The organism is Bacillus inaquosorum (genome assembly GCF_023238325.1).
Classification (GTDB): domain Bacteria; phylum Bacillota; class Bacilli; order Bacillales; family Bacillaceae; genus Bacillus; species Bacillus inaquosorum.
Map to the genome: position 1 here is coordinate 3906821 of NZ_CP096592.1, position 57216 is coordinate 3964036.

Sequence of the window (57216 nt, forward strand, 5' to 3'; positions counted from 1 at the left end):
TCAATCATTCGGTCCGTCAGACGCTCCCAGCCTTTTCCCTTATGGGAATTCGCCTGTCCGCGCCTTACTGTCAGCACAGTATTCAGCAAAAGAACTCCTTGCTCCGCCCAGCTGACAAGCGACCCGTGATTCGGGATGCTGCACCCGATGTCCTGCTGCAGCTCAAGAAAGATATTTTTTAATGAAGGCGGCTGCTTCACACCCGGCTTTACGGAGAAGCTCAAACCTTGAGCCTGTCCAGGCCCGTGATACGGATCTTGGCCGAGTATCACCACCTTGACATCATCGTATGAGGTATAATGCAGCGCATTAAAAATATCCCGGCTGTCCGGATATATCGTTTGCTCCGCATATTCTCGCTTCAGCATTTCTCTGAGCTCTTGATAATACGGTTTCTCAAACTCTTCCTTCAGCTGATTCCACCAGCTGTCCTGTAAAAGCTGTTTCAAGATTCAGGCCTCCCTTACGAACGATGAAGCCTGGAATAGACAGGCTTGCCATCCCAAACGATTTCACTTTGTGCTTCCCGTCTTTTCATATCAGGCTCCTCAAGCAGGACGGCAAAGTTTTTCGTCGGCAGTTCCCCGAGTCCGTGCTTTTCACTTAAACGGTCCAAATATTGTTTCCGCTTGGCGCCAAGGTCCGCGGACTGATTGTCTCCCGCGTCACTGAAGGCATAAATCACACTGGCGCAAGGGACACGCTTCACCCGGTACTCCTTCGCCGCGCGCAAATAAAAATCCCAGTCCCAATAATTGTGCACATCAGCATCGAAATACCCGATTTCATCATGCAGAAAACGTCTGTACATGCTGCCCGACGGCACGTATGTAGAAAACACTCTCATATCCTCATAGTCAGCGGTATAAGCAAACAGCTTTCGCGAAACTGGATATCTTGTTCCGTTTTTCTCTTCAAACGAAACAATTTCCGCATCAGAATGAACGAAATCTGCCGTCTCGATTTCCTTCGCCATTCTCTCCACATGTCCCGGCGTAAAGAAATCATCGTCATCACAAAGCATAATGCAATCGCCAGACGCCTCTTTTACACCGGCATTTCTCGCAGCCACATGCCCCGAGTTCTTTTCTAAATTGATGACAGCAATCGGCAGCTCCGGATACAGTGCTTTGACCGGCACGACCGATTCCCCGGCATCATTCACAATAATGATTTCATACGGCTTCATGGTCTGCTTCGAAATCGACTCCAGAAGCTCACACAAAGCCGGAATCCGATTATAGGTCACAATTACGATAGAAATCTTCATGATGCTCTCCTTCTCATTTTCATAGTCATGTACTATTAAAACATATATTGGACGGGAGATCAGTGGGAATATCCTACTGAAACAGGAAAGGTGACGATGAGAATACTAGATGAATTGCTAAACCTTCTATATTGTGATACAGAGAAAATCTAACTATAATGAAAGACAAAACACGATGGAGGTTCAAGACATGTCTATGCATAAAGCACTCACCATTGCCGGCTCAGATTCCAGCGGCGGTGCTGGGATTCAAGCTGATTTAAAAACATTTCAAGAAAAAAACGTATACGGGATGACCGCCTTAACGGTGATCGTTGCGATGGACCCGAACAACAGCTGGGACCATCAAGTCTTCCCGATCGATACTGATACAATCCGCGCCCAGCTTGCAACGATTACGGACGGCATCGGTGTGGACGCCATGAAAACAGGAATGCTGCCAACCGTTGACATTATCGAGCTTGCAGCAAAAACGATCAAAGAAAAACAATTGAAAAATGTGGTAATTGACCCGGTCATGGTTTGCAAAGGAGCAAATGAAGTCCTGTATCCGGAGCACGCCCAAGCCCTGCGTGAACAATTAGCGCCGCTAGCCACTGTCATTACGCCGAATCTGTTTGAAGCCAGCCAGCTCAGCGGCATGGATGAATTAAAGACAGTTGACGATATGATCGAAGCTGCGAAAAAAATTCATGCGCTCGGCGCTCAATATGTCGTCATTACAGGCGGAGGCAAACTCAAACACGAAAAAGCGGTTGATGTTCTCTATGACGGAGAAACAGCGGAAGTCCTTGAAAGCGAAATGATCGATACGCCTTATACACATGGCGCAGGCTGTACGTTCTCAGCAGCCGTGACAGCGGAGCTCGCCAAAGGTGCGGAAGTCAAAGAAGCCATTTACGCAGCGAAAGAATTTATTACCGCTGCCATTAAAGAATCCTTCCCGCTCAACCAATATGTCGGGCCAACGAAGCATTCTGCGCTGCGCCTGAATAAATAATCATAAACAAAAAAGGCTGCCTTACAGAGAGGCAGCTTTTTTTATATGACCGAAGACTTTTCACAGAAAAAACTGCCGATCCCATCGGCAGCCTGTTTATTTGATTTTTAAATGGTTCGCAGATTTCCTTAAAAATGTTTCTATCGACTGAACAAAAAGTGCATATTCCTTCATTTGCTCATATGCTCGCGAAAGAATTTCCGCCGTTTCACTGTGCGGCGTTGTCCCGCCAAGCATTTTTTTCAGCTGAAGCAGCACATCCTTATATTCTTCCCGCTTATCTTCAACTTGGTCCGCAGCCTTTTCCAAACATTCCGGTGTTATCTTCTGTTCATGTATATTCAAGAAAACAACTCCTTTTACAGAAAAAAATAGTAGGTTATCGTTGAAGAATAGCACAGATGGCACAGATTTCACATAAGAAAATAGAAGGATTTTCTACATAAGGGTCCAAATTCCGACGTTCATTTCAGATTTTCCTGTCGAACTGGCTGTCACTTCATGATTTCCCGGGAAAGGAAAATATCTCGCACTGAAGACCTCTTCTCCATTATTGACAAAGATTTCCACAGACGAAGCGTCGATAAACATGTGCACGGTATGCAAATCCTTGATGCAGCAATGTCTCGCTTCTGTTCTTTTTCCGTCGAAGCTCGTCCGCTCCAACGTAACAATCCCCTCGTCCTTTTGAAAGGAAAACACAGCCGTACCGCGGATACTGATTGAAAAGCCAGACTCCGTATCAATGTCTTCAATCAAGATCTCAGCTCTTTCAGGGTTTTCAACTGGAAGCGTACCAGATGATCCATGCATGTTGATTTGCACTTTTTTCTCATTCCTGCGCATGGCTTTCAGCTCAGGCAGCGGCTGCTGAATCAGCTTCTGCCCAGATAGCGTCAGCTGTCTCGGCAGCGTCATACAGTGAATCCAGTGATAGTCAATCGTCGGATGAGTCCCTTCATCCTGATCAGGCACAGCCATCCATGCAAACAAAATTCGCCTTCCCTGATCGTCTTCAAGTGTTTGCGGAGCGTAAAAATCAAAACCTTGATCAAGCTCCGTAAAATCGCCATGCTTCAATTCAGGCTTGTTATAATCGAGACGCCCGACAAAATAACCCGATTGATACACGTTCTGATAACGAAAACCGTCAGTCTCAAGCCCTTGTGGCGAGACAATCAGCACGTCAGACCCCTGAAGGGAAAACAAGTCAGGGCACTCCCACATGTACCCAAAAGCGTCAAGCCCGCTGAGGCCCGCGCCAGTTATCGGGCCGAGAAATCTCCACTCTGTCAGGTTATCAGAAGCAAACAAAACAGCGTGTCCTTGCATATTCTCCGTTTGCGCACCGACCACCATATACCATGTTCCTTCATGCTCCCATACCTTCGGATCGCGAAAATGCGGCGTGTATCCTTCAGGGAGGCGGGCGACGACACCCTTTTTCTCAAAGGACAGCCCGTCGTCAGATACAGCAAGGCATTGATACGTTTCCCGATTCCCATCCTGATCCCTGACATTTCCTGTGTAAAACAGATAGAGCCGATCGTCTTTCGTGACAGCGCTGCCCGAGTAGCAGCCGTTTTTATCAAACCAATCACTCGGGGCCAGCGCAATCTCTTCCCGCTTCCAATTCACAATATCCTGTGTCGTATAATGCCCCCAAAATTTCGCCCCGTGCCCCGTCTGAAACGGCTGCCACTGAAAAAACACATGATAGCTGCCCTTCCAATAAATCACGCCATTCGGGTCATTCAGCAGCCCAACCGGCGGCATAATGTGAAAATGCTGGCGGTGCGGATCGCTGTTCGCGATAGGCTCTTTTTTCTCCACTTCTTCATAAGCCCGGCGACGAAGCTCCTGATCAAGTGCTGTCATTTTTTCCTCTCCTCATCCTCATTAATCTTCATGATAAACGCTGCAATGAACGCTGATACTCCCGCAATGGCCATCCCAATCAGATAGTTGATCAAGTTGCCCATGCCAAACGGCGCAGCAATGGCGATCATCGGAATACCCGTTAACCCGTAAGCGTTTGCAGCAACATGTGTAAAGACGACATATGCACCGCCCAATGCGCCTCCAATCATCGCGGCGATAAACGGTTTTCGGTAGCGCAGATTGACTCCGAAGATGACGGGCTCAGTAATGCCAAGAAAAGCGGAAAATGCAGCCGGAAGCGCGATTTCTTTTGTCTTTGCTTTTTTCGCCATAAAGAAGACGGCAAGCCCGGCGCCGCCCTGTGCGACATTCGCCATTGACCAGATCGGCAGCAAGTAGTTTTTGCCGATATCTGCAATAAGCCCTGCCTCAATCGCATGGAAGCTGTGATGAACGCCTGTCAGCACGATAAGTGAATACGTGCCACCGAAAATCAGACCCGCGACAAAACCTGCATGGTCATATACATAAGTTAAAGCAACCGTAATGCCGGAGCCAAGCGCTCTGCCCAGAGGACCAATCGCGATAAAAGCGACAAACCCGGTGACAATCACTGTGACAAAAGGTGTAACAAGCAAATCTACCGCATGAGGGACCACTTTTCTCGTCCATTTCTCTACCTTGCTCATCACATAAACCGCCAGCAGGACAGGGATAACAGTTCCCTGGTAGCCGAGAAGCGCGATATCGAATCCGAAAAGATTCATATAATCAGGTGTCGCTTCCGCCAATCCCCATGGATTCAAAAGCGTCGGATGAATCATGATTCCACCGATAACCGCTCCCAAGTACGGATTGCTGCCAAATTCTTTTGAAGCGCTTACCCCGATTAGAATCGGCAAGAAAATAAATGCTGCACTTGAAAACATATCAAGCAGCTGCAGCAGCGCAGAATCCTTGCTCATCCAATGAAACGCATTGACCATACCCAGTAATCCCATTAATAGGCCGCTGGCCACAATAGCCGGGATGATTGGAACAAAAATATTAGAAAGCGTTTTCGCAAATCTCGCAGCGGGATTCATTTTTTCTTTTGCCGCCTCCTGGTGATTTACGTGTTCTTCACGCTCAAAGTCTGCTTCCTTTGAAAAAGCATCGTACACCTTATTGACAAGGCCTGTTCCGAAAATGATCTGGTACTGGCCAGAGCTGCTGAAAGCGCCTTTGACGCCATCAAGCTCTTCTACTTGTGCTTGATCTATCTTTGATTCATCTTTAATCACTAAACGCAGTCTTGTTGCACAATGAGCCGCGCTGATCATGTTTTCTTTCCCCCCGAGAAGCTCAATGAGGCGTTTTGCAGTCTCTTTGTAATCCATCTTTTTCTCCCCCTTTTATTTAAACAAAAAAGACCTAAAATTCGCCAACGAAGAAAGGACAGCGATCCTTTTTCATTTACGCAAATTTTAGGTCTTGCCTGCTTTACCAGTCACAATCCCGCTTATTCAGATTGAGAATACGCTTTCATCATAATTGATGACAGCGTTTTCGTCAACTGTTTTTTTAGTTAAAAAGTTTCATAAAACATTTAGACAAAAATTCGTAAAAATTAATTGTGAAACATTTCACAATATCATGCTATACTATGCTCAAATCAAAGAAAGCAGGAAAAGACAATGGAAACTCAAGCATTGCAAAAGGTTGAACAGTACGCTTTGAGAAAACAAAATATATTTGTTTCAAGCAAAATCCGATATTTGCTCCGATCCATTTTGGCCAGCATGTTTATCGGTTTCGGTATTACAGCCGCAAGCAAAACAGGCAGCTATTTCTATATGGCTGACTCTCCATTTGCATTTCCGGCAGCCGCTGTCACTTTCGGGGCCGCTATTCTGCTGATTGCTTACGGCGGCGGGGATTTATTTACCGGCAACACCTTTTATTTCACCTATACCGCACTCCGAAAAAAAATCCGTTGGCGCGACACTCTGTACCTGTGGATGTCAAGCTATGCTGGCAATTTGATTGGCGCTATTTTATTTGCCATCCTGATCAGCGCGACAGGACTTTTTGAGGAGGCTTCTGTTCATTCCTTTTTGATTCATCTGGCAGAGCACAAAATGGAGCCGCCCGCTTCCGAACTGTTTTTCAGAGGAATGCTGTGCAATTGGCTTGTGTGCCTCGCCTTTTTCATTCCGATGTCTCTCAAAGGAGAAGGAGCCAAGCTGTTTGCCATGATGCTTTTCGTTTTCTGCTTCTTTATTTCCGGTTTTGAGCACAGCATTGCCAATATGTGCACATTCGCCATCTCACTTTTGATCGAGCACCCTGATACGGTGACACTGATGGGAGCAGTCAGAAACTTAATTCCTGTTACGCTCGGCAATCTGGCCGCAGGAATTGTAATGATGGGCTGGATGTACTATACGCTCAATCCCGATAAATAAAAAAAACTTCCAGAGATCACTCCCTGCAAGTCAAAGCGGTTATTCCGAGAGATCTTGAAGACGCTGGACATGCAGCGTGATATAGCCGGCCTCGGACTCCGGCAAATGTAATTGATATTCATTTTTCAAAAACTCCGCCAGCTCCAGCGCACATTGATAGGCAAATGAATACTTTTTTTGGATGAAATAAAGCATCTCCTCGTCCATACGATGGAGCGCTTCATTTGATTCCAACCGGCTGACCGCGTATCGCAAATGCGTGACAAGGCGTTGATAGGAAATGCTGTTTTCATCCACCTTTCGATTAAAATAGTTTTCTATTTTCTCTATCATTTCTTTGATCATGGTTGTATGCTTCAGCGCTGAATACATGCTCTCCGCATCCATCTTCGCCGTATGAATGTGAAGGGCAATATACCCCGCTTCATCTTCAGGCAGAGACACGCCCAATGTCTCTTTTACGTGTCCGATCGCCCACAGGCCGATCTCATATTCTTTTTTATAGAGCGCTTTTATCTCATGCAGCAATTTATTCTGCACAAGCAGCCCATTTTGAATCCTTTCGATCGCAAAGGACAAATGGTCAGAAAGCGCGATATGAATGTGGTCGCTCAGCGGCGACGCGAGCTCTCCTTCCGCATAACTGATGATATCCTCAGCTATTTCTATATGCTCCTCCGGCAGCGTTTGCAGGATTTGTTTAAATTTTTCATTCTCGTCGTGCACGACAAAGATTTTTTCCACTTTATTCATAGGGATGAGATCGTTTTTCTTTTTTTGAAAAGCGATTCCCGGCCCCATCACAATTTTTTCCTGATCGTCCTCTTTTATTAAAGCCGCATTGTTGTTTAATACTTTATAGATTTTCAAGAGGCTATCTCTCCCGCCAATTTGCTTTTGACTGGGATTTTACCTCCTTTTGACCGCCATGTAAAGATGCGGGCCAGCTCTCTCCTGCTTTGGCGATTCCTTGAAGGCTTGCAGACATCTTCTTTTATAAAGCGCAGCGGCTTTCGCTTTCTGCTTTTCTTCCTCATTCACAGCCATCCGCCATTCATAAAACGAAACAAGTCCTGCGGCCTGCACCGCCGCTTTTCTTTGGTATGTACGCTGAGCCGAATAGACCGCGGCAGCCGCAGTTTTTCTGTCCGGCGTCACCCAGTTCATCAAAAAGACCATCCACACCCGTAAAGATACAAGCAAACGTTTCATAGAAAAACATCCCTCCGCTTCTTTTTGGCAGGCAGCCTTTTTTAGCAGCCCGTTTTCTCAGCCGCAGCCCGCGTGAAAAGACGGCCGATTTCTTTTCTCGCAAACTAGCGGCTCTAGCAAAACTCATGACTCTATAATAGACCGTGGAAAAAGAATTCTTTGTCACAATATGAGTGAAAAAACCAACTAGTTTTTAGAAGTTTTGTTGAAAGCTGAAAGAAATGAAATGAAAATTGGAGAACCGCATTAAAAACTTTATACACAAGTTATCCCAAAGATAAGAACAACTTAATCACAAGAGATATCCACATGTCCACAAACTCTATCAATATTTTGTATAAGAACATATATTCCCAACTATATATATACACAGGTTTATTCACTTATACACAGGGTTCTGTGTATAACTCCTTCCTTATACACAAACGAAATCCAATAAATGGTCCAAATGACACAAGGATTTTTTTGAATTTTCAAGAAATATATACTAGATCTTTAACATTTTTTCTAAACACAAAGGGGGAAATACATTGAAAAATGGAATCATTCGCTTTCTGCTCCTAAGTTTTGTTTTATTTTTTACGTTATCCACAGGTATGACAGGAGTACAGGCGGCGCCGGTTTCTTCAAAAACGTCGGCTGACCTGGAAAAAGCCGAGGTATTCGGTGATATCGACATGACAACAAGCAAAAAAACAACCGTTATCGTGGAATTAAAAGAAAAATCCTTGGCAGAGGCGAAGGAAGCGGGAGAAAGCCAAACGAAAAGCAAGCTGAAAACCGCTCGAACAAAAGCCAAAAACAGTGCTGTCAAAGCGGTGAAAAACGGAAAAGTAAACCGGGAATATGAGCAGGTGTTTTCAGGCTTTTCTATGAAGCTCCCAGCTAATGAGATTCCAAAACTTCTTGCAGTAAAAGACGTAAAGGCAGTATACCCGAACGTGACCTATAAAACAGACAATATGAAGGATAAAGACGTCACGGTCTCCGAGGACGCCGTATCTCCGCAAATGGATGACAGCGCGCCGTATATCGGAGCAAACGACGCATGGGATTTAGGCTACACAGGAAAAGGCGTGAAGGTAGCGGTTATTGATACTGGTGTTGAATACAATCACCCTGATTTGAAGAAAAACTTCGGACAATATAAAGGATATGATTTTGTAGACAATGATTACGACCCGAAAGAAACACCAACCGGCGATCCGAGAGGTGAAGCCACTGACCACGGAACGCACGTGGCCGGAACTGTCGCCGCAAACGGAACGATTAAAGGCGTGGCGCCTGATGCCACACTTCTTGCTTACCGCGTGCTGGGCCCTGGCGGAAGCGGCACAACAGAAAATGTCATTGCCGGCGTGGAACGTGCTGTACAGGACGGAGCAGATGTGATGAACCTGTCTCTCGGAAATTCATTAAACAACCCGGACTGGGCGACGAGCACAGCGCTTGACTGGGCCATGTCAGAGGGCGTCGTTGCGGTTACGTCAAACGGCAACAGCGGACCGAACGGCTGGACAGTCGGATCGCCAGGCACATCAAGAGAAGCGATTTCTGTCGGCGCGACTCAGCTGCCGCTCAATGAATACGCCGTCACTTTCGGCTCTTACTCTTCGGCAAAAGTAATGGGGTATAACAAAGAGGACGATGTCAAAGCGCTCAATAACAAAGAAGTTGAGCTAGTTGAAGCCGGACTTGGCGAAGCAAAGGACTTTGAAGGAAAAGATCTGACAGGCAAAGTCGCCGTTGTCAAACGGGGCAGCATTGCGTTTGTGGATAAAGCCGACAATGCTAAAAAAGCCGGCGCCATCGGCATGGTTGTGTATAACAACCTCTCCGGAGAAATTGAAGCCAATGTACCAGGCATGTCTGTGCCGACGATTAAGCTTTCATTAGAAGACGGCGAAAAACTCGTCAGTGCCTTGAAAGCAGGCGAGACAAAAACAGCATTCAAGTTGACGGTCTCAAAAGCGCTTGGTGAGCAAGTAGCTGATTTCTCTTCCCGCGGCCCTGTAATGGATACGTGGATGATTAAGCCTGATATTTCCGCACCAGGCGTCAATATCATCAGCACCATTCCGACACACGATCCTCAAAACCCATATGGCTACGGATCAAAACAAGGAACAAGCATGGCATCTCCTCATATTGCCGGAGCGGTTGCCGTTATCAAACAAGCAAAACCAAAGTGGAGCGTTGAACAGATCAAAGCCGCCATCATGAACACCGCTGTCACCTTAAAGGATGGCGACGGAGAAGTGTATCCGCATAACGCCCAAGGCGCAGGCAGCGCGAGAATCATGAACGCGATCAAAGCCGACTCACTCGTCTCACCTGGAAGCTATTCATATGGAACATTCTTGAAGGAAAACGGAAACGAAACGAAAAAAGAAACCTTTACGATTGAAAACCAATCTTCCATTAGAAAGTCATACACACTTGAATACTCATTTAACGGCAGCGGCATCTCCACATCCGGCACAAGCCGAGTTGTGATTCCGGCACATAAAACCGGAAAAGCCACTGCAAAAGTAAAGGTTAATACAAACAAAGCAAAAGCTGGCACCTATGAAGGAACGGTCATCGTCAGAGAAGGCGGAAAAACCGTCGCCAAGGTACCTACATTGCTGATCGTCAAAGAGCCGGATTATCCGAGAGTAACATCTGTCTCCGTCAGCGAAGGGTCTGTACAAGGCACCTATCAAATTGAAACCTACCTTCCTGCGGGAGCAGAAGAGCTGGCGTTCCTCGTCTATGACAGCAACCTTGATTTTGCAGGCCAAGCCGGCATTTATAAAAATCAAGATAAAGGCTATCAGTACTTTGACTGGGACGGCACAATCAATGGTGGAACCAAGCTTCCGGCCGGAGAATATTACTTGCTCGCCTATGCCGCGAATAAAGGCAAATCAAGCCAGGTTCTGACTGAAGAGCCTTTTACCATTGAATAATAAAAAGCCCTGCCGATTTGGCAGGGCTTTTTAGATTAATTCGCAAATGCCTCCTGCAATAAACGATAAGAATGGAGCTTATCTTCAAAATGATGCGTAATGGTCACCGCCATGATTTCCTCTGTTCCATACGCCTTACTCAAAGCTAACAACTGCTCCTTCACCTGTTCTTTCGTGCCGACAATCATTCGATTTCGATTATCAGCAATTCGTCTCTGTTCATAGGGGGAGTACGTATTTTCTCGAACAGCTTCAAACGAAGGAACTCCTTCTAAAGGAATGCCCTGCTCCCCTGCCAAAAGCGTAAAATCAAGCACTGCCGCAAGCTCCTCCGCCTTCTCCTCCGTGTCAGCACAAAGAACAAAAACAGCGACTGCCGCTCGGGGCGTGTCTCCTAAGACAGACGGCTTAAATCGTCTCTTATACTGTCTGACAGTATCCTCTCCGCCCTCTCCATTGATAAAGTGGGCAAACATATAGCCAGCGCCTGACTCAGCGGCGAGCAGCGCGCTTTCTCCAGATGAGCCAAGCAGCCACACATCCGGCGCGGTGGAAATATGCGGCGCAGCCGTCAAATTCGGAAAACGGTGTTTGTCATCCGCCAAATCATGCAGATACATGGTCAGCTCCTTGATTTGCTGCGGATACTGATCAGCATTGCGCTTCCCGCCGTCATTCAGCGCCCAGGATGCAATCGGCATTCCCCCCGGTGCTCTGCCAAGCCCAAGATCAATTCTTCCCGGTGTCAGCCCCTCCAGCACACGGAAATTCTCAGCTACTTTATAAGCGCTGTAATGCGGCAGCATGACTCCCCCTGATCCAACACGGATTCGCTTTGTTTTTGCCGCTATATGACTGATCAGCACCTCTGGGCTTGACCCTGCCAGCCGCTTTGAAAAGTGATGCTCAGAAACCCAAAATCTCTTATATCCAAAATCCTCAGCAGCCTGTGCAAGCGCAACCGTTTGCTGTAATGCTGTTTCTGCACTGCTGCCCTCTGATACTGGAGATTGATCTAATATACTTAATGAAATCATCCCTACCACCTCATCCTCATCGTATCACTGATCCCTTATTTTTTCGCCAAAGCCGCTCATACTGCTTATCAGTGTCTCCCGATCATTCGTCATTTATTTGTGACAGCATGTCTCTATTTGTCGGAATATGTTACACGTGAAACATAAAAACCCCTCCGAACGGAGAGGTTTGCTTTAGTTTTTATTAAATCCTTTTTCTTTGACATAGTCATTTAAATACGTACGAGGCTTCTGCTTCATAAAGTTCAGAATTTGATCAGACCACGTTTCTTCCCTCTGTCCGTTTGTTCTTTCTCTATAATAATCAGAAATGGTTTGATCATACGCATTCATGGTTTCCCGGAAATCGTCTGCATTCACATTATACGTATTCTCATGATAGACAGCCTGCTTTGGCAATCTCGGTTTTTTGCCGGATAGGTTGGCAGGATGGCCTACTGCCAGACCGAAAAGCGGAAGCACATGGTCAGGCGTTTGCAGCACCTCTGTCACCTTGTCCAGTTCATTCCGAATGCCGCCGATATAGCAAATGCCAAGCCCCATTGATTCAGCAGCAATGCTCATATTTTGCGCTGCCAGCGCCGCATCAATCAAGCTCACCATAAACATTTCCGTATTTTCAAGCAGCTCAGAGATATTTTCGCCTTTTTCCTCAGCTAGTTTTTGGTGGCGGTACAAGTCCGCGCAAAATACAAAAAAGTGTCCGTTGTTCTCAACGTAAGGCTGATTTCCGGCAAGCACAGACAGCTCACGTTTTTTCTCAGGATCGGAAACACCGATTATCGAATATGCCTGCACATAGCTGGACGTTGATGCAGCCTGCGCACTTTTCACTAATGTATCAATTTCTTCAGCTGTCAAAAGCTGATCAGTAAAAGACCGGATTGACCGATGATTCAAAATGGTTTCGATTGTGTTATTCATCACAAGAACCTCCTTATCTGTTTTTATCATATCCGAAAAAATGTGAACTCAAAAGCGAAATGCTCTGCAACAACAAAAAAGACAGCCTTTTTCAAGGCTGTCTGCATATTAAGAATTAAAGAGATAGCTTCTGTATTTCGTCAGCTGCACACTCGCATTATATACAATCCCGAAGCCGATCAGCGTGGAAAGTGTAGAGCTTCCCCCGTAGCTGACAAACAGCAACGGAATCCCGGTAACAGGCATAATACCGATGTTCATTCCGATATTCTGGAATGTGTGAATTACTATTAACGCCGTATAGCCAACGCAAAAGAAAGAAGCGAAACGGTTAAACGGATGTATTTTGTCAATCAGAACGACAAGCCTGTAGATTAAGAAGAAGAACATGATGACGACAAAGGCACAGCCTAAAAATCCAAAGGATTCACCTATTATAGAAAAGATGAAGTCAGTTGTACTTTCTGGAACATAAACCTTTAATTCAGAAATACCATTTCCCAAAATACCACCAGATCCTATAGCCATGATAGCTTGATCAACTTGCCACCCGCTATCATCATTCTGTGTCTCATTTGAATCAGAAACCCAAGAAGTAACCCTCTTAATTTGATATTCCTGTATTCCGACTGATTTTGCAGCGTCGGGAAAGTTTATCATTACTAATAAAATTAATGAAATGAGTAAGATACCTGAACCAGCAATGATTGTTATCAGTTTCCAATTGATCCCTGACATAAAAACCATTACAAGAACGATAAACATACATATTCCCGCAGTCCCAGCATCTTGCATTAGGATAAGACCAACAGGGATAACTGCGACACCCGCAATCTTTAATAACAGGTGAATATCATCTCTAAGTGTCCGTACTCCTTTAGGATTGGCTTTTCCGATGACTGAAGCTAGCATCATAATCAAACCAACCTTCATAAACTCTGATGGCTGTATGGTTATTCTCCCAAACCTAAACCAACTTTTTGCTCCTTTAATGACAGGTGCAATGGACTCAGGACTGATCTTTAGAATAATCAAAGATAAAATACCAATGATAAAAATATATAAACTTAATTTTTCAAGCTGTTCTAAATCAAAGTACAAAAGCACTGTGATGGCAATAGCTCCCAAAAGATAAAACACAATTTGCTGTATCCAATCCGTGTTCCCATACTGCCCAAATTGTCCAGCAGCATAAATTGATACTACACTTATAATAAAAAACACACCAAATATAAAAATCAAATCCCCCTGGTAAAAGGGGCTTTGCTGTTTCTTATATCGACCCATTCTATCCCGCCTTACATTTTCATCGGAAAATCACTAATGTTTATTATACATGAACCTCGATCAAGATGACACGTGAAGCTCGTTTCCTTTTATGTTTTTTGCGCATTTGCAACGCTTTTTCAGCTACACGAAATATGACGTATCATAAACCAAAACGTTTCGATTGGCACAAAACTTTTCAAATGAAAAAAACCCCATTATAAAGGGTTTGGTTAAAAACTAATATACAATATGTGTTTCGTACCCAAATCGCTTATTCAGCATAGTGTTTCATTATATAGAATCCGCAATAACATCTGCCCTTGTCTATACATTCTCCTAGAAAATACGTTTTAAAAAATAAGACAATAGGTCCAGACCATTTCTGCAAAAACGTGTATCAATTTCTGGAAAACATGGTATAATAATTGTAACAGAATGTTCACAAAACAACCACAAAACAGACACAACTCAGTTCCTCTATTTCATTTTTGTAAACGCTATCACAAAATGAAAGGAGACGGGTATGATGGACATGTTTTTTGCTTATTTATTGGTTGCCAGCGCAACTCCTCTCTTTATTTGGCTTGATAACAAAAAAGTCGCACTCTCAGCTATTCCGCCAATCATCTTAATGTGGGTATTCTTCTTCTTTTACGCAACAGAAAGCCTTTCTCCACTAGGACACACTCTCATGATTATCTTGTTTGCCGTCAACGTCATTGTCGCTCATATCGCCGCATTTATCATTTACGGTCTTCCGTATCTTCGCAGAAAGCGAAGCAGCTGAGGACAGCAAAAAACCCTCTTCTAACGAAGAGGGTTTTTGTATTATTCGTTGTGGCCTGAATGCTCTGAGTGCTTAGCGCCTCCAGGAGGATTTCCGTCCATATGGTCACCATGGTGATAGTGAGCCGCAAAAATCCAGATGGATCCAAGCACGATAACGATCGCGCCGAAGAATCCGAACAGCGTGTTACCGACTTGGATACTGCCGTTTTCGCTCTCTGTCATGTGCATGAACATGAGAAGCTGCAGTGCCGCCTGAATGAAGGCGAATCCGAAAATGATCCAAAGTTTTGCTGATGAGCTTAGGTCAGTATACACTGCAACCCATAAAGCCAGCAGGGTCAAAACGATAGACAGTGCAAAACCTACAATGTGCTTCCATGGAAAGTGACTGTGTTCAGCAGATTTGTTTGCCATTTTACAGACCCCCCAATCCCATGAGATAGACACCTGTAAAGATGAAAATCCATACAACATCTAAGAAGTGCCAGTACAAGCTTGAGATAAAGATTTTAGATGAAGTTTGCGGAGTTAAGCCGCGTTTCTTCAACTGAATCAGAATTCCTATGATCCAGAAAATACCGATTGTTACGTGAGTTCCGTGAGTTCCAAGTAAAACAAAGAATCCAGACCAGAACGCACTTGTACCGAGAGATGCTCCTTCATGTACATAGTGGACAAACTCGTTGATCTCGCAACCGACGAAGCCGGCGCCAAGAAGAAGAGTGATAATTGTCCAAATGACTACGCCTTTTAAACTTCCGCGGCGCATTTCATGAACAGCGATCCCGCAGGTAAAGCTGCTGATAAGCAGCAAGAACGTCATAATCATTACCAGATTCACTTCAAACAGTTCGTCCGGTAAGACACCTCCTGCTGTTCTGTTTTGAAGAACGAAGAAGGTTGCAAATAGTGTTGAGAACAACACAATTTCTGCCCCTAAAAAGATCCAAAACCCGAGAATATTAAGTCTGCCGGTTTCAGATTGATATTCCATAGGCGCGTTAGAATTGCCGTGTTCTGCATGTTCCATAACTCACGCCTCCTTATTCGGAAATCTTTCTTTCCGTCTCTTTTATTTCATCAACACTAATGTAGTAGCCGTTGTCGTATTCGAATGAACGCAGAACCATGCAGAGCAGGACTCCGATCAATCCGACTACGCCCATCCAGTACCATTCAAAGACAAGTCCAAAGCCGGCGATACCGAAGGCAACAGACATAAAGAACGGTCTGCCTGAGTTGCTTGGCATATGGATTTTCTTGAATTTGCTTTCAGGGTATAACTCAGTTTTTTCTTCTTTCATATGATGGAATGCATCTTTAGATTTGACTTCAGGAAGCACCGCAAAGTTGTAATGCGGCGGAATCGCAGAAGAAGTCGCCCAATCAAGACTGCGTCCCACACCCCATGAATCTCCGCTGATTTCACGAGTAGAGTAGCGGAAGCTGTAGTAGATGTTATAGCAAAGGATTAAGAATCCTACACCCATCATGAAAGCTCCGACAGTTGAAATAAAGTTCAATGTTGTCCAGCCGTCATTCGGTCCGTATGTGTAAATACGGCGAGGCATGCCTTGAAGCCCCAAGAAATATTGCGGGAAGAAACAAATATTGAACCCGATCATAAAGATCCAGAAGAACCATTTTCCGATTCTTTCGTTCAGCTTGTGGCCGAACATTTTTGGATACCAGAAAATAAATCCGGCGAAACAAGCAAATACAGTACCTGCGATCAGCACATAGTGGAAGTGAGATACAAGGAAGTACGTATTATGGTATTGATAATCCGCTGCTGCCATCGCAAGCATAACCCCTGTAACCCCGCCGATAACGAAGTTAGGAATGAATGCAAGCGCCCACAGCATAGGCGTTGTAAAGCTGATTCGGCCTTTATACATGGTAAAGAGCCAGTTAAAGATTTTAACCCCGGTCGGAATCGAGATGGCCATTGTCGTAATTGAGAAGAAAGAGTTAACGGACGCACTGTTCCCCATTGTGAAGAAGTGGTGAGTCCAAACTAGGAAACTCAATACGGAGATGGCGATAATAGAACCAACCATCGCTGTGTAACCAAACAATTGTTTTCTCGCAAAGCTTGAGATAATCTCAGAGAAAATACCGAATGCCGGAAGAATAACGATATATACTTCAGGATGTCCCCAAATCCAGAACAGGTTCGCCCAAAGCATCGGCATACCGCCTGCTTCCAATGTGAAAAAGTGAGCACCGAACAAACGATCAAATGATAAAAGTGCTAAAGCTACTGTAAGTACAGGGAACGCAAACACGATAATAACCATTGTGATCAGTGTTGTCCATGTGAACATTGGCATACGCATTAATGTCATGCCTTTTGTTCTCATTTTTAAGATTGTTACCATAAAGTTGATCCCTGTCATCAGGGTACCGATACCGGCAATCTGAAGTCCGAGGAGGTAGTAGTTCTCACCCGGTCCAGGGCTCATATCGTTACTTGCAAGCGGCATGTAACTTGTCCAGCCTGCGTTCGGAGAACCTCCGATAACGAAAGAAATATTGAAAAGCATCGCCCCTACGAAGAACGTCCAGAAGCTCAGGTTGTTCAAGTAAGGGAACGCAACGTCGCGAGCACCGATTTGAAGAGGTACAACAACGTTGATAAGACCGATTAGGAACGGCATCGCCATGAAGATGATCATGATCGTACCGTGAGTTGTAAAGATTTCATTATAGTGGTTTGAGTCTAAAAAACTGTTATTCGGAAGCGCTAGCTGGGCACGCATCATCAGACCGTCGACACCGCCGCGGAATAACATAATTACAGCAGATATAATATACATGATTCCGAGTTTTTTATGGTCAACAGTTGTTATCCATTCAGACCAGAGCCATTTCCATTTCTTGAAGTAGGTCAGTACAAAAATGATGGCAATGGTAGATAGTGCGATGGAAACTTGTGCGCCCAGAATTAATGGGTCACCTGTTACGAAAAATTCATCCCATTTGAATTTCATGCGGGCTTCCTCCTTTCCTGATCAATATCATTCTTCTGTATCATCAGACTTCTTAAATTCATTTTCCTTTACGTTTTCAAACGGATCTGTTTTAGAGTGCGGTGAAACAGCTTGGTAGCCAAGGCGTTTGCGGGCCTCCATCGCGTACTCTGCGTCTTGTCCGTGGTCAACGTATTTTAAGTGAGTAGAAGAGAACGTTAATTCGTCCACATTTTCAGGAAGCATTAATTGATCATACTTCTCTTTTGTCAGCTTAGGAGCCTCGTTTTGAGTCTTTTTCACCCAGCTGTTAAAGTCTTTTTCTGTTACAGCATTCACATCAAACTCTTGGTCGGCAAAATGTTCGCCTGTGAAGTTCGCGTTGCGGCCTTCATAAGTTCCCACTTCATCAGCCTGTAAGTATTGATCCATCAGCATTCCTGCCATCGCGTACTTTTGTCCTCCAAGCTGAGGAATCCATAGCGAAGCCATTGAATCTGCAGATGAGATTTTAAACAAGATTGGGCGGTCGACAGGAATGTTTAAGTAGTTAACCGTTTCAATATCCTGTTCAGGGTAGCTGAATACCCATTTCCAGTCTACCGAAGTAGCGTAAACAACAAGAGGCTCTTTATCCTTTGTTGCTTCAGGAGCTTTTTCTAACGAATATATCGTCTGTACGGTTGGCACAGAAAGTGCAATGACGATTAAAATTGGGATCACTGTCCAGACTACTTCTAAGAACGTGTTACCGTGAATTTCTGGGTTATAAGATCCATTATCTTTGCCTTTACGGTCGCGGTATTTTACTAAAATAATGGTAAATAGAACAAAGACGACCCCGACGATAAACAGCATAAATCCGATAGATAACAGGATTAAATCACTTTGCTGATCAGCCACAGGCCCTTTCGGATCTAGTACTGAGGCATTGCTGCATCCCCCAAGGACGAAAACCACAGTTAACAGCGCAAATACAAGTAACGGTTTTAATGCTCTGAACAAGAAGATCACCATCCTTCCTATTGATGTAATAAATCTGAAGTGCATACTTCCTCAAAATCTTTTCTCTACTTTGTTATGCTATCAAAAAGTTCACTTATTAGCTTTATTTTTTTATAAACTTCATCCCAATTTCGCTTAAATGTCATAAAATCGACAAAAATTGCTCCAACTTTATTCACATCTATCGCTTAAGATGAAAAGTTTCTAGTTATTTCCGCATATAAGTAAAGAAAGATGATGAAGAACTAATTCTGACAAATAAAGGTTTACCACATTAAAAAACCTAGGTCAATCAAAAATTTCATTTTGTTAAACTTTCTAGAAAGGAATTAATTTTTCCTTGCCTAGCATCTTTTCACACGATTACCATTTTAACGCAACCAATATTGAAAGAAAAGGCTCATTAGAGCGGCGATATGCTCTGAACTGTTCCAACTTTTTATTAGCGCATCCAATTGTTTATCTTATACAAAACAGAGGAATGATATAAGCAAATAAATATAAAATAGGATGTGTTGTATGATGAGTTTTATTATTTCACTTATCGTCGCTATTATTATCGGATGGCTTGGCAGCCTGTTTGTAAAAGGAGATATGCCTGGAGGAATTATCGGGTCAATGATCGCAGGCCTTATCGGCGCCTGGATCGGACACGGGCTGCTTGGAACATGGGGGCCGAACCTAGCCGGATTTGCTATTATTCCTGCGGTGATCGGCGCAGCCATTGTTGTATTTCTAGTAAGCCTGTTAGCCAGAAAAAGAGGATAAGAGTGACAGCGCCCGAAGCGTCAGTGCTTTGGGCGTTTGCTTTGCCATAAAAATTAAAAAAGCCTCAACCCTAGCGGTTGAGGCTTTTGACTGGTTTGACGCCTAAATGGTCGATAAACCTGCTGAAGGCCTGTTTTCCTTCCGTTGTCTGTTTAAATACACCGGCGTGTTCAAGTATGCGCGCGAATACATGTCCAAGCTCTTCTTTTATGACTAGATCGGCATTTTCTTTTGTTATCGTTCTTTTTTCCGTAATCCGAAGAGCCCACTCCTTATGTTTTGCTGTGAGCGGATTTTGTTCTAAAGCTGATTTCGGATTAGCAGAGCAAAGCGCCGCTGCCGTTTCTTTCATTTCTTCCTGTAAACGGCCCGGCAATATCGCCAATCCCATGACCTCAATCAGGCCGATATTTTCTTTTTTAATATGGTGAACTTCCTGATGAGGATGAAATATTCCTAATGGATGCTCCCCATCCGTCCGATTGTTTCTCAGCACGATATCGAGTTCATACAAGTCTCCCCTGCGCCGTGCAATCGGCGTAACCGTATTATGGGGCGTATCGCCTGTATAGGCGGCTATGTCGGCCTTTTCATCGGAATACGCTTGCCACGTGCGGAATATATGATCAGCAGCTTCGGCGACTTGATCCGGTTTGTCTCCTTGGAGCCTGAGCACGGACATCGGCCACTTCACTAAGCCCAGCGACACGCCTGGATGATCATTTAATTCATATATTTCTTCCGCTTCTGCACGCGCCATCGGAAAATCGTGCGCCCCGCCTTGGAAATGGTCATGGCTTAGGATGCTGCCGCCGACAATTGGCAGATCCGCATTTGAACCGATAAAATAATGCGGATATTGCCCGAGAAATGACAGCAGCCTTTCAAATGTTTTTCTGCTGATCTCCATTGGTTCATGTTCACCTTTTAAGACGATGCAATGCTCTGGATAATAGACGTATGGCGAGAACTGCAAATACCATTCTTCATCTTTAAGAATAACCGGAATGATTCTGTGATTTTGGCGGGCTGGATGGTTCACGCTTCCCTCAAACCCGACATTTTCTTTACACAGCAAACACTTCGGATAATTTGTCTGCGCCTGCTCTTTTGCAGCCGCAATCGCTTTTGGGTCCTTTTCGGGCTTTGATAGATTAATAGTCATTTCCAGCTCGCCATATTCAGTCGGCACCGTCCAATGAACATTTTTGGCGATTCTGTCGGACCGAATATAGTAGACATCCTCTGCATATTGATAGAATTCCTTTGTCGCCTGTTTTGGGCCGTATAAAGCTTTTGTCTCTTCAAATTTGCGAATGACCTCAGACGGAGCAGGTACGAAACACCCCATCAGCTTTGCGCTGAGCAAGTCACGGTATGTGTCTGTATCCGCTTCCATACGGCCGGTTTCCGCAGCCCATTTGTAAATAGGAGCAAGTAAGTCCGGCAGGCTTTGTGCCTGCTTGATGCATGTGTGGGAGACCGGCTCGGGGTGCTTGATGTCTAACGCTTCATAAAGACGGTTTCTCGTATATTCCCGATCCCAGATCGAAATCAGTTTTCGTTCCAGGCCATACTCCAGCAGCTGTTCCAGATGTTCAACAATACTCATGTGTCACTCCCCCTTTAGTTCTCTCGCTCCTTCTCCGATATCAGCGACATAAAAATCCGCTTTGAGCCCTGTTTTTTCTTGATACCTGTCTCCAACCTTTTGGATAAAATCTTCAACAAACGCATCTTTGACAATGCTGATGGTGCAGCCGCCGAAGCCAGCTCCCGTCATTCTTGATCCAATCACGCCTTCGTGCTCCCACGCCGCAAACACAAGCTCGTCAAGTTCAGGGCAGGTCACTTCATAATCATCCTTCAGTGAAAGATGGGATTCCTTCATTAACAGCCCGATTTCATCTATATTGTTTTCTTTGAACATCTGGGCCGTCTTGATGGCGCGGTGATTTTCGTATACGGCGTGCTTTGCCCGGCGTCTGTTCGTTTCATTTTGGATCAGGCCGGAATTAGCATCGAAATCAGAGGGCTTGATGTCGCCCAGCGAGACAATATCGAGTGCTTTTTGCAGATCAAGCAATGCGTCATTGCACTCTTGACGTCTTGTATTATAGCTCGAGTCTGCCAATGTCCTTTTTTTGTTCGTGTTCGCGATGACCAGTGCGAGGCCTGAGACATCGAGTTTGCTATATTCATAGTCCAGCGTGTCGCAGTTCAGCAGCATCGCATGATGTTTTTTCCCCATTCCGATTGCAAATTGATCCATAATTCCGCAATTGACACCGATAAAAGTGTTTTCCGCATGCTGCGCCATTTTTACAAGCTCAAGCGCATCCACTTCAGGATGGAAATAGCTTTGGAGCACCACTCCCATCAGCAGTTCAATAGAAGCGGAGGACGAGAGGCCCGCACCGTTTGGAATATTCCCTGAAAATACAATGTCAAAGCCATGGGGAACTGAATAGCCCCTTTGCTGAAATTCATAAATGACGCCTTTCGGATAGTTCGCCCAGTCGTCTTCTTTTTGATAGCGGATGTCGTCAAGGCTGCATTCTTTAATGCCTGCGTCTTTAAAGTTGTCTGAATACATCCGGACAACCCCATCGTTTCTTTCTGCAACAGCAGCATATGTACCCATTGTCAGCGCGCACGGAAACACATGCCCGCCGTTATAGTCTGTATGTTCTCCAATCAGATTCACTCTTCCAGGTGCGAAAAAAAACCGTAACCCCTCTTTTTCTCCGAATACACTTGCAAATATCCCCTTTAGCTCTTCCCGCATGTGCAATCACCTTTCATGGTTTTTATTTTTTTATTTCCCCTTATGTCTTCAGCGAAAACGATAGATCATATGCTGCTGTCCCCTGTCATACCCCTTCTTCTTTTGTCTTTTTAAAGACGAGCCATTTGCTTGCAGCATAGTTGACGACAACGATGACCGCGTTGTCGAGTATTTTGGCCAAGGTTTCATTTGTATTGAACTGGCCGACAAGAATGATCATCATGCCTAAATCTATGCCGAGAGACAGGACCCGAACGCTGAAAAAGGCAGTGATCTCTTTCAGCAGGCTCTGCAGGTCATGTGTTTTTTGCTGAAACACATATAATTTATTTGTTATGTATGCAAACAGCACGGACAAAATCCAAGCGGCGACAGTGGCGGCTTTGTAATCCATATTCATGATCTCTACCAATATATAAAAGCTGGCGATGTTCACAATGGTTGTGAAAACCCCCATAATGATATACATAATCATTTCTCTATACTTCACTGATGTTCCTCGCTTTCTGAAAAACTTTTCAAAATTCTTGGCCTCACGTGCTCTCTGTCTGGAGCAAAGAAAACCGAGAGTGCGTCTAAAAAGCTGCGGAATGTGGCGGGCTGGCCCAATACATACGATTGTTTGATGATTCCGTCGAGCACTGCACATATTATTTTAGCCGTATATTCCGGATCAATACAGGCGCCAATCAGCTTTCTCTCCTTCAGCCACTTAATATATAACGCATTTTCTTCCACCCACAATTCGTACAGCCGGACATAGGCCTTGCATTTCTGAAGGACTTTATACGTCGGCATATTCATGGCAAACGAGGTAATGTCCCACGACGGCTTATTTATGTAATAGGAATAAAGCAGCTCTGCGGCATGTTTTGCAGCCTCGTCCAATGTCAGCGGTTTCACCGATGTTCGTTCCATTTGATCAAGATACCCTACGATGATCGCTTTTTTCATCTGGCGTTTTTCGAGAAGATGCTGCAGAAAATCCTCCTTGCTGACAAAATGAACATAAAATGCTCCTTTACTGTACCCGGCCGCTCTGCTGATATCCTCAACAGAAACCGGATCATACGCTCGGTCAATCAACAAATTCAAGCCAGCGTCTATAAAACTTTCAAAGGTTGCTTCTCTTTTCATTTGAAATTTGTTTTTTTTCATATTTTTCTCCAGGCGGTATGATTATCCTTATCTTACAACGGATCAATCTTTAGCGGTATTTATTTCTTTGAATGCTTATGCTATTCGGTTTCTCCGGGGTCATATTTAATAGGCTGAAGGATTTATTTTCAATTACATACTATCCAGTCAGTATTTAATTGTTTATTATTATAAATGAGGTTCATTGGTTATATTAGTCATTTTTTTAGGGAATAGGTAGGTGGTTTTTCCTTCAGTTTGTGAACGCCGAGCAACTATGTGTGAAATTTGTTGTACTCGCCTCATCATCGCGCCGGCTTGTCTTTATTGCCCGCATGTTGCAGGAAAACATTTTATACAATTGGAGGTTACTATGAAAACTCATGTTAAAAAAGATTTGGACAAAGATTGGCATATGTTAATACAAGAAGCTAGATCTATTGGGTTAGGCATTCGTGATGTGAGACAGTTTTTAGAATCTGAGACAGCATTGAGAAAGAATAATCACAAAAAAACCGTCCGCCAAGACTAATCCGAACAGGCGGATCTATTACCTCTGGCTTTTCTATCATCTGATCTGAGTTTTCACCATATCCTCTATTCGAAAGCAATTGCTGCGCCGAGCTTGAGGACAAACGGTGTGTCAGCTAACATACGACAGACAGCCGGTGATGCGATCACCTCTTGGCACATCCATTGTCATAAAGAGGTGATGCGAACATGATAACCGGGCTCTGGTAAACAGCAGCTTTGCTGAGAACAAGCTGCATTCGGTGAGGTTTTGAAAGCAAACTCGTGTATACGCGGCCGAGCTGGAAAACCTTCGCCTGTCTTTATACCGCTCGCGTTCCTATCTTCACGACTTCCTTCTTTTTTCATTCTCCAGATGTTCTCCAACGCATAAATCAGACTTTCAGTACATACCTATTGGTGTACCTTTTTGCTTACGTTTAGCGAATAAAAGGAGGATAGCCATGTACAAAGCTGATTATAAACAGATTGCTGCAACTCCGTCTTTTCAAGCTTTTTTAAAGCAGAAACGCGCTTTTATTGTTCCTTCTGCGATTTTCTTTTTTGTCTTTTATTTTTCACTTCCTGTTTTGACGTCTTATTTCACCTTTTTGAATAAGCCGGCAATTGGGGCTGTTTCATGGGCTTGGCTGTTTGCCATCGCCCAATTCGCCATGACCTGGATACTGAGTACGGTGTATTCCCGAAAGGCGGCTCATTTCGACCGATATGTAAGCGCTCTAAAGGCGGATCTGAAGGGTGAACAGACATGAATATGACTGCTTTTCTATTATTTTTAGCGATTGTCGGCCTGACGCTTATCATCACGTATTTTGCCGCAAAGAAAACGAAAACGACGAGTGAGTTTTATACGGCCGGCGGCGGGCTCACCGGTGTTCAGAATGGACTGGCAATTGCCGGTGACTACATGTCTGCAGCCTCGTTTCTTGGGATTGCCGGAATGATTGCGTTATATGGATTTGATGGATTCTTTTACAGCATCGGTTTTCTAGTGGCTTATCTCGTTGTCTTGTACATCGTGGCGGAACCGCTTCGGAATCTTGGGAAGTATACGATGGCGGACATGATTGCGGCTCGCTTTAAAGAAAAGAAAATCCGCGGCGTCGCGGCTCTGAATACCATTGCCATCTCTACTTTTTATATGATCGCCCAGCTCGTGGGGGCGGGCGCGCTGATCAAACTGCTGCTTGGGCTAGATTATACCGCGGCGGTTCTCATCGTCGGGGTGCTGATGACCATTTATGTCGTGTTTGGCGGTATGATCGCGACAAGCTGGGTTCAAATTATTAAAGCTGTTTTACTGATGGCCGGCACACTCGTGATTTCGATCATCGTGTTTTCGAAATTCGGCTTTAACCTTAATACCATGTTTGAGCAGATGAAAACAGCCACTCCGCTTGGCGCTGATTTCTTAAATCCCGGAAATAAATACAAGGTGCCGCTTGAGACCTTGTCGTTAAACTTGGCACTCGTGCTGGGAACCGCCGGGCTTCCGCATATTTTGATCCGGTTTTATACCGTTAAGGATGCCAAGACGGCCCGGACATCCGTTGTTTCAGCGACATGGATTATCGGTGTATTTTACATTATGACGGTGTTTCTCGGCTTTGGCGCCGCTGCATTTGTCGGCTTTGATGCGATAACGGCGGCTGATCAAGCGGGAAATATGGCGGCTCCGCTTTTGGCAAAAGCGCTCGGGGGAGATTTTCTGTTCGCGTTTGTGTCAGCGATCGCTTTTGCAACCATTTTAGCGGTCGTGACAGGATTGGTGCTGTCTGCCGCCTCAGCATTTGCCCATGATATCTACAGCCAGATTATCAGAAAGGGAGAAGCAACTGAAAAAGAACAGATGAAAGCGGCCAGATGGGCTTCTGTCGCCGTGTCGGTGCTCTCGATTCTCCTTGCGATTTTCGCACAGTCCTTAAATGTAGCGTTCCTTGTCGCACTTGCGTTTGCGGTAGCGGCCAGCGCAAACCTCCCGCTGATTGTGTTTACGGTCTTCTGGAAGAGATTCAATGCTACAGGCGCTTTGTGGGGCAGCCTGACAGGCCTGATCAGCGCGCTTGTGCTTGTATCGATGAGCCCTAGTGTGTGGGACCCGTCCGGAGGTGCTATATTTACCGGCAATCCGCTCATTCCGCTTTCTAATCCGGGCATTATTTCCATCCCGCTCGGCTTCCTCGGCGCGTGGCTCGGAACGGTGCTGTCGTCAGATAAAACGGTTAATGAAGATACGTTTGCAGAAATACAGGTGAAGGCGCATACCGGCATTCATATGGAACAGGAGTAAAAAAGCTCTCTTGTATAGAGAGCTTTTTCTTACTTTTTCTGCTGCTCATCAGAAATTGCTTTTTCAAATACGTCCTTGCCGGCTGCTCCCGGAATGACGGTGTCGCCAATGATAAAAGTTGGAACGGCTGTGATGTCAGCCTCTTCATAGGCGTGCTTTAAGGCTTGGCGCTGTACGTCCTGATATGTTCTTGATTCCAGTGCGGATTTGAATGAGGCTCCGTCTAGTCCCACTTCCTCGGCAAGCTTCGTCAAGATGTCAATGTCGCCAATATTTTGGCCCTCTTGGAAAAATGCTTGAAAGACACGGGTGTTGTATTCATGTCCTTTATTGTATTCCTTGGCAAAGTGGAAGCCTTCAAACGCCAGATCTGTATATGGATGAGGCGAGACGTTCGGAAAATTGATGTCGACTCCTAATTTCTCCGCCATTGGCTGAATGGATGTCTGCCACATGTACTGTTTGGAAGGATCATTGACCGGGTCAAGCTGAGGAGATGGACTTGGGCGCAGTTCAAACGGCAGCCACTCGACGTCAACATCCTTTCCTTTTATCGCTTCTTCAAAAGCGGCTTTTCCAATGAAGCAAAATGGGCAAACGTAATCTGAATAAACTTTGATGTGTACTGTCATGATAATCTCCTTTCGTATAGGTTGATTTTAAACTGTAACAATAAAAGTTACAACTGTTTTTTAAAAAAAGAAGCCGATAAAGGCTTCTTTATGATTCCAGCAAACGCTGGGCAATATATTCTCCTTTTTTGCAGCCGCCTGGGCATGCATATAAAGCAGAACCGATTGTTTGCGTGTATTCGTTTAACGCATCCTTTGCTGAAAGAGCCTTCAGCATGGGGATGAACTGATTGTCGGGATTTTTTTGAAAGCTGATAAACAGGAGACCCGCATCCATATAGCCGGTTTTCGGATCAAGTCCTTCTGTGTAAGAGAAAGCTCTTCGCAAAATTTGTTTTCCCGTAGATTTCGCAAGGTTAACGTGTGAATTTGCCGGGATTTGATTCAGCTTCACGGGGTCTGTTTCTTTTTTCTGGCCAAAAGGCGCTCCCGAGCTTTTTCTGCGGCCGAAGGTATCCTCTTGATCCTTGAGGGAAGAGCGGTCCCATATCTCAAGGAACATTTTGATTTTCCGAAAGGCCATATAGGTACCGCCCGTCATCCAGTCGGGTTCACCGGACTGAATCCACACGATCGAGTTCATCAAGGTGTCATCCTTCGTGCTCTGGTTGCCTGTTCCATCTTTAAACCCGAAGAGGTTGCGCGGCGTTTCACCATTTTTTCCTCCGCTTAAAAAGCCTTTGTTCACAAAGCGGACCTCACAGGTTCCGACCGCTTGATTCAGCAGGTTCCGCAGTGCGTGAAACGCCACTTGTTCATCGTCTGCGCATACTTGAATGCAGATGTCTCCGCCTCCCTGCTTCTCATCCAGATTGTCATTCGGCATCGCTGGAAGAGCGGCAAGATGCTTCGGTTTTTTGTTTTTCAGCCCAAAGCGGTCCTTTCCGTCTTTTTCAAAAAAGCCAGGCCCAAATCCGAATGTGACCGTTAAATTGGAAGGGGATAAATCAACCGATTCACCTGTATCCTGCGGCGGCAGATATTGATTTTTCTGCTCAGCTGACATTTTCTTTCCAGACGTCAGCATCTGTGTCAGACTTGTCCAGTTTCTGAATAATGTAATGATGTCGCTCTTCTCTTTTGCAGTTACATCCAGCGCCGCAAAATAAGCATACGTCTGATGGGCAGTTGTGATTCCGGCCTGATGCTTTCCGTAAAACGGAACGACCTGCTCATCCTCTTTTTCATCCTTTTTCGACGACTTAGCCGCGGTCTGAACAAGCGGAGCGAGACCGCCGAGTCCGCTGGCACCGATCGCAACGGCCGCGCCTGCCATCGCTCCCCATTTTAGGATGTCCCGTCTATGAATTTGTTCTGGCTTTTTTTGTTCATCGCTCATGCTGTTACAAAACTCCTTTTATAGCACATTCGCAATCTTCGACATGGTTTCAGAAAGAGTCGTCAGCTTTGTGCTCAGCTCTCTGATTTGATCTTCACTTAATTTATCATAAGACGTATAGGACTGATCATTTGTTTTGTATTTTGCCATTAAAACTTCAAATTCGCTGAACTCCGTATCCAGTTTTTCCGTCAGGTCAGAGTGATCTTTTACAAGCGCGCTTTTCACTGTTTGATAAACAGCTTCGGAGCCCTCCACATTCGCCATGAGGTCGACTAAATCGATTCGTGAGTAGCGCTCTTCTTCTCCCGTGATTTTCGAAATGCCGGCTTCGTTCAGAAGCTCCATCGCGCCTGCTACAATTTGTTCAGGTGTTAATTTCAGTGCTTCAATTGAACCGTCAAGCTCTTTTACATCCTTGAGAAGCTGGTCAGCCGTTGCCTTTTCCCCGGAAATATCTTGATCCTTCCAAATGGCTTTCTCAAGCTTGTGGAAACCTGTCCATTTGTCTCCTTCTTCTACATCGTTTTCACGGGCGTCAATTTTCGGATCAAGGTCACCAAGGCTTTCAGCGATCGGTTCAATTCGCTCATAATAAACACGCGCTTTCGCATATAACGTTTTAGACTTTTCGATATCGCCGGATTTCACAGCGCTTGTAAATGCTTCAGTCGCTTTTACAAGCTGATCGCTCTGCTCTTTAACATAGTTTTTATATTCGTCCGCTGCTTTTTCCAGCTGATCGCTTGCCTTTTTGCTGCTCTTCTTCGCTTCTGTCAGGTCTTCTAAGGACGCTTTCAGTGACTCGGATTCTGTCTTGATTTTGTCTGTATCCGGTTTGTCTTTCTGTGCTTCTGTATAGATGGGCTGAAGGTGCTTTTCGATTTCTGTATATTCGAATGGATAGTCGCCGCGGATATCATTTTCAAAGGAAAGCCAGTAGCTGTTTAGCTCTTTCCCCTTCTTTTCAATTTCCTTTTGGTCTCCTTTTTCCGCTGAATCATTCAGCTTGGAAATGATGGTTTCCATTTTATCTACAGATGCGGCGATCTCTTTGCTGACCCCGCTTTTTTCAGATGAAGCTTTTTCTTTGGTTGAGGATGTGTCATTGGCTCCGCAGCCTGCGCACAGCGCAAGGATGCAGCCGGCTGATACAGCGATTTTTGTGAAATTCATTTTGTCAGTTCCTTTCCGTTTGTAAAATGTTTTGCCGCTTCTGAGACAAGCGCAATCAGTAAAAAGAGTAAAATCAGCAATTGCGGGACCGTGCTGTACACGGACGGATAAATTCCAAGCACCGATACAGACGGCAGCCAGCTCTCTGCATCAGACGGGAGAATGCCCGCCAGCTGCAGGCTGTGAACGCCTGTTCCGAGAAATTTCACGCACATATACAGGACGACCGCCATGGACAGCAGGAAAAACGGCTTCAATGGGATACGCATTCCGAGCTTAATCATGAGAACACCGACGATAACGAGAACGATAAGCCCCGCGGCAGTTCCGCCAATCAGTTCAATGAGCGGTAGCTTCCCGACAAGCCCGATGAAAAAGATGACCGTTTCAAGCCCTTCTCTCACCACTGCCAGAAATGCGATCAGGCCGAAGGAAAGCAGACTTCGTTTTTTTAGGGCCTGTGACTTCTGGGTATTGATTTTTTCTCTCCATTTGTCCATTGAGGCATTTCTGTGCAGCCATACTCCTACATACAAAAGCATGACAGCGGACAGCACGCCGGTAACCCCGCCAAGCAAGAAATTGTTTTCCCCGAATATGTTGGAGGAGAACAGAAGCGTGACACCTATGCCGGCTGCCAAGGAAACAACCAAGCCAGCGGATGCTCCGCCCCAGATCCATGTAGAGGAACGCGTGACACGGGCTTTTTTTGTCATGGTTAAAAGCGCCCCGATCACAAGCAGGGCCTCCATCCCTTCACGAATCGGAATGAGTGCCGCATCCCACCAGCTATAGCTGCTTAAAGCGATTGGCTCGAGCAATTGAATCATTTCGTCAATTTGCTTTGATACCTTTTCGGGTTGACTGTCGATTTCAGCCTTCATCAGCGCCAGGTTTTCCTCTGATGTCGTATAGGCTTCCTTCGATTGGGAAACGACGTCCCCCTCAACAGCGAGCCAGGATGTAATTAAATTGTCGATTGCGGATGATGCTTGATCCAATTGGTTTTTTTGTATTAGCTGTTTTGTGTCTTTTAAGCTTTGTATATAGGCTGTTAAGGACGCCCTTGATTGACCCGAGGATGTCTTTTTCAGCACGACAGCCTGCTGATAGGTTTCTAAATGAGAAGAAAGCTCTTCAAGCTGCGTTTTGAGCTTGTCTGCGTCTTGATTGATGAAAGAAAGAGAAATCATCGCGATATTCGAGTCCATTTTGCTGTGGGAAGAAAGATTTTCCTTTTTAATAGAAGGTTCTTCTTTTTTCCACTTCGCCTTGAATGTTTCAAATGTTTGTTGTGCCGAGTCTATATCTCCGTCTTTTACAGATTCGATCATTTGCTTGTTTAATTGAATCAGTGCAGCGATCGGATCGTCTTCCGCATGTGCCGCAGAACCGAAAACCATCAACAAGCTGAATAAAATAAGTGCCAGCCCCCGAGCCATCATGTTCCTCCTATAACTGAAAATGATTATCATTGTATATCATAATCATAGCCAGTTCCTGTTCTTTGTCAATTAAAATTTGAAGGTCTGAAAACCTTGATGCCACAGCAAAAAGGCTGTCCTTTACAGGACAGCCTTTTGAATGGAAAACAACGTTTATCTTCCCGCTTTATACGTTTGAATTTCTTCATGAAACTTGCGTGCGGCACCTTCTGGATCCTCCGCCTGACTGATGGCGCTGATCATACTGACACCGTCGGCCCCCGCTTGGATAACAGGAGCGGCATTTTCGATTGTGATGCCGCCGATGCCCACAATTGGTATGCCGATGCCTTGGCGGCGAACCGCTTCGATAAGAGATACACCCTGTACGGCTCTCGTATCCTTTTTCGTTTCTGTCGGATAGATTGGCCCGAGTCCTACATAATCCGCGCCATCTTCTTCAGCTTGCTTCACCTCAGACATTGTATGGGCGGAAACGCCAAGAATCATATCACCTATAGCGTCTCTTACTTCTTTTGCGCTGGCGTCTTCCTGGCCGATGTGGATACCGTCAGCCTTCAGCGTCAGGGCCAGCTCCACATCATCATTGACAATGAATGGAACACCGGCTTCACGGCAGGCTTCCTGCACGTTTTTAGCGAATTCAATCCGCGCCTCCCCTGCCAGCGCGTCCCCGCCCTTTTCACGAAATTGGTAAAGAGTGGCGCCGCCTTTTAACGCTTTTTGTACGACAGTGACAGGATCGGCTTTCGTATTATTCGACCCCATAATGAAGTAAACAGATAATAACTCTTTCATCATTTCCCGAGAAATACGTGTCATGAGACAGTCACCCTTTCTATTGTCGCCAGTTCTTGGACATCTTGTTCAGTAACAGATGAAAGCTTGTTCAGCAATTCAATCTGAAAGCTTCCCGGACCTTTGTCAGCTGTCTGCTGTGCGGCAAGCTGAGCTGCAACACCATACGAAGAAATGGCAGCAATAGCAGCAAACAATGGATTTTCTTCCACAGCACAAAACGCACCGACAACAGACGTCAGCAGGCATCCGGCGCCTGTCACTTTCGTCAGCAGCTTGTGGCCGTTATGAAGGGTATATACGTTTGACGTGTCGGCTATGACATCGACTTCGCCAGTAATCGCAATGACCGTGTTGAGTTTTTGTGCCGCCTGCTGGGCCAGCCGGATGATGTCGCCTCCGCCTTCTCCCGCATCAACGCCTTTGATCAGCCAATCGGTCACGCCGACGGTATGGGCAATTTCCGCCGCGTTTCCTCTGATCGCAGAGAGATGCACCTCACGAATGATGCCTCGTGCCGATTCAGTACGGAACGGTGTTGCTCCGGCCCCGACAGGATCAAGAATGACAGGGACGCCATGTTCATTGGCTGATTTTCCCGCGATGATCATCGCTTCGACTGATTCCTTGCTCAGCGTCCCGATATTTAATACGAGCGCACCCGCAATCTTCGCCATGTCGGCGACCTCTTCTTTCGCGTACGCCATAACCGGTGATGCGCCGAGGGCGAGCAGGCCGTTTGCTGTAAAATTCGTTACGACATTGTTAGTTATGCTGTGCACCAGAGGGCTATGCTGGCGGACAGCAGTAAGACATTTTGCTGCTGATTGTGCATCCATGTTTGCATCATCCTTTACTATCTTTTTTCGGGTCCCATAAATACGATTTCGTATGTTCGAGCCAAGCTCTGGCCGCAAAGGGCAAGTAACGGTCCTTTCTCCAAATAATGGCGAGGTGCCAAGGGATGACTGGATCGACAAGCGGAATGACTTTTACTTTTTCCGGGTCAAGTCCGCGGCAGATTCGTTCCGGCAAAAGCCCGATTCCAAGGTTGGCTGACACCATCTCACTGATAAAATCCCATTGTGAGGTTTCATAAATGATATGAGGCCTGAATCCAGCCTTGATACATTCCGTCATAATTCGATTGTGCAGGACAAAATCCTCCCTGAAGAAAATAAAAGGCTCGTCCTTCAACTCACGCAGCCTGCACTCTTTTTCGTCTGCCAGCCTGTGGGAAGGGTGAACGACAAGCATTAAGGTTTCTTTTACGATTGTAAACGAATGAAAAATATCTTCATTTGCAGGAAGAACCACAACGCCGATATCAAGAGAGCCGTCCCCAACGCCATCTTGGACTTTTATAGAACCGTCTTCGACTAGCTGAAAGGTGATATTCGGATAGTTTTCACGAAAATCCCCGAGCACTCTTGGGAAAAATCCTGATCCGATCATCGGCGGCAGTCCGATCCGCACGTGCCCTTTCTTGACCTCCATAATATCATTTAATTCTGACGTCAGGTTTTGAAATGATTTAATAATTTCCTGTGCCTGCACATACATGCTCTGGCCGGCGTCAGTCAGTTCCACCTGCCTGCCGTTTCGGTAAAACAGTTCGATCCCGAGCTCCTCTTCTAAATTTTTGATCATTTTTGATATCGTCGGCTGAGAAACATATAGGGATTGGGAAGCCTTCGTAAAGCTTTTTAAACGAGCGACTTCCAAGAAATATGTTAAATGGCGTATATCCATGTGCTTCACCCTTTCTATAGACAAAAGGAATACTTATTATTCTTTATATATATTTTACCTATAGCGAGACCTTATGTACAATATGAATATAAGGGAGGCATCAATATGAAAAAACTGTTGCTAACCGTTATTCAAATCGCTCTGTTATTTATATTTGCTCGGCTGATTAATTGGGTGACAGCCCTTCTTCATATAAATATTCCCGGCAGTATAATTGGGATTGTGATTCTTTTCACATTATTACACTTTAAGATCATCAAGCTTGAATGGATAGAGCTTGGCGCTGCGTGGCTTCTCGGGGAGCTGCTTTTATTTTTTATCCCGTCTGCCGTCGGAGTGATTGAATACGGAGACATTATGTCGAAATTTGGTGTCAGCATTCTGCTTGTTGTCATCATCAGCACGTTTGTCGTGATGGTGTCTACAGGAACGCTTACACAAATCATTGCAAAAAGAAAGGAGAAAAAGCATACGTGTTCATCGGAATTGTAAGTTTGTTTTTAACGGTTTTGGTGTATTTAGGAGCAAAAAAAGTATATCAACGGTTTCCGCGTGTCTATACGTCGCCGCTATTGGTGACGCCCGCTGTGTTAGTCGGTCTGCTGCTGCTGGTGAATGTCCCGTACGAGTCATATAATCTCGGCGGCGAATTGCTGACCGATATGCTTCAGCCGGCTACCGTGGCATTCGCGATCCCGCTATATAAATATTTCCCTGTTTTAAAGAAATACGCAGTGGAAATTATTTTGAACGTGGCCGTCGGTTCATGCATCGCGATTATTTCAACCGCTCTTATTGCGAAATGGCTTCACCTCGGCACCGGCTTAATTGACAGCCTCGTCCCGAGATCAGTGACAACACCGATCGCAATGAACGTATCGGAAATGATCGGCGGAATGCCTGCCGTCACAGCCGTGTTTGTGATTTTGACCGCTTTGTTAGGCACAGTGATCGGCCCGATGGTCATCCGCTATTTCCGCATTGATAATGAAATCGCGCGGGGCGTGCTGCTTGGTACAAGCGCACACGGAGCGGGAACGTCAAAAGCATTTGAGCTTAGCTCTGTGTCCGGCACGATTTCCAGTGTGTCGATGATCTTAGCTGCGATTATGACGCTTTGCGCGGCGCCGTTTTTACTTTCATTTATGTAAGAAAAAACTGTCCTCTCAAGGGCAGTTTTTTTTATGTGCTTCCCCTTATTGAAAAGCTGGCGAATTCCAATATAATGTAATTTGTGGATACCAAAGGAGGCACCCCATGCACAACTTGCAGGTGAGACGGCATTACGCCGCGTTAAAAGGATTTTATTTGTTTGCTTTTCTTGGCACGGGCAGCATTATTCCCTTACTCAGTATGTATTTAACGAAAGAACAGCATGTAAGCGGATCACAGGTCGGCTTGATCATGTCACTCGGCCCGATTGTGATGATTTTCTTTCAGCCGTTTTGGGGCATGCTGAGCGACTATACGCAAAAAACGAAAAGCCTGCTGGCGGTTTGCACATCAATCACAGGCATCATTGGATTAGGCTATATTGCATTTGACGGCTTTCCTCTGTTTATTTTGATCGCGGCCTGTTTTGCAGCCTTTCAAAGCACGATTATTCCATTATCGGACAGCATTTCACTAAGGTACACTCAAGAAACAAACGGCAACTACGGCGGAATTCGCCTGTTTGGTTCTCTCGGCTTCGGCATCGCAGTGTTTGCCATGGGACAGGTAACGAATCAGCTGTACCCTATTCACGTGATCTTTATCTTTGGCTGTGCCTTTCTGTGCATCGCCGCCATATTGGCCTCACAAATGCCTGGCCAGCAGAAAACAAAAACAAAGGTCAATATCCACAAAGGATTCCGGGAGCTTATCAGCAACAAAACGTTCCTCATCTTTATGATCATCACCTTTACGACATTTGCTCCAAACTTAGCGAACAATACGTATTTCAGTCTTTTTCTGGACAAAAGCGGCGCGTCACTTTCCGCTATCGGCATTTTATTTTTCATCGGCGTCATTTCGGAAATTCCATTTATGCGATTTGCCCAAACATTTATAGATAAAATGGGGCTGCTCAACGTCATTATGCTGTCAGGCGGGGTCTCATTATTCAGGTGGGCGCTCTATTTCACAGCGCCTTCATTATGGATCATTTATGCGACGGTCTTTCTTCAGGGAGTTGCGATCGGTTTATTTATCCCGGCGGCGCTTCAATATGTAAAAAAGATTACGCCAAACCACGTTGAAGCGACGGCGCTGACCATGTACGCCGCCATCGGCAATGGATTCGGCAACTGGTTCTGTACATTTACAGGCGGATACATTTTTGACTACATATCAATCTTCGCAGTCTACTTGCTTTTTGGCATTCTGAGCATAGCAGGCTTTGGGCTGACATTATATTTAATGAAGGCTGAAAAAAAACAAAAATACACTTCATCAGCCGGCTGTTACTTTTAAACCATAATGACTATAATGAACAAAAGGAAAGGGGATGTACGCTATGAACGGGCAAGAGCGAAGCAGCATTTCGAAAGGATTACAGGTTGATATTGTATTGAAAGCAGATCAAAAAACAGGAAAACTGACGAGAGGGACAGTAAAGGATATTTTAACGAAATCAAGCTTTCATCCGCACGGCATTAAAGTCCGGCTTGAAGATGGCCGCATCGGCCGCGTCCAGCAGATCATTTCTACATAAAAAAAGCTGCTCCTGAACAGGGCAGCTTTTTTCTTTATTTTTTCTGCAGAAAAACCACTTTTAGATAGTTGCCTTCCGGGAACGCCGAAATCGTTTTGAAATCCTCCGGCAGTGTAAATTCCTCAATGATGGTGTAGCGTTCATTTGTTTCTTTAAAGGCGGCATCGATAAAGCCTTTGAATTTCTTCATGCCGAAGGCGCTGCTGTTTGTGGAAGCAACGATGATGCCCTTGTCAGCTGTGATGGCGATCGTTTCCTTCAGCAGGTTTTTATAATCCTTGGCCGCGCTGAAGGTGCGTTTTTTTGTACGCGCAAAGGAAGGCGGGTCGAGAATAATCAGATCAAAGCGCAGATCCTTTTTCGCTGCATACGAAAAATAGTTAAACACGTCCATCACTTTAATGTCGTGTGCCTCGTAATCCAGCTTGTTCACGCTGAATTGCTCAATCGTTTTGGCAAGACTCCGGTTTGCCACGTCTACGCTTGTTGTTTTCTCCGCTCCGCCAAGCGCCGCTGCCACGGAGAATGCCCCCGTATAAGAAAACGTATTTAACACTGTTTTTCCTTTTGCATAGCGGTCTCTGATCACCTTGCGAACATGTCTCTGATCCAAAAAGATGCCCGTCATGGCGCCTTCATTCAGATCCACTGCGTATTGAATGCCATTTTCCAGAATGATGATTGGGAACTCGCCTCTTTCCCCCTTCACGAAGTCATCATCTTCAACATATTGTCCCGCCGTGTAGAAGCGTTTTTTCTCGTAAATGGCTTTATAGTTCAGTTCCAGCTCATCCAAAGCGGAAATCAGCATGTCTTTAAAGGCGTAAATGCCTTTGCTGTACCATTGAACCAGCAGATAGCCGTCATAATAGTCAATCGTGATGCCGCCAACGCCGTCTCCCTCACCATTGAACATGCGAAAAGCCGTTGTATCTTGGGCCGTGAAAAGTTTGGCGCGCGCTTGAACCGCTTTTGTTAATTTGCTGAGAAAAAATGCTTGGTCAATCTGTTCATGCTTATTGCGGGTAAGCGTCCAGCCGACCCCTTTGTTTTGCAGGCCATAATAGCCCCGCGCAAGAAACTCGCCGCTCTCAGACACGATATCAACGAGGTCTCCTTCTTTCACGTGCCCCGCACTCCCTGCGAGAGCTTCCTTTTCGATGAGCGGATAGCCTTTTTTGATTTTTGCAGCATGTGCTTTCTTTAGGGTGAGTAGCTTCATATATTTCGTCCTCTTTCTGTTTGCTTTCTCTTATCGTACCACAAAACGCCAAGATGTCTGCATTGACAGAAAGGAAAGGTTTTTCTACGATAGACAAAAAGAGTTACGAGGAGGAGCAGCATGGCAAAACGAATTGACCATACAGGCATTATGGTAAGGGATATCAACGCGTCCATCACATTTTATGAAGAGGTTCTCGGCATGAAATTGAAGGATCGCATCACACATACGAACGGCGTAATCGAGCTTGCTTTTCTTGGCTTTGAAGACGGTCCGGAAACAGAAATCGAACTGATTCAAGGCTACAGCAGTGAGCTTCCCGTCGAAGGAAAAGTGCACCACATTGCCCTGCTGACGGATGACATCGCGGCTGAATATACAAAAGCGGAAAGAATGAACGCGAAATTTATCGACGAAGAGATCACAACTCTTCCAAACGGGTACCGTTACTTCTATATTGAAGGTCCTGATGGCGAGTGGATTGAGTTCTTTCAGCGTTAAAAAAAAAGAACGTACATTTTGTACGTTCTTTTTTTATCTATACCAACTGATATACGTTGACTCATCGCAAATCATGGCTTCCCAGCCCATACGCTGAACCAAGTCATTGATGTTTTCATCTTTCGCTAAAAAAACATTAATGAATGAGTCATATACACTCATAAACACAAAGTCCATTTTCTTATCAGTCAAAATGAGCTCTGCGGCGGCTTCATCAAGTATCGTCTGCAAGTTAGCCTCAGCTGTATCCAAAAAGCCGCTGTTTTCCACAATTGGTTCTGAGTAATAAAACCGCTTGGATCCGTTCGAACCAAGCACTTTTACCAAACCAGGGATATGAAAATTTGAAATATGGTCCTCACTAGGACAAAAGAGACCTTCTTTTATGTTTGCATGTAAAAGTTTAGCCAAATCTTGTCTCGCGCACTCATCCCTTAAGGCGCCTATCGATGTCATTAAAGCAAGCGCCAGCTCAGCATGTGTTTGAAAGCCGCAAGAGGACATAACCTTCTTCCATGAAACAGCTTTGCCTTTTTCCCTTATTTCCTCATCATTTGGATAGATATGCTCATAATCATTTTTTCTCTTTGCTTTTTCCCATCCTTCAGGCATTTGAATAAAAGGAGAAAATAAAATAGCAGCTGATGTATATTCGACTGGTATTTGTTTTAAGATTGGTAATTCGTCTTCTAACCATATGTAATCTAGCATGCGCACCCCCTTTACATATTCTAACATTTACTTATAGTTGTTAGAAGACCATCAGCCCTTTTACGTTACATCACGAAACATTCTCACCCCCGGATTCAACCGCACTCTCTTCCTTCCATTTTTGATGATCCCATATTCTGAAAAACGGATAGTAGATGGCGCAGGTGATCAGCAGATTCACCAGCTGCATAACAGCACCCGATACCTTTCCGCCTGTTGCCAGGTAGCCTGATATGAGCGGCGGCATCGTCCATGGCACGGCGATTCCGGCCGGCCTTGCCACCAGTCCGGTGCTCATGCCGATATAAGTTGCGGTAATCGTGAGGAGTGGTGCGATGATAAAAGGAACAATGAGGAGCGGGTTCATGACAATTGGCATACCGAAAATGATCGGCTCGTTGATATTAAATAGCGCAGGGCCAATCCCTAGTCGGCCAAGCTGCTTCATTTGTTTGCTCCGGGAGCGCACAAGCATCGTCAGGACAAGCGCCAGCGTCGCTCCGCTCCCGCCGACATTGATCCAAATTTGAAAGAACTGAGTCGTAAAAATACTCGGCAGCGCCTCGCCAGCCTGAAACGCGAGACGGTTGGCATCCATCGCGCCGTACCAAATCGGCGCCATGATTCCGCCAATGATTGAAGCCCCGTGAATCCCGCACGACCAAAGCAGCATCTGCACAAATTCCGCGATCAGGCTTCCGCCCAGACTGCCGCCAAGAATGGAAAGCGGTGTGCCAAGCAGGTCTCCTACGACATTGTGCAGGCTCTGAAAAGGCGTCATTTCAATCAGAAGACGCGCCAGCCACACTAGAAAAACAATGATAAAGCCGGGAATCAGCGCGACAAATGATTTGCTTACCGCCGGCGGCACGCCGTCTGGCATTTTGAAGACGATATTTTTTTGAATAATGTACCGATAAATTTCAGTTGAAAACAAAGCGATCAGCATGGCGACAAATAAACCCTTGCTGCCAAGCAGTGTGATCGGGATTCCGCCCCCGACCATGATGGATTCCGTTGAGCCATCCGGCGTAAACGGCACTTCAAACGGCGTTGCCAACAGAAATGCGGCAATTGATATCGCACCGGCTGATAGGGCATCGACACCATAGCTTTCTGCCAGCCGATAGGCGATTCCAAACGCGGCAATCATCGCCATAATATCAAACGAAGCATTAACCGGATATCCAAGCTTATCCGCCCACTCTTTCCCAAACACACTCATCATGAAATCAGCATAACCGGGAATCGGCAGGCTCGTTAAAATCAAAAAGACAGACCCGATAATAATCAGCGGCATGGTCAGGATAATTCCGTCACGCAAAGCGCTGAGATGCCGTTGCCCGGCAATTTTCCCAGCGACAGGCATTATTTTTTCTTCCATCACCCGAGTGAATGCGCTCATCTGAAAAGCCCCCTTTTCTCATTGCTTTGTGAACAACCTTCGCAATGTTTTCTTTATCTTATTTTGAAAACGCTTACAAATTCATTTGGAAAATTTCCTCTTCCTGTGGAAAAAATCTGCATTCTGCTAAATAATCTGTCCATGAAAATATTTTTTCCTCCTTACTATCAAACTCTCTTTTTTCTCCGATATATATATCAAACATCATAGAAAAAAGGAGATGAACCATGAAAAACATGTCTTGCAAACTCATTGTATCAGCCACTCTGTTTTTCAGTTTTCTCGCCATAGGCCCTCTCGCTCATGCGCAAAACAGCAGCGAGAAAGAGGTTATTGTGGTTTATAAAAACAAAGCCGGCAAGGAAACCGTTCTGGACAGCGATGCTGAGGTTGAACAACAGTATAAGCATCTGCCGGCGGTAGCGGTCACAGCAGATCAGGAGACAGTGAAAGAATTAAAACAGGATCCTGATATTTTGTATGTCGAAAACAATGTCTCCTTCACCGCAGCAGGCAGCACGGATTTCAAAGTGCTGTCAGACGGCACTGACACCTCTGACAACTTCGAGCAGTGGAACCTTGAGCCCATTCAGGTGAAACAGGCTTGGAAGGCAGGACTGACAGGTAAAGATGTCAAAATTGCAGTCATTGACAGCGGGATCTCCCCCCACGATGACCTGTCGATTGCCGGCGGGTTTTCAGCTGTCAGTTACACCTCTTCTTACAAAGATGATAACGGCCACGGAACACATGTCGCAGGGATTATCGGAGCCAAGCATAACGGCTACGGAATTGACGGCATCGCACCGGAAGCACAAATATACGCGGTTAAAGCGCTTGATCAGAACGGCTCGGGGGATCTTCAAGGTCTTCTCCAAGGAATTGACTGGTCGATCGCAAACGGGATGGACATCGTCAATATGAGCCTTGGCACGACGTCAGACAGCCAAATCCTTCATGACGCCATGGACAAAGCTTATGAACAAGGCGTTCTGCTTGTTGCCGCCAGCGGGAACGATGGGAACGGCAAGCCAGTGAACTATCCGGCGGCATACAGCAGCGTCGTTGCGGTTTCAGCAACAAACGAAAAGAATCAGCTTGCCTCCTTCTCAACAACTGGAGATGAAGTTGAATTTTCAGCGCCGGGAACAAACATCACGAGCACTTACTTAAACCAATTTTATGCGACAGGAAGCGGAACATCCCAAGCGACACCGCACGCCGCTGCCATGTTTGCTTTGTTAAAACAGCGTGATCCTGCCGAGACAAACGTGCAGCTTCGTGCAGATATGCAGAAAAATATCGTTGATCTTGGAACAACAGGCCGCGATCAGCAATTTGGCTACGGCTTCATCCAGTATAAAGCGAAGGCAACAGATTCAGCGTACGCGGCGGCAGAGCAAGCGGTAAAAAAAGCGGAAAAGACAAAAACACAAACCGATATCAACAAAGCGAGAGAACTCGTCAGCCAGCTGCCGAATTCTGACGCCAAAACAGCCCTGCAAAAAAGACTGGATAAAATACAGTCAAACAGAAATGTAAAAGATGCGAAAGACAAAGTCGTAAAGGCAGAAAAGTATAAAACACAGCAAACCGTCGATACAGCCCAAGCTGCCATCAACAAGCTGCCGAACGGAACAGACAAAAAGAACCTGCAAAAACGCTTAGACCAAGTAAAACGCTATATTGCATCAAAGCAAGCGAAAGAGAAAGTGGCGAAAGCGGAAAAAAGCAAAAAGAAAACAGATGTTGACAGCGCCCAATCAGCAGTCAGCAAGCTGCCGGCAGGTGCAGAAAAAACGTCCCTGCAGAAGCGCCTTACCAAAGTGAAAAGCACCAATTTGAAAACGGCGCAGCAATCAGTCGCAGCAGCAGAAAAGAAATCAACTAATGCAAATGCGACAAAAGCACAATCGGCAGTCAATCAGCTTCAATCAGGCAAAGACAAAACGTCCTTGCAAAAACGGTTAGACAAAGTGAAGAAAAAAGCAGCGGCAGCCGAAGCAAAAAAAGTCGAAACTGCCAAAGCCAAAGTGAAGAAAGCGGAAAAAGACAAAACAAAACAATCAAAGGCATCCGCTCAGTCTGCAGTGAATCAATTACAAGCATCCAATGAAAAAACAAAGCTGCAAAAACGGCTGAATGCCGTCAAACCGAAAAAGTAACCAAAAAGCCTGTAAAACTTGTATTCTAAGTCTTACAGGCTTTTTTACATCCCTAAAAACACCACGCACAACCTTTTTCCCATTCACCGCACAGGCTTTTCATACTATTGCTATCCAGCCATGAACAGCATAAAATGAACGTTATTACAGTTATCACCACATATGGCGGGATTGTGACTGGTCAGGCAGGCAAAACCCAATGATGCAAAGGGAGTATTAGTGTCCAAAAAAATCAGGACATTTTAACTCTTCTTTTCGTGTTGGGCTTATAACGGCGCCATGGACAATCCCTATTTTCATGCTCCGTCACCGACGCGGGCATTTTTTGTTGTCCCTGCACGTTTTGTCATTATCAGCCGGTATTTCTCACTTTTTCATTTTGATTGTCAACTTTTCATTTGATACGATGAACAAGCCGACTTTTCTTCAGCAAAGGAGGTTTTGATTGCTTGCAAAAAGAGATTGCAAAAGAATTATTGCTCCTCGCAGGAGGAAAAAGCAATATTATCAGCATCAGTCATTGTACGACCCGTCTTCGTTTTGAGGTAAAAGACGAGACGAAAATCGATATACATGCCATAGAAAATCTGCAAGGTGTACAGGGCACCTTTTTCCGATATGGGCTATTCCAGATTATCTTCGGAGCAGGCATCGTCAACAAAATATATAAAGAAGTCGTTCACGTGTGGGAGGCCGCGCCTTCTGAAGAGTCTGTTCAACAGAAAAAGGCCAGCCGGAAGCTGAACCCTGTCGCAGCATTTGCAAAAACACTGTCCGATATTTTTGTGCCGATTATCCCGGCAATAACAGCAAGCGGCCTGCTCATGGGGCTGATCGGAATGATTAAGGTGTTTCACTGGTTCGCAGCTGACAGCCCGTGGATCAAAGTGCTCGACCTCGTGTCCAGTACAGCCTTTATTTTGCTGCCGATTTTGGTCGGCTTCAGTGCCGCACGGCAATTTGGCAGCAACCCATATTTAGGGGCAGTGATAGCAGGGCTCCTGACGCATCCTGATCTGCTGGACCCGTCTATGCTCGGCAGTAAAACCCCCGCTTCCTTAGACATCTGGGGGCTGCATATACCAATGATGGGCTATCAGGGCTCCATTATCCCGATTCTTCTCTCCGTTTATGTCATGAGCCAAATCGAGAAGCTGTTAAAATCGATTGTGCCGAAGTCGCTCGATGTCGTCATCATTCCTTTTATTACGGTTATGATGACAGGGTGCCTCGCGCTGATTGTGATGAATCCCGCCGCGTCTATCATCGGCCAGATCATGACACAGTCGATTGTCTATATTTACGATCACGCCGGCATTGCCGCCGGAGCCCTGTTCGGCGGCATCTACTCCACCATCGTTCTATCTGGCTTGCATCATAGCTTTTATGCGATAGAGGCAACGCTGCTTGCTGATCCGCATGTAGGAGTGAACTTTTTAGTGCCGATATGGTCGATGGCGAATGTGGCCCAAGGCGGAGCGGGGCTTGCGGTTTTCTTCAAAACGAAACAATCAAGCCTGAAGAAAATTGCGCTCCCTGCCTCCCTGACCGCGTTTTTAGGCATTGTGGAGCCGATTGTATTCGGAGTAAATGTCAAACTGATCCGCCCCTTTATCGGAGCTGCCATCGGCGGCGCTATTGGCGGAGCATACATGGTTGCGGTACATGTCGTGTCGAATTCCTACGGACTGACAGGCATTCCGATGATTTCAATCGTGCTGCCGTTCGGCGCAGCTAATTTTGTTCATTATATGATCGGTTTTTTGATCGCGGCCGTCTCTGCTTTTATAGCTACATTGTTTCTCGGGTTTAAAGAAGAGACAGAATAACTGGATTTATTCGTTTTCATTCATAAAACGGGGGATGAAAGGACAAAAAAAGCTATGAAAATTAAAAGAATCTTAAATCATAATGCTATCGTCGTAAAGGATCAAAATGAAGAGAAGATTCTCTTAGGTGCAGGAATTGCGTTCGATAAAAAGAAGAATGATATTGTCGATCCGTCAAAAATAGAAAAAACCTTTGTCAGAAAAGATACACCTGACTATAAGCAGTTCGAAGAGATTTTAGAAACATTGCCGGAAGACCATATTCAGATTTCCGAGCAAATTATCTCCCATGCCGAAAAAGAGCTGAACATCAAAATCAACGAGCGCATTCACGTCGCTTTTTCAGACCATCTTTCCTTTGCGATCGAACGCCTGAGCAATGGAATGGTCATCAAAAATCCGCTGCTGAATGAGATCAAAGTTCTTTATCCGAAGGAATTCCAGATCGGCTTGTGGGCCAGAACGCTAATTAAAGATAAACTTGGGATTCACATTCCTGATGATGAAATCGGCAATATTGCCATGCATATCCACACAGCAAGAAACAATGCCGGTGATATGACACAGACGCTTGATATTACAACAATGATCCGTGATATTATCGAGATTATTGAAATTCAGCTGTCAATCAATATTGTTGAAGATACCATTTCTTATGAACGGCTTGTGACCCATCTCCGCTTTGCCATTCAGCATATCAAAGCGGGTGAATCCATTTACGAGCTGGATGCAGAAATGATCGACATTATTAAAGAGAAGTTTAAGGATGCCTTCCTGTGTGCCCTAAGCATCGGCACATTTGTGAAGAAGGAATACGGCTTTGAGTTTCCTGAGAAAGAATTGTGCTATATCGCCATGCATATTCAGCGGTTTTACCAACGGTCAGTCGCACGCTGAGGCAAACAAAAAAACGCTTTTGAGCTGATCAAAAGCGTTTTTTATATCCGATTTATTGGTTGATCGCCGGATTGCTGATTGTATTCCACTTCGTATACGACATGTAATGGAAATACTGATCGCGATACGGGTGTTTCGTATTGGAATTCCAAGGCTTTTCTCCGCCGCAGAAGTGGACAATGGCCGGGTTTTCTCTCGTTTCTCTATAAAGTTTCTGACCTAACAGCGTCGCAGGCGTTTTTTGTTTTAATATGATATAGGTTTGAGCGTTCCAGCGCGGATGAAGTTCATACCACTGATCATACAAGATCGCATTCAGTGCATCTTGATCGTGCAGCACAAGAAAGTCTTCAGACGGGTTTTCATTGATAAAGTTGATGACTTTTTCTGTGATGTTTTGCTTTCTCCAAGGTTCAAAATCAATAATCATGATACCTGAGTTAAAATACTTCCCTGTATCACTGACATTCATTTCTTTCAGGCGTTCATGCTGCCCCGCATCCTCAACAGCAGCAACCGTATATGGCGCAATATCCAAGTCCCACAGTTTCGAAATATCCTCAAGGATAATCGCATCACAGTCGATATAAATCATTCGTTTGATGCTCTCATCCTTAATTAAGTCAGGAATCGAAATGCGGTAATACGCCGCTTTTGTAATATGGCTGCTCTCTACCGCATGTTCATACATATTGGTATCCACTTCTAAAAATTCAATCGGGACGCCGAATTTCAATGTGGTTTCTTCCAGTCTTCTTTTGTTATCAGGCTTAATTCCACCATCAATGACGTATAATTTTATCTCTCTCTCCCGATCCATATTTGTCAATAAAGAAACGAACATCCCACCTAAATGACGAGCATAATTATCATCTGCGCATGACACGATATGCATAATTTCATCTTTCTTCAATGGTATTCATCTCCCTTTGTGTTGTACAAGTTACATTCCCGATTTCAGAAAATTAAACACTATTCTTCAATATTTTTTTAGACAGAATGTGCTATACAACAAAAAAGGTGTCACTTTTTGAACATGCGATATAGCCAATAAAGGACAAAAAAGCTTGCGATCGTAATGGCTTCAGCCGAAGCGATATACCACGGCCACGGCCCGAGAACATCCAGGAGAGAAGAACCGCCCGGTTTTTTCGTCAAATACATGTAATTCGCGCCAATCCAGCGGTCAAGCAGATAAATGCAGACTCCGTACACATTGACAATCAGGACGGTCACCCATAATGAGCGCTGGCCCATTCTGTAAGTGCCGACCACCGCCATCAGCAGGCAGGATAAAAACACAGACCCATGCGAAATAAAAAAGAGGATATATCGCACATGCGGAAATGAAAACATACCGAGGTCAGGTGTCAAAAGAGCCTGAATCGAGCTGCCGATGCCGACAAAATATAAAAATACAAACAGCCTCCTGCTTTTGGTCACCAGCATGATGGCTGACAAATACACCGACAGGTCACTAAGCTGGAGAGGCAATGAAGTGCGCACCGACCACCTGCCCGTGGCAATCATCCATATTTGATAGCCGATTTGCGAACCAAGCAACAGAAATACAAACAAATAGCGCAGAAACCGGCTGACATTAGGCCGCTTGACCGCCTTGCGGAACAGAAACAACAGAATGGCCAAAAGAGCGATAATCGCTAACGTCACCACATGCTCTGCTGAAAAAAGGTGAAACGGATCATGTTTATAGACGGATTGAACATATTTTTGCAAGATTGCACCCCCGTTTGTGGTCTTTTCTTTATTTTGGGGTTCTTGCGGCGTTTTTTATTCAACCGATATATTGGCTTGAAGTTCAAACCAAACTCTGTTAAAATTCATTTCATAGCTAATGATTCTGAAAATTTAAGGCAGGCCTAAAAAATGGAACGTTCCTATCAACATCAGCAGCTTCGGAAAGAAGAACATGACACACTTTCTAAGCTTAAACAAATGCCCGTTGAGTCACTGAACCTGGAAGCCATATCGATTGCGACGAACCTGTATCGGTCTGCGCAAAAGCTCCGTGTCAAAATGGAGACTGAGGTTCTTTCTTCTTATAAACTTTCTTGGACCGCTTTCTCCATTCTTTATGATCTATGGGTATGGGGGAAGCTCGAAACGAGAAAAATTGCTGAACTGTCAGGCATTTCAACAGCTACAGCAAGCAACGTGATCAAAACGCTCGAAAAAAAGAGTTTTTGCCGTAAAAGCATCGACACAAGAGATCGACGACTCGTGTTTGTCTCCATCACCGATTCCGGCAAACAAGCGATCGAAGAACTCTACCCGGAGTTTCACAAAGGGGAAGCAGAGCTCATTGCGGGAATGACGAAGGACGAACAGAAAACACTGACAGAGCTGCTTAGAAAGGTAGCTGACAATCTTCATACCACATAAGCTTTGACGGGAATCCAGTAGCGGTTTGTCTCCCTGTTTCAGAGAGCCGGCGGAAGGTGCGAGCCGGCACACAGGCAAACGTGAATTACCTCCCCGAGCTTTCTTTGTGAACCTTAGTAGCAAAGAACGGAAAACCGTTATTCGAATGAGCGGAAGACGATGTCTTCAACCAGGGTGGTACCGCGTGCATTGAGCCACGTCCCTTATCGGGATGGGCTCTTTTTTGTGTTTCTAAAAAAGGAGGATGAACGATGAAAATATTTGATCAGCTTACAGCTGCACAGCAAAAAGAAGTCGAAAGACAGCTTCAGTTATACATGACAGGCGCCCATGAGGTCATACCGCCCGAGGAATTAAAGGCGAAGCTCGTTAAATCGATTTCCACAGGCACACCGCTTAAAATTAAGCTCGGATTAGATCCATCTGCACCAGATGTGCATTTGGGCCATACAGTTGTGTTAAACAAGCTTCGCCAATTTCAAGAAAACGGCCACATTGTTCAGCTGTTAATTGGGGATTTCACAGGAAAAATCGGGGATCCGACCGGAAAATCAGCAGCCAGAAAGCAGCTGACTGATGAAGAAGTTCAGCACAACGCCAAAACATACTTTCAGCAATTCGGAAAAGTGCTTGATCAAGAAAAAGTCGAGCTTCACTACAACTCGAAATGGCTGAAAACATTGAATCTGGAGGATGTCATTGAATTGGCAGGCAAAATAACGGTAGCCCGCCTGATGGAGCGCGACGACTTTGAAGAACGCATCGCCATGCAAAAACCGATCTCACTCCATGAATTCTTTTACCCGCTGATGCAGGGATACGATTCCGTTGTTCTCGAAAGCGATATTGAATTAGGCGGAACAGATCAGCATTTCAATGTGCTGATGGGACGGCATTTCCAAGAACGATACGACAAAGAAAAACAAGTTGTCATCCTTATGCCGCTCTTGGAAGGCTTGGACGGCGTTGAAAAAATGTCGAAGTCAAAACACAACTACATCGGCATTGACGAACATCCAAACGACATGTACGGAAAAACAATGTCACTGCCCGACAGCCTCATGAAAAAATACATTCATTTGGCAACGGACTTAGAGCTTGAAGAGAAAAAAACAGCTTGTGAAAGACTTAGAAACCGGCGCCGTTCATCCAAGGGATGCCAAAATGCTTTTAGCCAAAACGATTGTCCGAATGTATCACGGAGCAGAAGCCGCTGAAGCTGCCGAACACTCGTTTAAAACAGTCTTTCAGGAAAACAGCCTGCCTGAGGATATTCCGGCTGTGAAATGGGAAGGCGAGAAAGCGCCAGCGGTTGTCGATCTGCTCGTCACATTGAAGCTTCTCTCTTCGAAGAGCGAAGCGCGCCGCATGATTCAAAACGGCGGTGTCCGAATCAACGGAGAGAAAATAACAGATATCCATGCTGATGCAGAGGTAAAGGAAAATATGATCATCCAAGTCGGCAAACGCAAGTTTTTAAAACTTCAATAATCTAATATCCAGAAACGCTTATGACCCTTCATTCATAAGCGTTTTTTTGCAGGTATAAAGCACTGTCTTTTCAAAAACGCTCTCCATTTTGCAGGAAATACCTTTAGCATCCCGAAATAATCCTCATCCATACATTAGGGGAGGTTTATTTTCGATGAAAAAGCTTTTGACTGTAATAACGATGGCTGTTTTAACTGCCGGAACGGTTCTCTTGCCGGCACAGAGTGTCACCCCTGCCGCCCGCGCTGTTCAAATATCAGATAGCGAGCGAGAGCTCCCATTCAAAGGAAAGCGTGCGTATTCCACCATTTCTCAGCTCAGTGAAGCAATCGGCCCCAGAATAGCCGGAACTGCCGCTGAAAAAAAGAGTGCCTTATTGATCGCCTCAACCTTGAGAAAATTAAAGCTTGATGTGAAGGTTCAACGATTCGGTATCCCTGACCGGCTTGAGGGAACGCTGTCTTCAGAAGGACGCGACATTCTTCTCCGGGCGGCATCCGGCTCAGCCCCGACTGAGGAAAAAGGGCTGACGGCTCCGCTTTACAATGCCGGCTTAGGTTATCCAAAGGACTTCACCGCTGACGCCAAGGGCAAAATCGCCTTGATTGCCAGAGGAGATCTGACATTTTACGAGAAAGCCAAGAACGCCGAAGACGCCGGAGCGAAGGCTGTCATCATTTATAACAACAAAGAAAGCCTCGTGCCTGTGACGCCAAACCTGTCGGGAAATAAAGCCGGCATTCCTGTCGTTGGAATTAAGAAAGAAGACGGTGAAGCCCTTACCCAGCAAAAAGAAGCCACCTTAAAACTAAACGCATTCGCAAACCAAACCTCCCAGAACATCATTGGTATCAAAAAACCAAAGAACATCAAACATCCAGACATTGTGTACGTGACGGCCCATTACGACAGTGTTCCTTTTTCGCCCGGAGCAAATGACAACGGCTCAGGAACCTCTGTCATGCTGGAAATGGCGCGCGTTCTAAAAAGCATTCCTTCTGACAAAGAAATCCGCTTTATCGCTTTCGGCGCTGAAGAGCTCGGCCTGCTCGGCTCCTCTCATTATGTAGAACATCTATCGGAAAAAGAGCTGAAACGAAGTGAAGTGAACTTTAACTTAGACATGGTAGGCACAAGCTGGGAGAATGCGTCTGAGCTGTATGTCAACACATTGGACGGCCAATCTAACGCTGTTTGGGAATCCAGCCATACGGCCGCTGATAAAATTGGGTTTGACAGCCTGTCTCTGACACAGGGAGGATCATCTGATCATGTGCCGTTCCACGAAGCCGGCATTGATTCCGCCAACTTTATTTGGGGAGACCCGGAAACCGAAGAGGTTGAGCCTTGGTATCATACTCCTGAAGACTCGATCGAGCATATCAGCAAAGAACGCCTCCAGCAGGCGGGCGATCTTGTGACAGCCGCTGTCTATCAAGCTGTGAAAAAAGAGAAGAAACCGAAAACCAATAAGAAACAAATGAAGGCCAAAGCCTCTGACATTTATGAAGATATTAAATAAGAAAGACGGCACTTGATGCCGTCTTTTTAAGGTAATGAGCTATTTAGCTGTCTATAAGTAAAGCTTTCAGTTTATCTGCCGTATTTTCTTTCTCTAACGGCCGATAAATGGTCAGTTTCAAATCCGGTGAGTCATAAATTTGCAATGTCATATGCTCCATCACCATTGTGCCCGCTGCCGGGTGATGAAGCACTTTTTCTCCTGCGTGTGTGCCTAACACTTCGTGGTGGTTCCACCATTTTTTAAATTCTGGACTTACTTCAGTTAACTCATCGATCAGCTCTTTTATCCATGCTTCCCCGAGAAAGCGGCTGGCTGTCGATCGAAATTGTGCGATGAGTTTTTTGGCGTGGCTTTCCCAGTCGTCCAGCAGATTCCGGTACTCTTTCGACGTGAAACATCGCCATATGGCGTTCCCTTCCTTTCTGCCCATTTGGCCAAAATCGCCGAACACAGCACACGCCGCCGTGTTCCAAGCAATAACGTCCCACTTTTCGTCAGTCACATAAACAGGGCAATTGGTTAAATGATCAATAAAGTGCCGCACAGCCAGAGGAAGGCTCTTGTTTTCCTCATCCTGATCATCTAAAAGAACATGATGTCCTGCCAACAGAAAGACATGGCGTTTTTCCTCGTAATTCAATTTGAGCACTCTTGATATGCTTTCCAGTACCTGTGTCGATACCCGAATATCCCTTCCCTGCTCCAGCCATGTGTACCATGTGACACCGATACCGGCCAGCTGGGCCATTTCCTCTCTTCTTAAGCCTGTCGTTTTCCTTCTGGTGCCTAAAGGCAATCCGAATTCTTGCGGAGAAAGCTGCGCCCTTTTTAATTTTAAAAATTCACCAAGTTCTTTCCGTTTTTCTGCCATACCGTCCACATACACACTCTCCTCCTGCATAGAATTTCCTATTTGTATTCTACATAAAAAAGGAGAAGGTTTTTATATTATTTGTTTCGTTCTGCAAATACTTCCGCAGCCACAGGCAAAATGGTATTCAGCGCATTCGGGAATCCTGAGTAAATAATCATCTGCATCATCACTTCTATGAGTTCTTCTTGTGTCCATCCGACATTTAGGGCTCCGTTAATATAGAATTTTAACTGTTGCGTATTGCCCAATGCAGTCAATCCGGCAACTGTTGCTAATAATCTGGATTTCAGATCAAGGCCCGGTCTTGAAAAAATCTGTCCGTAATTAAACTCCACAGCAAGCACACCAAGGTCCGGAGCGATGGATTGTTTAAAACTGTCTACGATCGCTTCATAGTTCTCCTCATCAATTTGTTTTAGAATATCTAACCCTTTTTTATAATGTTCACTTGTTTGCACCAGCTTCTATCTCCCTTCTGATATCGCTTTGTTTAGCAGCTCGATTTATGGTAACCCTTGAACTGAAGGCAATACCAATCATGATCATCCCTAGAATACAAACGCCGTTCCAATGAAACAGCATCCAGACTGCACCGCCTGCATACGACCCCAAGGCGCCGCCTAAAAACGTGCTGACCATAAAGATGCCATTCAATCTGCTTCTCATATCAGCGGACAACTGGAAAATCTCCGCCTGACATGCCACCTGGTTCGCCTGAATGCCCATAGTGATGAATAAAGCGCCCAGCACAATCACAAGCATTGAGGTCCGGCCCGCCATTAACAATACAAATGACAATAAGGTAAAAGACATACAAAGCTTGTTGGCAAAAGCCGCTCCTTTTTGATCAATAATCCGGCCGATCAGAGGAGTCGCAAAAGCCCCGCCAATCCCCACCAAACCGATTGTTCCGGCAGTCTGGCTGCCAAACGAGAATGGCGGTTCACTCACCATAAACACTAACGTCGTCCAAAATAAACTGAAGGCGCCGAACATGAAGCCTTGGTTTACACATGCTTTTCTTAATGCTTTCTCCTTGATCAAAAGCGGAAATAATGAAGAAATGAGTTTTCCATAACCAACGGCATGTGTCCCTTTGCTTTTCGGAAAGCAGAAGCGAATGATCAGCATAATGATGACGGCTGCTGCACAGGCAAGCCAATACATCACACGCCAGCCATATTGGGCATCTATCGCCCCGCTGACCACTCTCGCACCTAATATTCCGCAAACCAAGCCGATAGCTACGTTTCCGAGTACTTTTCCTCTATTCTTGTCATTTGCTAAACCTGCCGCAAACGGCACAAGGATTTGAGGAATAATCGTGAAGAACCCCAGCAATAAATTTGTGATGACCAGCCATGAAAAGCTTACAGCTAACGCTGAAGCGGCTGAGCAAACCCCCACTAAGAACAGCAGGCCCACAATGAAGCGGCGGCGTTCAAATAGATCTCCCAATGGAACAAGCAGCAGATTCCCCGCTGCATAGCCGATCTGCGCCAATGTAGCAATCATCCCAGCTTGTGCCGCTGTCACATGAAACGTGCCTGCCATGCTGACAAGCAATGTTTGATTGAAATAGACATTAGCGACAGTAAACCCGCTAGTCACCGCCATCAGAAAGATCAAACCTCTCGATAATGAAATGGAATGTTTCATGTTTGCCTCCTTTCTTCATGCATGATAAAGCAGGTGCAATCATAGAAACAGAAGTGAGTTTATACTGGTATAGAAAGTACTAGCAAAGCAAAAAAGCGAAACCTTGTCAGGCTTCGCTTTTGTAAAATATAACGTTCATCAATCCACTTCTTTCTTAATCCCAAGCATTTTCTCATCTAAATAATGGGCGATCTCCGCGGCTTCCTTTAGCTCATCTGTTAATTGCTTAGGAACGTCATTGTTTAATTTATAGTAAATTTTATGTTCAAGGCTCGCCCAGAAATCCATCGCGATCGTCCTGATTTGAATTTCTGCTTTGACGTATTCCACACGGTTCGTTAAATTCACAGGCATCTCAATGATTAAATGCAGGCTTCGGTAGCCGTTCGGTTTTGGCGTCTGAATATAATCCTTCACCTTTACGATTCTCAAATCTTCATGCTGCTTTAAGACGTTAACGACATTATAAATATCAGAAATAAAGGAACAAATGATGCGCACACCGGCAATGTCGTTGATGTGCTCCTTCATTTCCTTTGTCGTAATCTCACAGCCCTTTCTCATTAATTTATTCACGATGCTTTCAAAGCTTTTGACACGGGATTTCGTATGTTCAATCGGGTTGTGTCCGTGAATGAGGTTATATTCCTGGCTGATAATCGAGAACTTTGTATCCAGCGCATCGAGCGCAAATTTATAAACTAATAATTCATTTTTCCAATCTTCCATTACCGTTTTTAAATCGTCCATATGTGTTACAGATAAATCCATTTTCGTCATCTCCTTTAACGGATCTTTATCCGCTGCCCATGTACTAGACGTGCCTGCCTGGTGCAAGGTTCTATGAATTTTTTTACAAAATACTGTCGAATGTAACAAAAAAAGACCGCACGAAACGGGCGGTCTTTCGGTTTTATCGGAAGTAGCTGATCAATAATCCGATCGATAGCAGGAATCCGAAAAATGTATTCGTTTGGGCTGTTGATTTCATTGCGACAATCATATTCATCGGCAATTCTTTTTGGACGAAGCCCTTCACTGCCTGAACCGGCTTAGGCACGCTCAAAAAGACGACAAACAGCCACGGGCTTGCGGCACCGGTAATGACCAAGCCGACAACCCAAATATAAGCGACAGCAAACGACGCAGCTAAGAGAGTGACAGCTCCCTTATGCCCCATCAAAATCGCCAATGTTTTGCGTCCGCCTTTTTTGTCCTCTTCAATATCGCGGATGTTGTTCGACAGGTTAATCGCGCCGACAAGAATCGCAATCGGGATCGAAATCAAAATGCTTTGCATATTGATTTTATCTGTCTGAATGAAAAACGAAATCAGCACAAACACTGAACCCATGCAAATGCCTGAGAATAGCTCACCGAACGGCGTGTATGCAATCGGCAGCGGACCTCCTGTATACAGGTAGCCAATCGCCATGCCGACAAGGCCGATCACAGCGAGCCACCAGCTGCTGCTTGCGCAAATATAGACACCAAGCAGAATGGCAATCCCGTATGATGCGAGGGCTAATTGCAAAATCGTCTTAGGCTTCATTCCGTGGCGTACAATCGCACCTCCGATTCCGACAGATTCTGCTGTATCTAGCCCGCGTTTAAAATCGTAGTATTCATTAAATAAGTTCGTCGCAATTTGGATCCATAAGCAAGAAAACAGCATAGCCAGAAACAGCAGCAGATCAACCTTCACATAAAACATCGCCAAAACCGTTCCGAGCAGCACAGGCACAAACGATGCGGTTAACGTATGAGGACGGGTTAACTGCCAAAGGATCTGCCCCATGCTTTCTTTTTCCGGCGCTGTCTGACCCTCACCCTTATTTGTTTGGTTCATCTTCCTCTTCCTTTCTATTAAAAGGCTTACTTTTTTTCAGCCGGCAGCTTGAAAAACTCCTTTTGCTTCCTTATCTATCATAATGACTTCTCCTTCATTTCACAAGATACCGCAAGAAGGCGTTTTCTTTCTTATTATACGCTTTCCGCCCCGATTTCATTAGGTTTCTGCTTTCACCCGAACGAATAGGTACAGAAAAATTTTTTTAAGTACATTATGCTTTTTAAAAGTTAAAAAGATCTTTTGACTCCATGTAGGTTTTCCTTTATTATAAATCAGCTCGAGACTTTCCATTCTTGCCCTTGCAGGTATAAAGTTTCATTTTCAAAAGCAGACGCCGATATATTATTTTGAGGGAGATTAGGGAAAAAATGAAACTTTTTGAGCATCTAATCGTCAAATACTCATGTGATTGTCGAAAAAACGGGAAGGGAATTTTTGATATGCTGCAATTGATGAAACAGCTGTATGAAAAGCCCGCTGTCAAGTGGACATGTCATACAGGATTTTATTTGATGATACTGCTTGTTTTGTTTTTTATGTATGGTTTTCACACCGCGAATACCGGTTCATATATTTATAACGATTTCTAATTGGAGAGAGAATAACTATGAAACTTTTACATGCTATTCAAACACATGCGGAATCTTATCCGCAAACCGATGCCTTCCGCTCTCAAGGCCAGTCGCTCACGTATCAGGAATTATGGGAGCAGTCTGACCGAGCGGCTGCCGCGATTCAAAAACGCATTTCCGGGGAAAAGAAATCTCCTATCCTTGTGTACGGCCATATGGAGCCCTGCATGATCGTTTCCTTCTTAGGAAGCGTCAAAGCGGGACATCCTTATATTCCGGTTGATCTGTCCATTCCGTCCGAGCGGATTGCGAAAATTATCGAAAGCTCTGGAGCAGAATTGCTGATCCATGCAGCCGGACTTTCAATTGATACAGACAGCCAGCAGATTCAGACGGTTTCAGCAGAAGAACTGCTGGAAAACGAAGGCAGCTCTGTCAGCCAAGATCAATGGGTCAAGGAACACGAGACGTTTTATATTATTTACACTTCCGGAAGCACGGGAAATCCAAAAGGCGTGCAGATTTCCGCGGCGAATCTTCAAAGCTTCACAGACTGGATTTGTGCAGACTTTCCAGTCAACGGAGGAAAAACATTTTTAAACCAAGCGCCGTTTTCATTTGATTTATCTGTCATGGATCTTTACCCATGCCTTCAATCAGGCGGGACTTTACACTGCGTGACAAAGGATGCTGTGAATAAGCCGAAAATCTTATTCGAAGAGCTGAAGAAGTCCGGGCTGAATGTGTGGACATCAACGCCTTCCTTTGTGCAGATGTGCCTGATGGACCCAGGTTTTTCACAAGACCTGCTGCCTGATGCAGACACATTTATGTTTTGCGGAGAGGTTCTACCGGTTTCTGTGGCAAATGCGCTGCTTGAGCGTTTTCCGAAAGCAAAAATCTTTAATACGTATGGTCCGACTGAAGCGACAGTGGCTGTCACATCCGTTGAAATTACAAGTGACGTCATCAGCCGCAACGAATCGCTTCCAGTCGGCTTCGCCAAGCCAGATATGAACATTTTCATTATGGATGAACAGGGACAGCCGCTTCCTGATGGAGAAAAAGGAGAAATCGTCATTGCAGGGCCGAGCGTAAGCCGAGGCTACCTTGGTGAGCCAGAGCTGACGGAAAAAGCGTTTTTCTCTTATGAAGGACAGTGGGCATACCGGACTGGCGATGCTGGCTATATCCAAGATGGTCAGATTTTCTGCCAGGGACGTTTGGATTTCCAAATTAAACTTCACGGCTACCGAATGGAGCTTGAGGAAATTGAGTTCCATGTCAGACAGTCTCAGTACGTTCGTTCTGCTGTTGTGATTCCGTATCAGCCAAACGGAACAGTCGAGTACCTGATCGCTGCTGTTGTGCCTGAGGAGCATGAGTTCCAGAAGGAGTTCCAGCTGACAAGCGCCATTAAAAAAGAGCTTGCCGCTTCCCTTCCGGCATATATGATCCCGAGAAAATTCATCTATCAGGATCACATTCAAATGACGGCCAACGGCAAAATTGACCGGAAGCGCATCGGCGAAGAGGTTCTTGTATGACGCCTTACAGCTCGTTTTTATTCTTTATACTGCTTGGCATTCTTCTTCTGCCGACGATCATTCTCGGCCTGAACGGAAAAAGATTTCAAGCATACAACATGTTCATATCTATCATTATATTGGCTTTAATTTTTTCGCACGACTTACATGGGGTCATCGCACTGTGTCTGTTTACGATATGGCAGGTGCTCTTGATCAGCGGCTATCTGGCGTACCGGCAGAAAGCGAACAGCGGCTTTGTCTTTTGCGGAGCTGTTATCGCGGCGATTCTGCCTTTATTCTTGTCAAAAATATGGCCGTTTCTTTCACACCCGCAGCCGCATCACCCGCCACATAACCTGATCAGCTTTTTAGGGATTTCGTATTTAACCTTTAAAGGCGTTCAGCTGATTATGGAAGCAAGAGACGGTCTGCTGAAGGAACAGCTGCCGCTGCACCGCCTACTGTATTTCATC

General features: G+C 45.2%; 56 protein-coding genes, 2 pseudogenes and 1 other annotated feature (2 of these 59 only partly in view). Of the genes and pseudogenes, 22 read left to right on the forward strand and 36 right to left on the reverse strand.

Annotated elements, in window-relative coordinates:
* Both M1M80_RS19815 and M1M80_RS19820 read right to left on the reverse strand, forming a co-directional pair.
* Positions 1 to 449, reverse strand: the 5' portion of a protein-coding gene (locus M1M80_RS19815; protein ID WP_060399766.1) for a uracil-DNA glycosylase. It extends 229 nt beyond the left edge of the window; only the first 449 of its 678 coding nucleotides appear in the window; its start codon is at positions 447 to 449; its stop codon lies off the left edge, out of view.
* Between the two features lie 14 nt (positions 450 to 463).
* Complete coding sequence (locus M1M80_RS19820) at positions 464 to 1270, reverse strand: glycosyltransferase family 2 protein (RefSeq protein WP_060399767.1); 807 nt, start codon at positions 1268 to 1270, stop codon at positions 464 to 466.
* Between the two features lie 190 nt (positions 1271 to 1460).
* Here M1M80_RS19820 and M1M80_RS19825 point away from each other — a divergent pair, with 190 nt between their 5' ends.
* Positions 1461 to 2270, forward strand: a complete 810-nt coding sequence (locus M1M80_RS19825; protein WP_060399768.1) for a bifunctional hydroxymethylpyrimidine kinase/phosphomethylpyrimidine kinase — start codon at positions 1461 to 1463, stop codon at positions 2268 to 2270.
* Between the two features lie 96 nt (positions 2271 to 2366).
* Here M1M80_RS19825 and M1M80_RS19830 read toward each other — a convergent pair whose 3' ends face one another.
* The 3 genes from M1M80_RS19830 to scrA form a co-directional block, all read right to left on the reverse strand.
* Complete coding sequence (locus M1M80_RS19830; RefSeq protein WP_003236006.1) at positions 2367 to 2615, reverse strand: hypothetical protein; 249 nt, start codon at positions 2613 to 2615, stop codon at positions 2367 to 2369.
* A 93-nt stretch (positions 2616 to 2708) separates the two neighbouring features.
* Positions 2709 to 4148, reverse strand: a complete 1440-nt coding sequence (sacA, locus tag M1M80_RS19835; RefSeq protein WP_060399769.1) for a sucrose-6-phosphate hydrolase — start codon at positions 4146 to 4148, stop codon at positions 2709 to 2711.
* Complete coding sequence (gene scrA / locus M1M80_RS19840; protein ID WP_060399770.1) at positions 4145 to 5530, reverse strand: PTS system sucrose transporter subunit IIBC; 1386 nt, start codon at positions 5528 to 5530, stop codon at positions 4145 to 4147. Before scrA ends, sacA begins: the two co-directional genes overlap by 4 nt.
* Positions 5531 to 5827: 297 nt before the next feature.
* On the opposite strand from scrA, the gene M1M80_RS19845 reads away from it, so the two are divergent.
* On the forward strand, positions 5828 to 6598 hold the full coding sequence (locus M1M80_RS19845) for a formate/nitrite transporter family protein (RefSeq protein ID WP_060399771.1): 771 nt from the start codon (positions 5828 to 5830) through the stop codon (positions 6596 to 6598).
* Between the two features lie 39 nt (positions 6599 to 6637).
* Here M1M80_RS19845 and sacT read toward each other — a convergent pair whose 3' ends face one another.
* The gene (gene sacT, locus M1M80_RS19850) at positions 6638 to 7468 is read right to left on the reverse strand and encodes a sac operon transcriptional antiterminator SacT (protein WP_003236015.1); all 831 of its coding nucleotides are present in this window, start codon (positions 7466 to 7468) and stop codon (positions 6638 to 6640) included.
* A 39-nt stretch (positions 7469 to 7507) separates the two neighbouring features.
* Positions 7508 to 7810 carry a hypothetical protein gene (locus M1M80_RS19855; RefSeq protein WP_003222155.1) on the reverse strand — a complete coding sequence of 101 codons (303 nt, stop codon included), beginning with the start codon at positions 7808 to 7810 and terminating at the stop codon, positions 7508 to 7510.
* A 530-nt stretch (positions 7811 to 8340) separates the two neighbouring features.
* Here M1M80_RS19855 and vpr point away from each other — a divergent pair.
* Complete coding sequence (vpr, locus tag M1M80_RS19860) at positions 8341 to 10761, forward strand: serine protease Vpr (protein ID WP_060399772.1); 2421 nt, start codon at positions 8341 to 8343, stop codon at positions 10759 to 10761.
* A 35-nt stretch (positions 10762 to 10796) separates the two neighbouring features.
* On the opposite strand, the gene M1M80_RS19865 is transcribed toward vpr, so the two are convergent.
* From M1M80_RS19865 to rodA, 3 genes are all read right to left on the reverse strand, one after another.
* Positions 10797 to 11798, reverse strand: coding sequence for an LLM class flavin-dependent oxidoreductase (locus M1M80_RS19865; RefSeq protein ID WP_060399773.1), 1002 nt, complete (start codon positions 11796 to 11798; stop codon positions 10797 to 10799).
* Between the two features lie 174 nt (positions 11799 to 11972).
* Complete coding sequence (gene nfsA / locus M1M80_RS19870) at positions 11973 to 12722, reverse strand: oxygen-insensitive NADPH nitroreductase (RefSeq protein WP_060399774.1); 750 nt, start codon at positions 12720 to 12722, stop codon at positions 11973 to 11975.
* 108 nt (positions 12723 to 12830) lie between these two features.
* On the reverse strand, positions 12831 to 14009 hold the full coding sequence (gene rodA, locus M1M80_RS19875) for a cell shape-determining peptidoglycan glycosyltransferase RodA (RefSeq protein WP_060399775.1): 1179 nt from the start codon (positions 14007 to 14009) through the stop codon (positions 12831 to 12833).
* A gap of 505 nt (positions 14010 to 14514) precedes the next feature.
* Between rodA and ywcE the strand changes: the two genes are divergently transcribed.
* Positions 14515 to 14778, forward strand: a complete 264-nt coding sequence (gene ywcE, locus M1M80_RS19880) for a spore morphogenesis/germination protein YwcE (protein WP_003227411.1) — start codon at positions 14515 to 14517, stop codon at positions 14776 to 14778.
* 41 nt (positions 14779 to 14819) lie between these two features.
* On the opposite strand, the gene qoxD is transcribed toward ywcE, so the two are convergent.
* Genes qoxD through qoxA form a run of 4 tightly spaced genes read right to left on the reverse strand, consistent with a single transcriptional unit; the run spans position 14820 to position 18766 of the window.
* Positions 14820 to 15194, reverse strand: coding sequence for a cytochrome aa3 quinol oxidase subunit IV (gene qoxD, locus M1M80_RS19885; protein ID WP_003236029.1), 375 nt, complete (start codon positions 15192 to 15194; stop codon positions 14820 to 14822).
* A 1-nt stretch (position 15195) separates the two neighbouring features.
* Positions 15196 to 15810: a cytochrome aa3 quinol oxidase subunit III gene (gene qoxC / locus M1M80_RS19890; protein ID WP_003222171.1), complete on the reverse strand. Its 615-nt coding sequence runs from the start codon at positions 15808 to 15810 to the stop codon at positions 15196 to 15198.
* A gap of 13 nt (positions 15811 to 15823) precedes the next feature.
* Positions 15824 to 17773, reverse strand: a complete 1950-nt coding sequence (qoxB, locus tag M1M80_RS19895) for a cytochrome aa3 quinol oxidase subunit I (protein WP_003222173.1) — start codon at positions 17771 to 17773, stop codon at positions 15824 to 15826.
* A 27-nt stretch (positions 17774 to 17800) separates the two neighbouring features.
* Positions 17801 to 18766, reverse strand: coding sequence for a cytochrome aa3 quinol oxidase subunit II (gene qoxA / locus M1M80_RS19900; protein ID WP_080010897.1), 966 nt, complete (start codon positions 18764 to 18766; stop codon positions 17801 to 17803).
* A 513-nt stretch (positions 18767 to 19279) separates the two neighbouring features.
* Between qoxA and M1M80_RS19905 the strand changes: the two genes are divergently transcribed.
* Entirely contained in the window at positions 19280 to 19525 is a 246-nt protein-coding gene (locus M1M80_RS19905; RefSeq protein ID WP_003222176.1) for a GlsB/YeaQ/YmgE family stress response membrane protein, read from the forward strand.
* 70 nt (positions 19526 to 19595) lie between these two features.
* On the opposite strand, the gene galT is transcribed toward M1M80_RS19905, so the two are convergent.
* From galT to M1M80_RS19925, 4 genes are all read right to left on the reverse strand, one after another.
* Positions 19596 to 21137 carry a UDP-glucose--hexose-1-phosphate uridylyltransferase gene (galT, locus tag M1M80_RS19910; RefSeq protein ID WP_060399776.1) on the reverse strand — a complete coding sequence of 514 codons (1542 nt, stop codon included), beginning with the start codon at positions 21135 to 21137 and terminating at the stop codon, positions 19596 to 19598.
* Positions 21138 to 21140: 3 nt separating this feature from the next.
* Positions 21141 to 22313, reverse strand: coding sequence for a galactokinase (locus tag M1M80_RS19915; RefSeq protein WP_060399777.1), 1173 nt, complete (start codon positions 22311 to 22313; stop codon positions 21141 to 21143).
* A gap of 85 nt (positions 22314 to 22398) precedes the next feature.
* A complete protein-coding gene (locus M1M80_RS19920) occupies positions 22399 to 22782 on the reverse strand; it encodes a GtrA family protein (RefSeq protein ID WP_003236040.1) in 384 nt (127 codons plus the stop codon).
* Between the two features lie 17 nt (positions 22783 to 22799).
* Positions 22800 to 23471, reverse strand: a complete 672-nt coding sequence (locus M1M80_RS19925; RefSeq protein ID WP_003236042.1) for a TetR/AcrR family transcriptional regulator — start codon at positions 23469 to 23471, stop codon at positions 22800 to 22802.
* A gap of 352 nt (positions 23472 to 23823) precedes the next feature.
* Between M1M80_RS19925 and slrA the strand changes: the two genes are divergently transcribed.
* The 3 genes from slrA to M1M80_RS19940 all read left to right on the forward strand — a co-directional run bounded on the left by slrA (position 23824) and on the right by M1M80_RS19940 (position 26271).
* The gene (gene slrA / locus M1M80_RS19930) at positions 23824 to 23982 is read left to right on the forward strand and encodes a transcriptional regulator SlrA (RefSeq protein WP_003236045.1); all 159 of its coding nucleotides are present in this window, start codon (positions 23824 to 23826) and stop codon (positions 23980 to 23982) included.
* 442 nt (positions 23983 to 24424) lie between these two features.
* Positions 24425 to 24733 carry a DUF485 domain-containing protein gene (locus M1M80_RS19935; RefSeq protein ID WP_003236047.1) on the forward strand — a complete coding sequence of 103 codons (309 nt, stop codon included), beginning with the start codon at positions 24425 to 24427 and terminating at the stop codon, positions 24731 to 24733.
* On the forward strand, positions 24730 to 26271 hold the full coding sequence (locus M1M80_RS19940; protein WP_060399778.1) for a solute symporter family protein: 1542 nt from the start codon (positions 24730 to 24732) through the stop codon (positions 26269 to 26271). The genes M1M80_RS19935 and M1M80_RS19940 overlap by 4 nt, the downstream gene beginning before the upstream one ends.
* A 29-nt stretch (positions 26272 to 26300) precedes the next feature.
* Here the strand turns inward: M1M80_RS19940 and M1M80_RS19945 are convergent, their stop codons facing one another.
* The 7 genes from M1M80_RS19945 to cidR all read right to left on the reverse strand — a co-directional run bounded on the left by M1M80_RS19945 (position 26301) and on the right by cidR (position 33413).
* Entirely contained in the window at positions 26301 to 26903 is a 603-nt protein-coding gene (locus M1M80_RS19945) for a DsbA family oxidoreductase (protein ID WP_060399779.1), read from the reverse strand.
* 88 nt (positions 26904 to 26991) lie between these two features.
* Positions 26992 to 28242, reverse strand: coding sequence for an iron uptake transporter deferrochelatase/peroxidase subunit (gene efeB / locus M1M80_RS19950; protein ID WP_003236053.1), 1251 nt, complete (start codon positions 28240 to 28242; stop codon positions 26992 to 26994).
* A gap of 18 nt (positions 28243 to 28260) precedes the next feature.
* Positions 28261 to 29418, reverse strand: coding sequence for an iron uptake system lipoprotein EfeM (efeM, locus tag M1M80_RS19955; protein WP_060399780.1), 1158 nt, complete (start codon positions 29416 to 29418; stop codon positions 28261 to 28263).
* On the reverse strand, positions 29415 to 30860 hold the full coding sequence (gene efeU / locus M1M80_RS19960) for a ferrous ion permease EfeU (protein WP_060399781.1): 1446 nt from the start codon (positions 30858 to 30860) through the stop codon (positions 29415 to 29417). Before efeU ends, efeM begins: the two co-directional genes overlap by 4 nt.
* Before the next feature lie 156 nt (positions 30861 to 31016).
* Positions 31017 to 31685 carry a thiamine phosphate synthase gene (thiE, locus tag M1M80_RS19965; protein ID WP_019259827.1) on the reverse strand — a complete coding sequence of 223 codons (669 nt, stop codon included), beginning with the start codon at positions 31683 to 31685 and terminating at the stop codon, positions 31017 to 31019.
* Positions 31682 to 32500, reverse strand: coding sequence for a hydroxyethylthiazole kinase (gene thiM, locus M1M80_RS19970; RefSeq protein WP_060399782.1), 819 nt, complete (start codon positions 32498 to 32500; stop codon positions 31682 to 31684). The genes thiE and thiM overlap by 4 nt, the downstream gene beginning before the upstream one ends.
* A 7-nt stretch (positions 32501 to 32507) precedes the next feature.
* Positions 32508 to 33413 (reverse strand): cidABC operon transcriptional activator CidR, encoded by a 906-nt coding sequence (cidR, locus tag M1M80_RS19975; protein WP_003236063.1) that lies wholly within the window; start codon positions 33411 to 33413, stop codon positions 32508 to 32510.
* A gap of 105 nt (positions 33414 to 33518) precedes the next feature.
* Between cidR and M1M80_RS19980 the strand changes: the two genes are divergently transcribed.
* From M1M80_RS19980 to M1M80_RS19995, 4 genes and pseudogenes are all read left to right on the forward strand, one after another.
* A complete protein-coding gene (locus tag M1M80_RS19980; protein WP_003222205.1) occupies positions 33519 to 33905 on the forward strand; it encodes a CidA/LrgA family holin-like protein in 387 nt (128 codons plus the stop codon).
* Positions 33887 to 34564 carry a CidB/LrgB family autolysis modulator gene (locus M1M80_RS19985; RefSeq protein WP_019259828.1) on the forward strand — a complete coding sequence of 226 codons (678 nt, stop codon included), beginning with the start codon at positions 33887 to 33889 and terminating at the stop codon, positions 34562 to 34564. Before M1M80_RS19980 ends, M1M80_RS19985 begins: the two co-directional genes overlap by 19 nt.
* A gap of 106 nt (positions 34565 to 34670) precedes the next feature.
* Positions 34671 to 35874: pseudogene (locus M1M80_RS19990) on the forward strand (MFS transporter).
* A 36-nt stretch (positions 35875 to 35910) separates the two neighbouring features.
* Positions 35911 to 36108: a YwbE family protein gene (locus M1M80_RS19995; RefSeq protein ID WP_003236073.1), complete on the forward strand. Its 198-nt coding sequence runs from the start codon at positions 35911 to 35913 to the stop codon at positions 36106 to 36108.
* A gap of 34 nt (positions 36109 to 36142) precedes the next feature.
* On the opposite strand, the gene M1M80_RS20000 is transcribed toward M1M80_RS19995, so the two are convergent.
* Positions 36143 to 37330, reverse strand: a complete 1188-nt coding sequence (locus M1M80_RS20000) for a class I SAM-dependent rRNA methyltransferase (RefSeq protein ID WP_060399783.1) — start codon at positions 37328 to 37330, stop codon at positions 36143 to 36145.
* A gap of 120 nt (positions 37331 to 37450) precedes the next feature.
* On the opposite strand from M1M80_RS20000, the gene glxA reads away from it, so the two are divergent.
* Positions 37451 to 37831, forward strand: coding sequence for a glyoxalase GlxA (gene glxA, locus M1M80_RS20005; RefSeq protein WP_003236077.1), 381 nt, complete (start codon positions 37451 to 37453; stop codon positions 37829 to 37831).
* A gap of 33 nt (positions 37832 to 37864) precedes the next feature.
* On the opposite strand, the gene M1M80_RS20010 is transcribed toward glxA, so the two are convergent.
* Both M1M80_RS20010 and celB read right to left on the reverse strand, forming a co-directional pair.
* The gene (locus tag M1M80_RS20010) at positions 37865 to 38542 is read right to left on the reverse strand and encodes a DUF2711 family protein (protein ID WP_060399784.1); all 678 of its coding nucleotides are present in this window, start codon (positions 38540 to 38542) and stop codon (positions 37865 to 37867) included.
* 70 nt (positions 38543 to 38612) lie between these two features.
* Positions 38613 to 39947 carry a PTS cellobiose transporter subunit IIC gene (gene celB / locus M1M80_RS20015; RefSeq protein WP_060399785.1) on the reverse strand — a complete coding sequence of 445 codons (1335 nt, stop codon included), beginning with the start codon at positions 39945 to 39947 and terminating at the stop codon, positions 38613 to 38615.
* A gap of 227 nt (positions 39948 to 40174) precedes the next feature.
* On the opposite strand from celB, the gene M1M80_RS20020 reads away from it, so the two are divergent.
* The 3 genes from M1M80_RS20020 (at position 40175) to sacY (ending at position 44838) form a co-directional block, all read left to right on the forward strand.
* Positions 40175 to 42112 (forward strand): S8 family peptidase, encoded by a 1938-nt coding sequence (locus M1M80_RS20020; protein ID WP_060399786.1) that lies wholly within the window; start codon positions 40175 to 40177, stop codon positions 42110 to 42112.
* A 449-nt stretch (positions 42113 to 42561) separates the two neighbouring features.
* Positions 42562 to 43941 carry a SacY negative regulator SacX gene (gene sacX, locus M1M80_RS20025; protein WP_060399787.1) on the forward strand — a complete coding sequence of 460 codons (1380 nt, stop codon included), beginning with the start codon at positions 42562 to 42564 and terminating at the stop codon, positions 43939 to 43941.
* A 54-nt stretch (positions 43942 to 43995) separates the two neighbouring features.
* Positions 43996 to 44838 carry a transcription antiterminator SacY gene (gene sacY / locus M1M80_RS20030; RefSeq protein WP_019259836.1) on the forward strand — a complete coding sequence of 281 codons (843 nt, stop codon included), beginning with the start codon at positions 43996 to 43998 and terminating at the stop codon, positions 44836 to 44838.
* Positions 44839 to 44890: 52 nt separating this feature from the next.
* On the opposite strand, the gene M1M80_RS20035 is transcribed toward sacY, so the two are convergent.
* Entirely contained in the window at positions 44891 to 45751 is an 861-nt protein-coding gene (locus tag M1M80_RS20035) for a glycosyltransferase family 8 protein (protein ID WP_003236089.1), read from the reverse strand.
* 110 nt (positions 45752 to 45861) lie between these two features.
* Positions 45862 to 46575 (reverse strand): YwaF family protein, encoded by a 714-nt coding sequence (locus M1M80_RS20040; RefSeq protein WP_003236090.1) that lies wholly within the window; start codon positions 46573 to 46575, stop codon positions 45862 to 45864.
* 150 nt (positions 46576 to 46725) lie between these two features.
* Here M1M80_RS20040 and ywaE point away from each other — a divergent pair, with 150 nt between their 5' ends.
* The 3 genes and pseudogenes from ywaE to M1M80_RS20055 all read left to right on the forward strand — a co-directional run bounded on the left by ywaE (position 46726) and on the right by M1M80_RS20055 (position 50254).
* Positions 46726 to 47241, forward strand: coding sequence for a tyrZ transcriptional regulator YwaE (gene ywaE, locus M1M80_RS20045; protein ID WP_003236091.1), 516 nt, complete (start codon positions 46726 to 46728; stop codon positions 47239 to 47241).
* Positions 47236 to 47448, forward strand: a binding site (T-box leader). Its footprint overlaps the gene before it by 6 nt.
* A gap of 44 nt (positions 47449 to 47492) precedes the next feature.
* A pseudogene (tyrS, locus tag M1M80_RS20050) lies at positions 47493 to 48732 on the forward strand (tyrosine--tRNA ligase).
* Positions 48733 to 48886: 154 nt separating this feature from the next.
* Positions 48887 to 50254 carry a M28 family metallopeptidase gene (locus M1M80_RS20055; RefSeq protein ID WP_060399788.1) on the forward strand — a complete coding sequence of 456 codons (1368 nt, stop codon included), beginning with the start codon at positions 48887 to 48889 and terminating at the stop codon, positions 50252 to 50254.
* A 43-nt stretch (positions 50255 to 50297) separates the two neighbouring features.
* Here the strand turns inward: M1M80_RS20055 and M1M80_RS20060 are convergent, their stop codons facing one another.
* The 6 genes from M1M80_RS20060 to M1M80_RS20085 all read right to left on the reverse strand — a co-directional run bounded on the left by M1M80_RS20060 (position 50298) and on the right by M1M80_RS20085 (position 54933).
* Positions 50298 to 51137, reverse strand: coding sequence for a helix-turn-helix transcriptional regulator (locus M1M80_RS20060; protein WP_080429129.1), 840 nt, complete (start codon positions 51135 to 51137; stop codon positions 50298 to 50300).
* Positions 51138 to 51205: 68 nt separating this feature from the next.
* Positions 51206 to 51589, reverse strand: a complete 384-nt coding sequence (locus M1M80_RS20065; RefSeq protein ID WP_019259841.1) for a carboxymuconolactone decarboxylase family protein — start codon at positions 51587 to 51589, stop codon at positions 51206 to 51208.
* Complete coding sequence (locus tag M1M80_RS20070; protein ID WP_060399790.1) at positions 51576 to 52790, reverse strand: MFS transporter; 1215 nt, start codon at positions 52788 to 52790, stop codon at positions 51576 to 51578. The genes M1M80_RS20065 and M1M80_RS20070 overlap by 14 nt, the downstream gene beginning before the upstream one ends.
* 138 nt (positions 52791 to 52928) lie before the next feature.
* Positions 52929 to 53561, reverse strand: coding sequence for a GTP pyrophosphokinase YwaC (gene ywaC, locus M1M80_RS20075; RefSeq protein WP_003222250.1), 633 nt, complete (start codon positions 53559 to 53561; stop codon positions 52929 to 52931).
* 142 nt (positions 53562 to 53703) lie between these two features.
* Positions 53704 to 54639: a 1,4-dihydroxy-2-naphthoate polyprenyltransferase gene (locus M1M80_RS20080; protein ID WP_060399791.1), complete on the reverse strand. Its 936-nt coding sequence runs from the start codon at positions 54637 to 54639 to the stop codon at positions 53704 to 53706.
* A 159-nt stretch (positions 54640 to 54798) separates the two neighbouring features.
* Entirely contained in the window at positions 54799 to 54933 is a 135-nt protein-coding gene (locus M1M80_RS20085; protein WP_060399792.1) for a hypothetical protein, read from the reverse strand.
* Between the two features lie 149 nt (positions 54934 to 55082).
* Between M1M80_RS20085 and M1M80_RS20090 the strand changes: the two genes are divergently transcribed.
* The 3 genes in view from M1M80_RS20090 to dltB are tightly spaced (at most 17 nt apart) and all read left to right on the forward strand, a layout consistent with a single transcriptional unit that may run on beyond the window.
* The gene (locus M1M80_RS20090) at positions 55083 to 55232 is read left to right on the forward strand and encodes a teichoic acid D-Ala incorporation-associated protein DltX (protein WP_003227330.1); all 150 of its coding nucleotides are present in this window, start codon (positions 55083 to 55085) and stop codon (positions 55230 to 55232) included.
* A 17-nt stretch (positions 55233 to 55249) separates the two neighbouring features.
* Positions 55250 to 56761, forward strand: a complete 1512-nt coding sequence (dltA, locus tag M1M80_RS20095; RefSeq protein WP_060399793.1) for a D-alanine--poly(phosphoribitol) ligase subunit DltA — start codon at positions 55250 to 55252, stop codon at positions 56759 to 56761.
* A protein-coding gene (dltB, locus tag M1M80_RS20100) for a D-alanyl-lipoteichoic acid biosynthesis protein DltB (RefSeq protein ID WP_060399794.1) crosses the window boundary here: on the forward strand, positions 56758 to 57216 show its 5' end (the start). 729 nt of this gene lie beyond the right edge of the window; the window shows 459 of its 1188 coding nt (coding positions 1-459); the start codon lies at positions 56758 to 56760; the stop codon falls past the right edge of the window. The genes dltA and dltB overlap by 4 nt, the downstream gene beginning before the upstream one ends.

What these genes read in the sequence shown, in the direction of transcription:
- M1M80_RS19820 (WP_060399767.1), bottom strand. Translation starts at nt 1,270, where the DNA reads ATGAAGATTTCTATCGTAATTGTGACCTATAATCGGATTCCGGCTTTG.
- M1M80_RS19825 (WP_060399768.1), top strand. Translation starts at nt 1,461, where the DNA reads ATGTCTATGCATAAAGCACTCACCATTGCCGGCTCAGATTCCAGCGGC.
- sacA (WP_060399769.1), bottom strand. Translation starts at nt 4,148, where the DNA reads ATGACAGCACTTGATCAGGAGCTTCGTCGCCGGGCTTATGAAGAAGTG.
- scrA (WP_060399770.1), bottom strand. Translation starts at nt 5,530, where the DNA reads ATGGATTACAAAGAGACTGCAAAACGCCTCATTGAGCTTCTCGGGGGG.
- M1M80_RS19845 (WP_060399771.1), top strand. Translation starts at nt 5,828, where the DNA reads ATGGAAACTCAAGCATTGCAAAAGGTTGAACAGTACGCTTTGAGAAAA.
- M1M80_RS19855 (WP_003222155.1), bottom strand. Translation starts at nt 7,810, where the DNA reads ATGAAACGTTTGCTTGTATCTTTACGGGTGTGGATGGTCTTTTTGATG.
- M1M80_RS19865 (WP_060399773.1), bottom strand. Translation starts at nt 11,798, where the DNA reads ATGATTTCATTAAGTATATTAGATCAATCTCCAGTATCAGAGGGCAGC.
- nfsA (WP_060399774.1), bottom strand. Translation starts at nt 12,722, where the DNA reads ATGAATAACACAATCGAAACCATTTTGAATCATCGGTCAATCCGGTCT.
- rodA (WP_060399775.1), bottom strand. Translation starts at nt 14,009, where the DNA reads ATGGGTCGATATAAGAAACAGCAAAGCCCCTTTTACCAGGGGGATTTG.
- ywcE (WP_003227411.1), top strand. Translation starts at nt 14,515, where the DNA reads ATGATGGACATGTTTTTTGCTTATTTATTGGTTGCCAGCGCAACTCCT.
- qoxD (WP_003236029.1), bottom strand. Translation starts at nt 15,194, where the DNA reads ATGGCAAACAAATCTGCTGAACACAGTCACTTTCCATGGAAGCACATT.
- qoxC (WP_003222171.1), bottom strand. Translation starts at nt 15,810, where the DNA reads ATGGAACATGCAGAACACGGCAATTCTAACGCGCCTATGGAATATCAA.
- qoxB (WP_003222173.1), bottom strand. Translation starts at nt 17,773, where the DNA reads ATGAAATTCAAATGGGATGAATTTTTCGTAACAGGTGACCCATTAATT.
- M1M80_RS19905 (WP_003222176.1), top strand. Translation starts at nt 19,280, where the DNA reads ATGAGTTTTATTATTTCACTTATCGTCGCTATTATTATCGGATGGCTT.
- galT (WP_060399776.1), bottom strand. Translation starts at nt 21,137, where the DNA reads ATGAGTATTGTTGAACATCTGGAACAGCTGCTGGAGTATGGCCTGGAA.
- M1M80_RS19915 (WP_060399777.1), bottom strand. Translation starts at nt 22,313, where the DNA reads ATGCGGGAAGAGCTAAAGGGGATATTTGCAAGTGTATTCGGAGAAAAA.
- M1M80_RS19920 (WP_003236040.1), bottom strand. Translation starts at nt 22,782, where the DNA reads ATGTATATCATTATGGGGGTTTTCACAACCATTGTGAACATCGCCAGC.
- M1M80_RS19925 (WP_003236042.1), bottom strand. Translation starts at nt 23,471, where the DNA reads ATGAAAAAAAACAAATTTCAAATGAAAAGAGAAGCAACCTTTGAAAGT.
- slrA (WP_003236045.1), top strand. Translation starts at nt 23,824, where the DNA reads ATGAAAACTCATGTTAAAAAAGATTTGGACAAAGATTGGCATATGTTA.
- M1M80_RS19935 (WP_003236047.1), top strand. Translation starts at nt 24,425, where the DNA reads ATGTACAAAGCTGATTATAAACAGATTGCTGCAACTCCGTCTTTTCAA.
- M1M80_RS19940 (WP_060399778.1), top strand. Translation starts at nt 24,730, where the DNA reads ATGAATATGACTGCTTTTCTATTATTTTTAGCGATTGTCGGCCTGACG.
- M1M80_RS19945 (WP_060399779.1), bottom strand. Translation starts at nt 26,903, where the DNA reads ATGACAGTACACATCAAAGTTTATTCAGATTACGTTTGCCCATTTTGC.
- efeB (WP_003236053.1), bottom strand. Translation starts at nt 28,242, where the DNA reads ATGAGCGATGAACAAAAAAAGCCAGAACAAATTCATAGACGGGACATC.
- efeM (WP_060399780.1), bottom strand. Translation starts at nt 29,418, where the DNA reads ATGAATTTCACAAAAATCGCTGTATCAGCCGGCTGCATCCTTGCGCTG.
- efeU (WP_060399781.1), bottom strand. Translation starts at nt 30,860, where the DNA reads ATGGCTCGGGGGCTGGCACTTATTTTATTCAGCTTGTTGATGGTTTTC.
- thiE (WP_019259827.1), bottom strand. Translation starts at nt 31,685, where the DNA reads ATGACACGTATTTCTCGGGAAATGATGAAAGAGTTATTATCTGTTTAC.
- thiM (WP_060399782.1), bottom strand. Translation starts at nt 32,500, where the DNA reads ATGGATGCACAATCAGCAGCAAAATGTCTTACTGCTGTCCGCCAGCAT.
- cidR (WP_003236063.1), bottom strand. Translation starts at nt 33,413, where the DNA reads ATGGATATACGCCATTTAACATATTTCTTGGAAGTCGCTCGTTTAAAA.
- M1M80_RS19980 (WP_003222205.1), top strand. Translation starts at nt 33,519, where the DNA reads ATGAAAAAACTGTTGCTAACCGTTATTCAAATCGCTCTGTTATTTATA.
- M1M80_RS19995 (WP_003236073.1), top strand. Translation starts at nt 35,911, where the DNA reads ATGAACGGGCAAGAGCGAAGCAGCATTTCGAAAGGATTACAGGTTGAT.
- M1M80_RS20000 (WP_060399783.1), bottom strand. Translation starts at nt 37,330, where the DNA reads ATGAAGCTACTCACCCTAAAGAAAGCACATGCTGCAAAAATCAAAAAA.
- glxA (WP_003236077.1), top strand. Translation starts at nt 37,451, where the DNA reads ATGGCAAAACGAATTGACCATACAGGCATTATGGTAAGGGATATCAAC.
- M1M80_RS20010 (WP_060399784.1), bottom strand. Translation starts at nt 38,542, where the DNA reads ATGCTAGATTACATATGGTTAGAAGACGAATTACCAATCTTAAAACAA.
- celB (WP_060399785.1), bottom strand. Translation starts at nt 39,947, where the DNA reads ATGAGCGCATTCACTCGGGTGATGGAAGAAAAAATAATGCCTGTCGCT.
- M1M80_RS20020 (WP_060399786.1), top strand. Translation starts at nt 40,175, where the DNA reads ATGAAAAACATGTCTTGCAAACTCATTGTATCAGCCACTCTGTTTTTC.
- sacY (WP_019259836.1), top strand. Translation starts at nt 43,996, where the DNA reads ATGAAAATTAAAAGAATCTTAAATCATAATGCTATCGTCGTAAAGGAT.
- ywaE (WP_003236091.1), top strand. Translation starts at nt 46,726, where the DNA reads ATGGAACGTTCCTATCAACATCAGCAGCTTCGGAAAGAAGAACATGAC.
- M1M80_RS20055 (WP_060399788.1), top strand. Translation starts at nt 48,887, where the DNA reads ATGAAAAAGCTTTTGACTGTAATAACGATGGCTGTTTTAACTGCCGGA.
- M1M80_RS20070 (WP_060399790.1), bottom strand. Translation starts at nt 52,790, where the DNA reads ATGAAACATTCCATTTCATTATCGAGAGGTTTGATCTTTCTGATGGCG.
- ywaC (WP_003222250.1), bottom strand. Translation starts at nt 53,561, where the DNA reads ATGGATTTATCTGTAACACATATGGACGATTTAAAAACGGTAATGGAA.
- M1M80_RS20080 (WP_060399791.1), bottom strand. Translation starts at nt 54,639, where the DNA reads ATGAACCAAACAAATAAGGGTGAGGGTCAGACAGCGCCGGAAAAAGAA.
- M1M80_RS20085 (WP_060399792.1), bottom strand. Translation starts at nt 54,933, where the DNA reads ATGGAAAGTCTCGAGCTGATTTATAATAAAGGAAAACCTACATGGAGT.
- M1M80_RS20090 (WP_003227330.1), top strand. Translation starts at nt 55,083, where the DNA reads ATGCTGCAATTGATGAAACAGCTGTATGAAAAGCCCGCTGTCAAGTGG.
- dltA (WP_060399793.1), top strand. Translation starts at nt 55,250, where the DNA reads ATGAAACTTTTACATGCTATTCAAACACATGCGGAATCTTATCCGCAA.